Genomic DNA, 57,671 nt, shown 5'->3' on the forward strand with positions numbered 1-57,671 from the left:
GGAGAGGAACGATGCCGAAACCGGGTTGGCTCGCGGGAGCTGCGCTTTCCCTGTTGTTTGCCGCTGTTCCTGCCGGGGCGCAGCTTGATGCCGAGCCGGGTGTCGCCCGTGCAAACATACAAAAACTCTCCCCGACTGCACAACGTGTCGGTGAGATTGAAGACAGTGATGCCGGGAACGACGCCGGTCTCGATCGCGGACCGGCCATCAGCAACCGGCTTGGCGCGAACAGCGGTGCGAACTCAGTCGGCCGTCAATCGACAAATAGCGATCGGGGGAGCGCGAACGGTGGCGCCGCCAGCCGCGGCAGGAACGGCGGAGGTGCGGAGTATAATTCGGGCAATGGACGCAATAGCGAGGGAGCGGGCTTCAATTCACGCGAGGGCCTCAACGGCGGTGGCGCGGGTCTGAACTCGGATGGTGCCGGTCTCAACTCGTCAGGCGCCGGAGGCGACGCAGGCGGTCGGAACTCCGACGGGGGTAGCGGCCCCAATTCCTCGGGCGGTGCTTTCAACAGCCATGGCGGGGGCGGGAACTCGGAGGACGGTCTCAACTCGGGCTCCAGCAGCCTGAACAGCGGCCGTGGAGGCCGCAATTCCGACGGCGGCAGTTTCAATGAGAACGGGGGCGGGCGGAACTCGGGCACGGGCAGGCACAATTCCGACGGAGCGGGCTACAACTCGGACGCGGGCGGATTGAACTCGGGCGCGGAAGGCGGCTCCAACCCGGATGGCGGCAGCCTGAATAGCGACCAGAGCGATCGCAACTCCCGGGGAGGGCGGGGTGGTTCCGGCAATGATAGCGGCGGATCGAACAGCGGCAGCAGCGCGAGCGAAGGGAACCGCGGCGAGCAGCAGCGCAATTCGGGCGATCGCGGCACCACGAATGATCAAGCCAGCTCAAATGACAACGGTCGCGGGGATGACGACGGCGGCGGAAACGACAACGACAACGATAACCGCGGCGAAAAGGGGGGTGGCGGCAACAATTCGAACGGCAGCCCTGACCGGCCCGAGGAAGACTATGGCAACTCGGACAACGCCGTCAGCGGAGCATTGGCCGGCCGTCGCGTTCGCGATGTCGTTGGACGCGGCCTCGGACGTGATGTCACTGGCGAAAACCGTGATGCGGAACGGCAGGATAATGGTGACGCCGGGACCGTGCTGGGCGGATTGCGCAATGTGCTGACCGGTGACCAGGCGATCAGCGCGCCGGGTGCGGAGGGCGTGTCGCCGCTTCTCCGCAAAATCGTCAGGGAAGCCCAGGAAAGGAAGAAAAGCCAATGACCATCTTATCTGAACCCATGGCGAGGTTCATGCTTTCGGCATTTGTCGTGATCGCTGCGACCTCGTCAACGGCAGCGCAGAATGGGCCGGCCGATGTCTTTTCCTTCGCTTCGGGGGCTCGGCTCGTGTCGGTCCCGAATGAGGAGGAGATGACGCAGATGGCGTCGAGTCCGCTCAACCTCATCGACGATACCCCCGCCACCGACTGGACGGGCGACGCGGGCGAGGTCGCTTTCGTGCTCGAACTGGCAGAAACGACTAGGCTTGGCCGCATCGCCTTTGACACGGCCGGGCTCAACCGCGACCGCAAGGCACCGAAAAATTTCACGGTCGAAGTCTCCGAAACCTCATCGCGCTCCGGCTTTCGTCCGGTGTTGAGCGGGACGCTCCAGATGGCGCGAAACAACCAGAGTTTTGCTTTCAAGCCCGAGGAACGGCCAACCGCACGCTGGGTCCGCCTGACGCTGCATGGCAATTATGGTGACGACTATCAGGGTTTCACCGGGTTTCACGGCTATGGCGAACAACTGACCCGCGATGCGGCGCTCACCAATCTTTCGGGAAACTATGACGGCGCGAGCGGTTGGGGATGGATCCATCTGGTGCAGTCGGGCAACCGCGTGAGCGGCTGTTACCAATATCAGAATGGCGCCTTCGACGGCGTCATCGACGGACGTGTAATGCGTCTGACCATGCGCGACGAAGGGGCCGAGCCGCAAACCGGGCTGTTCCAGTTTTCGCCCGACGGGCGAAAACTGGTCGGCATCGTCCGGACGGAGGGCGCGGCCCATCGCGACGGCTATGCGTCCTATTACAGCGCGGAAAAGACCGGCAATCGTGCCGGGGGTTGCTGAGGAGACAGGGCATGAGGAAATGCATGGTTCTTGCGCTGGGTCCGGCGCTGGCGCTCGCCGCATGCGGCGGCTCGCAAAGCGCCGGTAAGGACGAAACATCCAAGACCGCAGTATCCGGATGGGATGCAACCGATGCCTGCAAACTGCTCGACAAGGCAGCGCTGGGCGAGGCGCTCGGTGATACGGTTACCGAGACGAGCCTGGCCTTCGTCCATCAGCTGACCGCGACCGAAGCGGCGACCTCGGAATGCACCTACAGGCTGAAGGGGGGCGGTACGGCGACGCTCATGGCCCGTCGCTCACCGATCGCGGACAACACGCCCGAGACAATTGCGCAGACGCGCAAGGCCACGGAGGCGACGATGCGTGCGTTCAGCGCCAAGGCGATTGAGGATGTCCCGGACCTCGGCAAGGCGGCTTTCTTCGTGCCGGGAATCAACCAGATGAATGTATTTCTCGATGACGAAAGATTCGTGATCCTGACCGTGGGCCCGGTGCCGGGAGATCGTGTCAGGGATATTGCAGCGGGCTTGGTCGAGCGGGTTGGCGGCTAGCGCGGCGGCATGGCCATCACGCGGAAAAACGAGTGCAGGTTATCAGGGGACTGGGGGAATAGCTCCTGTCGATCTTCGTCTTGATGCATCGACGGGTCGAAGGACCAAAGAGCTGTCTCGACAGGGATTTCCAGGAGTCGGCCGCGGCGGGGTAATCGACAGCGGCCCTCAGCACATCGGATGCAATTCGGTCTCGATCATATTTGTCCAGGGATTGGCAGGATTTGAGGAAATGATCGATTCTGGTTCGCAGAGTTTTCCAGTTCTTCGCGCTTTCCTGCTCGAAGTCTGGCTTGATAACAACGCGCGTTCCGCACTTGTGGAAATCGATTCCGTTGCTTGCAAACAGGATCGACAGGAACAGTTCGACCTCAAATCCGTCGTCGATCATCACCAGCTTGAAATCGCCCCTGCCATTTCTCCACGCCAGTTTCGCTTCTTTTGCGGGTGGTAACGCGTGCAATAGCGGAGGATCATAGTCCGGCTCTACGTTTCGAATAACCTGAAAACTGCCGAATTCTTTGGTCGCGTCGGGCGTAGAATCCTGGTGCCACCCGATGCTGTTTTCCTGCTGTCCCGAAGACTCGCCGGTTTGTTGTTGCGCCGATACGCCGACAAGAAACAACGCCGCGATCGAAGTCGCTGTAATGAAAGTTCGAGATAGCATTACTGTGGATTGCGCCAATTTCTTTATGTTCGCAATCGGTCGATTTACGTCCTGGCCCTCGCCACATGGGCAATGTCCGCTATGACTGGTTCTTCCACCAAAAGCGAAAGGTCTCTGAACGCCAGCCCCAACTCTCATTTCCTCGCACAGGGCGGGGCTATTCGGTCATCGCAGCATCAATTATGGCTCTTCGCCTTGCCGATGGGCCGATCGCCGATGATCATTCGCGTTCGGCTTTATAGAAACGCCTCGGAGAGCCTGACCGCCCCCTCGGGCGCCTCGTAACCGGGAATTTCCCAGGCTACATCGTGAACGACGGGTGCGGCCGGAAGCGACCGGCGCCGAAACAGATTGGCGCGCCACTCCCAATCCTGTTTTTCGAAATTCCAGTGCTTCTTGGGTACGAACTCGGCGAGAGCCCACACAGGTCCCATCCCGTAGTGAATCTTGGCGGTCGGGCTGGCCGGGGCATAAGAGCCGGGCGAACGCCCGAGCACCTCGTCCAGTCGCGACTGGTCCACCAGAAGCCCCGCCTTGATCGCCTCCGCAGCCATCCAGGCGAGCGGATATTTGGACATACCGCTCTCGGCTTCGGGCCATCCTCCGCCGACATCGCAATGGGTGCCGGGAAACCAGACTTCCTGGATATCGCGCCGATCGTCTTCCTTGAACCAGTTGACGCGGAAGAAGCCCCGCCGTTCATCGAGGGCCTTCGCATGCCGTACGATCGCGACATCGGGATTGTCCCGCCCGTACGGGATCGTCAGCGGGCTCCCGATCCAGCCGACCGAATTGACGGTATCCCATACGCCCAGGAAATGCGTCTTGCACGCGCGGCTGGAGATTGTCCGCTTGAAATCGCGTGCGAGCCCGGCCGCGGCCGCATAAGGGGCGCCCTCGCTGGCTTTGGCCAGCGCCCAGAGCATTTCGACGGCATAGGGAACGAGCGCGTCGTTGCCGCGCGCGGCAAGGCCATAAAGACGCAGCATCGCGCTCACGACGCGCGCCGTATAAGCGCCGCGGCTGAACCCGAAGATATAGACCCGGTCGCCCGGCTCATAATGATTCATAAGGAAGCGATAGGTGTCGGCGATGTCGTCCTGGAGGCGATAGCCGAAGGCAAGGCCGGCGGTGCGGCCGAGCCAGCCGCCGGTCTTCGTTCCAATGCCGCTGGGCGCCCGCGTGCCGATGCCGGGGTGATAATAGACGAGCTGCAGGTCCTCGGTTTTGACGAGAGCGTGGAAGAGCTTGATGACGCTCGTGCGGTCCTTGGAGAATTGGTTGGACGTGCCGTCGCAGCACAAGATGATGTTCCGGGCCATGATGTTCGCCTATCGCAGATCGATGGTGATGACCTGGCAGAGCTCGGCCGGGTGGAGGTCCTGCGTATCGAACAGGGTGCTGTCGGCCTTGAGGGCATTGACCAGGGGAATGCGGGGAACCTCGGTCGGTGCTCCATTCTTGCCGCCATGCTTGCCGGCCATGGTCGACATGATCGTCTTCAGCCGGTCCGGCTTGTCCGCCTTGCCGCGCTTCCGGAAGCGTTGCCACATCGACTTGGGGGTTGCATTGAGGCTGCCGTGATGGCCGACCTTGTACAGATCGACATCGTCGAGCAGATCCGCGAGATCCGACTGCAGCGCATATTGCCAATTCTCGAGCTGGGCGTCTCCCGGGAAGAGCAGCTTCTTGCCTCCCGCCTCGAACAGCAGGATGACGCTGCTGTTGTTCATGACATCGTCGAGCGCGGTGACGATGCCCAGCATCTGCTCCTGCTCCGCAAGGTCGACCCGTTCCGCTACCCACCGCATTTCGGTGGGCAGCTTCGATTGACGGAAGCTGTCCGTCTTCTTGAGGTCCGGAAAAAGCGTGCTGGTTTTGGCTGCGGCAATCTCGTCGGTCGCGGCGAGTAGGGCCAGGTTTCGGGCCTTCAGCCAATAATCCGCCGATGTCTTCGCATAGGTTTTGATCGAGTCCGACTGCTTCAGCGTCGGCGGCCCCAGCACATGGACTTTCACATTCGGCAGGATCGCGGAAAGATCGAGGTCGCACCCATGATAGACATAGATATTATTCTCGGGCTTGCCGGCCATTGTCATGAGGTTGGTTACGGCCGACACATTCTTGATATTGTCTTCACCGACGAAGCGAAGCCTGTCGGCGAGCGGCCAGCGCGGATCGAAGCCGCCCTTGCGATCCAGCCGGTCGACCACGGCCTGCGCCACCGCATGCATATTCTCGAGCGAGGCGCGTTGCAGGGCGAAAGCATGTGCGGTGCTGCTTCCTTCGGGGCCTTCCCATCCTTCGGGCGCATCGGGCGCTTCCGTCCAGGGCTGGATCACCCTTTTGGGATTGAGGTTGCGGATGACGTCGCCGGGGCCCTTGCCATTCGCCCTCGTCGCGAAGCCGCTGATATGATCCTTGTGGCGGTGGGTCGCGACCACGATATCCAGTTCGCCGCCACATTGCAGCGCGATATCGGCAGCTACCTCGTCGAGGCTGACCTGGGTGTCGCGGGGCATGGCGGTGCTGCCGAAGTCGATCAGTATATGCCGGACGCTGTGGTCGTCATAGGCAAAGCTCAGCAGGAAGCAGTCGCCAAAACCCATTTGATAGGCACGAATTGTCGCGGTCACCGGGGTCGTCATGGCCTTAGCCTCCCATCCGCGCGAGGTGCAGGCTGGCGAACCGGTTGCGGTCGTCGCCGCGCCGTGCGCGCATCTGGCCCGTGTCGCGCAGATATTCGAGGCGCCGCTTCTGGCGGTCCCCGTCGATCAGGCCGTTTCTGATGTGATATTTGACGCGCCCATATTGATCGAACACGACGACCCCGCCGCCGAACAGGTCCGCACTCGATTTGGTCGTAAAACCCTCGGGAAGCGGGTCGATCTTGCAGATCGCCATGAGTTCGGACCCGAAGAAATGGCCGATCTGGACATATTGACATATCGTCTCGCGAAACGGGATGCCGTCGGGATCGATCCTGAGCGACGTATCGAGCGATATGACTTCGGTGTAGCCGCGCTCGGTGATGTCGAGCGCGGTGCGGTTCTCCCAGAGGAAGCGGAAGCATTCATCGACATCGCGGGTGAGGGCTTCGGCGTTGCTGCGCGAATAGCGGAGTTCCTCGTCCGTGACGAAATGAGGCCAACAGCCTTCGGCGTCGGTCTGCCCGACGGGCGGCACAATGCCGAAGTTCGCGAAGGATTTTCTGACCAATGCCCGGTAACCGAAGCGGCTGTCGTCGGGTACAAGCTCGCGGTCCGCGGTGAGCAGGCTCGCGAGAAATTGTCCGAAATCAAGATCGGTCGGCGGGCAATAGTCGATAGCGCGAACCGCCATTTGCAGGAGCTGCGCGGCTGCCTTCGCTCCTTCCTCGACCACGGCAGCCAGATTGTAGCCGCGGCGGCCGAAGGTTCCGAGATGCGAGATGCGTGTCGTCCAAAGTTCGACGAAGGCCCGTGTCATCGCAGCGACCACGACTTCGCCGCGGTTATGCGCCTCGGCCATGTCGGGATCGTCAAGGATGTCGGCGCGGGGTTCTATCTGGACCGATTGACGCAAGGCGCCGCGTCCGCCGCCCGTCGCCATTCCGATTTCGGCGCCGATCCCCATCAGGATCGATGTCCGAATAGCATCGGCGGTGACCTTGTCGGCGGAGATGAAGACCAACGGTTCGCCGGTGCCGGGCAGCCTGGTGGTCACGCCCAAACCTGCCGTGACGACTTCGGGTAGCGAAAAGATCGACAGGATCGCGACGATATCGGCAAAGCCTTCGTGAAACGCGGCCTGATCCGGGCCTGACGGTTCGGTATATCTGGAACGCAGGCCATCGAGAACGGCATGGGTCGTTTCATGCGCTACGATATCGTGGCTGAGAGCCGTGAAGACGGGGCGCTCCTTGTCGTCGAAGAAATATCCGAACATCAGGGACCGGTCGGGCTCGGAATAAAATGCGTTGGCCAGTGCGAAGGCGTGGGGCGCGATGTGGAGCTGGTGTCCGCCGGATGACCAGCCGACCCGCCGGCCGAGCGCCCGTTCGAAGACACCGAGCGTGCGCATCGCGATCGCATAGCAATTTTGTGCGTGGAAGTTCGGATTGGCGATCACGCGCGCCTGATAGTCGGGATCCGTCAGCTCCTCCCCTTCGGCGGGCGCAAAGGGGTCGAGCAGCGTGTCTCCTGTCTGGTACCGCTGCCTGTTGGCATAAGCACGCCGTTCGGTAGCATTATAGTCGACCACTTTGATCCGGTACCCGGTCGGGCCGGGGCTGAGTATTTCGGCGGGCACATCGACCTGCGCAAAGACCATCGGGCCTTTCGCACCGAGACGCAGCCCGGGATCCTTGGCGACGATCGTTAGCTTTCGTACCGGCTGAAGCGTGACCATTTGCTGAGTCCCCCGAATCGGTTTCAGTTTACCAGAAATGGTCACTTACGAATTGCATGAATGCGCCAATTTGGAAGCATTCTGCCCTTGGGATCGTTCGATCCGGAAGCCGGGTTTCGGAAGAAAGTCCGACTGGTGCGGCTTTGGGAGGCGGTCATCGCCGGGCCAGGGCATGTCATGGCGCTCGCGCTATTAGGGGCGACATGAAACAAGCGAAACAAGGCCATCAAATATATCATGATCTTGGATATCTGATTGGAATCCCGCTACCTCTTTGAAAGCCGCGATATCATCCTTCTCGATTTCTACCGGCATCCTGCCACTTCCGGCGACACCGCGCGTTTCCCGAAAGCTGTCAGTTTTCTCGTCCAAGCGAATCGATCTGCCCCTCCAGCGCGGCGATGACGAGCGCGGTGTAATCGGCTTTGCCTGCCGTGCGTGCGACCACGGGGAGCCCGGAGAGGAAGCCCGTCAGGCTCGATATCATCAGGATGGCGCGCACCTGCGCCTCGGTTTCGGCCAGACGCCCGTTCGCTGTCTGGATGATCAGATTGGTGGCGAGTTCGATCCCCGGGCGCCAAAGTTCGGCATAGAGAATCTCGAAGGCGGGGCCGGGGCTCGCGATCTCGCGCTGGACGAACAGCGACGGATTTTGCGCTTCGGGGGCTGCGAGAAGGAAGCGTGCGAGCGCCGCGAACAGGCGCTTGAGCAGGGTGCGGGCCTCACCCTGCGTCAGCGGTCCGCAGAGCGCGGCATAAGACACTTCGGCCACCGCGCCCATGCCTTCGCGATAGCGTGCGACGATTGCGTGCGCACAGGCGAGATAGAGGCCGCGCTTGTTCCCGAAATAATAGGTGAGGGCGGGCAGGTTCACGCCCGCTTCCTTGGCGATTTGCCGCGTGGTGACGCTCGCGAAGCCGCTGTTGCCAAAGGCGGTCAGCGCAACGTCGAGGATGCGCGTGCGCGTTTCCTCGCCCTTGCGATAGCCGTCGGCGGCGGTGCGGAGCGGTGTGATCGGGGGTGTTGTGCGGGCCATCGGCAAGTGCTTCGTCCGTTTCGCTTGAATTTATATCAACTGATATATATGAGAGACGACATCTCGTCGAGAGGGAGATGGACATTGATCACACGTGCGGCGCTCGACAATCTTTGGACCAGGGTGGAATCGCAACGCGAACGCGTTCCCGCGATGTATGGAAATGTCGATTTCCGGGCCGTTCCGGAACGTTTCACTGCGACGCCGGGCGATGCGACAGCCTTGTCGGGGAAATATGATCGCGACCGCGATGCGCTGCTCGCCGACGCCGACCGGGTCGAGTTCATCCGTGCCTATACGATGATCGGCGATGTCACCGCCGACGCCTATGCCGGCCTGATGCGTGAACATGGTTTTCGTGCGCTGGTCGACATGCTGACCAACGCCTGCGACCATGGTGTCGAGAATGTGCCGGGCGCACCGCCCGAACTCGTCGCCTTCATCAAGGATATGGAACGCATCCCCGACTGGCTCGACATGAAGCTGGTCGAAGAGGGCGCGCGGGTCGATCGCAATGCGGCGGCGAACCTTGGCCCGTTCATCATCCGCGGCGCCTTCATCGCGACCTTCATGAACAAATATGCCGCGCTGCCGATGGCGGTCACCGGCACGCTGTCGAGCCAGACTGCGGGACGACGCGTCAAGGATACCGCGACCTTCTTCACCACATCGGTGCTTCCGGGCGCGCTCGAACGCTTTGGCCCCGGCTTCAAATCGGCGGCGATGGTCCGGCTGATGCATTCGATGGTGCGGGCGAATGTGCTGCGGCGCCCGAAGGACTGGGACATGGGCGTCTATGGCATCCCCATTCCGCAGGTCGACCAGATGCCCGCCGGGCTGATCTCGGTCTTCCTCCTCTCGTACAAGATGATCGAGGAAGGGCGCACCCAGTTTACGCCGCGCGAGCGCGCGATGGTCGAACTCGCGCGCTATCGCTGCTTCCTGCTCGGATTGCCCGAGGAGCTGCTCGCCGATACACCGCAGGGGATCGTCGACCTGATGAATGCGCGCAGCGGCACATTGCGCAGCGGATATGACGACAGCACCTGCGGCGAATTGCTGCGCGCGACGATGGCGGCCGACCTGCGGCCGGACAATTCGCGGGGTGCGCGCGCCCATGAAATCTTCGAACTGGCCTTTGCCAAGCTGTTCTTCGTCAAAAGCTTCATGGGCGGCGACAAGGCGAAGGCGGCGTCGATCGGCGTGAAACTGACCTCGGGCGATGTCGCGCTCGCCGCGTTCGCGGGGCTGTTCATCTATGCCCGGATGCGCCTCTACGCGCTCGCGGCCTATATTCCCGGGGTGCGCGGCATCGCCGACCGCCGACTGGTCGCGAAGCTCAAGGCGCAACTCGTCAGCTATGGCCATGCCGAATTCACGACCGACGCTGCGCAATATCGCCCGTCGGCGGCCCCCGTTCCGGCCGAGTGATGCGGGGCGCCCACCGGGGCGCCCCGAACCTCACGCCGCCGGCGCGAAGGCTTCCATCATCCGCATGGCGTTGCTGTCGATCGGCTGAATGTTCAGGTCGGCGCGAATGCGGCTGATCGGATCGGCGATGCGCTGGTGCCAGGGAACCGCGATCAGTTCCTTGGTGGTGCGGCCGTGCCGCCATCCGTCGAACATTACGGTGAGCAATATGTCGGTCAGTTCCGGCGCATCGACTGCGGCCTTGGTTGCCACCGTGGCCAGAAAGCGCGTCGAGTAATTCTGGCCGAACTGGGCCATTTGAAAGCCTGAAATCGCGACTTCGCCGGCGGGCGTGAAGCCGTAACCGCCGACCAGATGCCAGATGTCGTGAAGCTGGAGGATGCGGCGGTTAGTGCGGTTTTGCGCCGGATAGTCGCCGGGCAGGACGACGGTGTCGGCGTCGATGACCTCGATGTCATAGCCATTGGCGTTGAGCATCGACAGCAGATCCTTGGCGAGGCTGTCTGCCGCATGGCTTTCCAGATCGGCGGTGGTCAGACGCACCTCGGGCTGGGCGATAAGGTCGTGGACCCCGTCGAATTCGAGCAGCGCCGCTTCGCAGCCATCGATCATCCGCTGATCATAATGATGGCCGAGCGCGACAACGGCCAGCGTCAGGTCGAGCTCGCCATCCTCGGTGGACCGCGGCCGCTCGATGATGGTCCAGAACGCGTCCCATAAGGGTCGCGGCAGTGCGATGCGCGGCTTTCCGGCCGTCACCCACGGCAAAGCCTTTGCGATATGCGCGGCGCGCCCGGCGCCGTCGCTGCTCGCCGCAGTGGCGGCCGCGATGGCGTCGAAGATCGGCACCTGCGCGACCGGATCGACGAAGGCGGCGGTCGTCATCAGCGCGGCGAGCCCCAATACCGGCTCCTCCGCCAGCGGCGGCCGGCCCGTCTCGACCCATTTTTCAAACTCGTTGCGCATCGACATGTCGATCATGGCCAAAGCCTCCCTATGCATCTGCTGCTAGATTGCACTATAAGAATAGAATGATCAACTTATATAGCTGGCGCTTCGCGCTGCAATGATTATAATCCGGGCATGAGCGAAGCATCCAAAGTCAGTTTTCCGAGGCGAACCGCGGCGAAAGCGCGGACGCGCCAGCGTATCGAGGAAGCCGCACGACGCCTGTTCGTGACGCTGGGCTATGGCGATGCGACGATGGCGGCGATCGCCGACGCGGCCGACATCCACATCACCACATTGTTCACCCATTTTGCGTCGAAGCGCGACCTTGCCGCTGCGATCGCGGTCCGGGCGGGCGAGCGTTTCGAGGAAGTGGTGACGACGCAGCGCGCGCAAGGCGTGCCGGTGCTGTCGTTCTGGCGCAATCAGGTCGCGCGGATCGCGCACGCTTATGAACGCGACGGTGATGGTCAGATCAACCTCGGGCGCGCACTTGCCGGAGAGCCCGAGTTGTTGCCGGTATGGTACGGGCATCAGCGGCTTCAGATCGATTTGATGACCGACTATATCGCCGACGAGCTTGGCATCGACCCCGCGAAGGATCGGCGCGCGCAAATGGCCGCCGCGATGCTTGTGGCGGGCGGACGTATGGCGTTCGACAGCTGGATGGAAAGCGGCCGGGCAGGCGATCTGGTTGCCGAGAATGAGCGGCTGCTCGACGCCGCCGAGGCTGTGCTTGCTGGCGGCCTGCCGCTGATCCGGCGTGAGATCTCCTGACGTCTGACCGTCTGTCATCACGCTCTGACGCCGATCCGCCCGATTATTCCGCGGCGGCTTCGCCGAGCTGCCGGATATTCTCCAGATGGCGCGACCGGTTGATCGGGTAATAGGCGAGGCAGATGATCGCGATGATCGTCGCGACCGACAGTGTCGCGATATAGATGCTCGCCAGCCCGTGGAGTGCGTCGACAGGGACATGGCCCGGCCGTGCATTCTCGGGAAATTTGACAAAGGCGAGCAAGAGCCCCGCGAGCATGATCCCCATGCCCGATATGGCCTTGTTAACCATCGTGGCGGCGGAAAATAGCAGGCCTTCGGAGCGGCGGCCGGTCTCGAGCTGGATCTGGTCGGTCACGTCGGCAACCATCGACACCGCAAGAATTCCGCCCGCGATGGTCGTCATCATCCCGAACGAGAATTGTCCCATCAACAGCCACAGTAGTAGCGGGTCGCCATTGGCCGGAAACAGGCCGCCGAGACGGAGCATCAAGGGTGTGACGCTGGAAATCAGCGACAAACCGAACATCAGCATCGCCGCCGGCTTCTTGCCGAAGCGCGCTGACAGCGGCAATACCACGACAAAGGCGAGCAGGATGCCGATGATCGCGGTCGACGCGACGGTGGCAATCTGGCTGGCGCTGAGTTCCCAGAAATAGGTTGAGAAATAGACGGCCAGCGACATGTTGAGCCCTGATGCCACAGCAAAGAACAGGCTGGCGAGCAGGATCGAAATATAGGCGGGGTGCACCAATATGCCGAGCATCTCGCGCAACATCTGTTTAATCGGCATCTTCTCGACCGGCGGCGGTGGCGGGCGTTTCAGCACCTCCTTTTGCGTTCCCAGCGACGAGATCAGCACCGAAAGCATCATGATCGCCGCCGCCACCCAGGCATAGGTGACATAGCCGTCGGCGTTCAGATGGCCGACCGGCTGCGCTGCCGTTGGCTGCAGGAAATAGCCGAAGGTCACGACGGTCATTGCGATGCCGCCACACACGCCGAAAAAGAAACGCGCGGCGACCAGCTTGGTGCGCTCGTCATAGTCGCTGGTGAATTCGGCGAGCAGCGCGGTTGACGGAATTTCATAGAGGCTGATCGAAAAGCGCACGAGGATTGCGGTGGTGACCAGCCACGCGAACTGCGCGCCGTGTGCCATCTCTGGCGGCATCCACAGCAGCAGGTACGACAGCGCGATCGGCAGCGCCGCTGCATACATGAAGGGGTGGCGCCGTCCCCAGCGCGTCCGGACATTGTCCGAATATTGGCCGAGCAACGGATCGAACAGCGCATCGGCGATCATCGCGATCATGATCGCCGATCCCACCCACGCCGCCGGAAGCCCGACGACCTGATTGTAGAACAGCATCAACAGGGCGTTGAAGCCATGATCCTTGATACCGAATGCGATCGTACCCGAGCCATAGAGAAGCCGCGTCGAAAGCGGCAACGTGCCGGCCGGGCGGGAGGGGGAGTTTGCCACCCGCCGCGCCTATCGGAACCGGTATTCGATCTGGAGGCCATAGGTTCGCGGCGGCGTCAGCGAATAGCTTTGCGCGACCGCCCGCGTCGGCGACGAGGCGAGCAAATTGCCCAGCGCGCTGTCATAGCCCGTGCTGTCGAACAGATTCTTCACATAGGCGATGACGCGGTAGCGGTCGTCGCGACCCGACCAGATCGCGCGCAGGTCGACCTGATCCCACGACGGCATGCGGTTATAGTCGCGGTTGAAGATGTTGCTGTACGCCGAACTGCGCCAGACATAATTGCCCGACAGCGAGAAGGTGCCCGGTTCGAACGCGATGCTGTACATCGCGTTGAGGGCAATCTTGTGGCGCGGCGTGTCGGACAGGCGTGCCCCGTCGACGCTTTGGGGTTGCTGGCCACCGACCGCCGGACCCGACGGCTGGGCACCCGGCTGGGTCGCCAGTGGATCCTGACCGTCAACGAAGCAGCATCCGTCGTCGATCCGCGAATGGCCAAAGCCATAGTTGAACGACAGCTGCAGCGGGTTCACCGGCTGCCACGCCAGTTCGACCTCGGCGCCATAGCTTTTCGACTTGGCGAGGTTGAAGAACTGGGTGAGCTGCGCGCCGCCCGGTTGCGACACGGTCAGCGGCACCTGAAGCCCCTGATAGTCGTAATAGAAACCCGCCAGATTGACGCGCAGCTGTTTGCCGATCGTGTGCTTGTACCCGGCTTCGAAGGCGTCGATATGCTCGGCCCCGGTCTGCGGCAGCGCTGAAATCCCGCCAGCGTTGAAGCCGCCTGACTTATAGCCGCGGCTGTAGCGCAGAAAGGCCAGCTGATCTTCGGTCGGTTGCCATTCGACCGCGACCGTGCCGGTCACCGCATCCCAGCTGTTCGCCAGGCCGCGGCGCGCGATACCGGTCGCCGGATCGATCGTGACGGGCGAGGCGACACCCGGCGCGGCGGCGAGCGAGATTTGCGATGCGGTGATATCGAACGCCGGGGTCAACGAACCATAGAGGTCGGGTGTAAAGCCCGGGACGCAGCCGAGGCAGAGGATGCGGAAAAACTCGTCGCCGCTCTTCTTGTCATGGGTGTAGCGCAGCCCGCCAGTCAGCCGCAGCGTGTCGGTGATCCGGTAATCGACCTGGCCGAACACGGCGGCCGATTTGGTGGTCAGCGTCGATGCGGCATAGACGAAATCGCCGAGCGGGTTGGCGGGGCCGTTGGCCGGCGCGCGAAGCTGCAGCTGGTTGGGCGCGTTGAAGCGCGATTCCTGCGCCAGCTTTTCCTGATAATAATAGACGCCGGCAACCCATTGCAGCGGCCCGTCGGTGTTGGATGTCAGATTGAGTTCGCCGCTGCCGAAGCTTTTCTTGTTGTTCAGGCCCAGTTGCGTCGACGGAAAGACGGCGAGCGGTCCGCAGAGCGGAGCGCAAAGGCTGCCGCCGGGCAAAGCATAGGAAATGACGCTGGTGCCATCGAGCTCGTAGATATTGTCGATGCGATATTTCTGATAGCCGCCGAGCAGGCGGACGTCGAAGCCTGGCAGGCTCCATTTGATGTCGCCGGCCGCGCCGAAATTGCCGCGCATTTTTTCGGTCTGCGTCGTGTCGGCGCTGAAATGCCTGATGTCGGTCGCGCCGGGCGTCAGCGGGCTGGGATCGAGTGCGACGACCCCCGGGATCAGATAGCCGAATGCCGCACCCGGAATGATCGACCCGGTGGGGTAGGGGGCGAAATCATAGGCGCCGATCCGGTTGAGATTGCGCGGGTTGAGGTCGGTGCTGCCGGTGAAGACCTTCGCCCACGCAACGATATCGGGGCCGAGATCGGCCTCCAGCTGGAGCTCGACATAACGGCGCTTGCCGCGGCCGCCCTCGCTCACCCCGCCGGCGTCATTCTTGAAATAGCCGCGGTTCTGTTTGGAGAAAGCGCCCGCCAGCCGCGAACGCAGCCCGTTCGTCAGCTCCCCCGAAACCGCAGCTTCCACCGTGTAGAGGCCGTAATTGCCCACCGTACCGCGCAGGTCGGCTTCAAACTCGTCGGTTGGCCGTTTGGAGATGGCGTTGATCGCGCCGCCGATCGAATTGCGCCCGTAGAGTGTGCCCTGCGGGCCGCGCAGCACTTCGATGCGCTCGATGAAGAAATCGGACGCGGCGATCGAACTGGTCGAAGCGTCATAAATGCCGTCGGTATAGGTCGAGACGCCGGGGTCGCTGCCGTTGGTGTTGGTCTGGCGCCCGATACCGCGGATGAAAACGCGGTCATTGCTCGCCGAGTAACTGAGCCCCGGGGTGAAATTCGCCACATCCTGAAGCGTGTTGATGCCGGCGAGTTGGCGGGCATCGGCGGTATAGGCCGATATCGCCAGCGGCACGTCCTGCAGATTGACGCTGCGTTTTTCCGCCGTGACGACGATTTCGGCGAGGCCCGAAGCCCCCTCCGTGGCTGCGGGTTGATCCGCTGCCGCTGTTGTCCCTTGCGTCTGCGCTGCAACCGGCATCGCAATGAATGCGACGCTCGCAAACATCCAAGAAATATTTCGCATACCACGCCTCTCCCGCCGCCAGCGATCCTGCTGGTCGATTATTGGCGCGATGGGCCCGCTGATACGGATCCCACGCTATTTACAGCGAAATGCCCTCACAGCATCCCCCCGGAGACATTGTTATCGGTGTTTTATATATGAGTCTATAACCATATATTGAACTTGTGCCATTTACCGGGAAGGCGAAGCCCTTCTGGCGCATTTCCGCGGTTTTGCAAGCGCCTGCATTGCCATCCTGTCCCTCTGGCAAGCGGGTAGAGTTGGCCTGAAAGGCCTTCGCTCTCGCTAACATTGCAATTATGATATTGATTTTTCTATGATGATAGAATCAACTGCGAAGCGACGGGCGCCACGATGAAGATGGCGGATATGGGGAGAGGCAGGATGAACGGACGGTTCCGCTCGAAATATGAGTCAGAATGCGGGAGCGCCCACTGATGGTCTCCACCGGTTCCACACTCGCCGACCTCAACGCGCGTCCCGTGCCCGACTGGTATCATGATGCCAAATTCGGGATTTTCATCCATTGGGGCGCTTTCGCCATTCCGGGCTTCGCGCCGCACGTCGGCTCGATCGGCGAGATATTTTCCAAAGACTATGACCGCGCGGTTGCGATGGCGCCTTATACCGAATGGTATTGGAACGCGATCAAGGTGCCGGGAACGCCCTCGGCCGAATTTCATAAAGCCAATTATGGTGACGCGCCCTACACCGACTTCAAGCAGCCGTTCGAGGAAGGGCTGAAACATTGGGATCCCGCCGCCTGGGCCGAGGCGTTTCGCGATGCCGGCGCGCGCTATGTCGTGCTCGTCACCAAGCATCATGACGGTCTGTGCCTGTGGCCGAGCGAGGTCGCCAACCGGCATCAGCAGGACTGGACTACCCGGCGCGACCTCGTCGGCGAACTGGCCGCAGCGGTGCGTGCCGCAGGCCTGCGCTTCGGAGTCTATTATTCGGGCGGGATCGACTGGACTTTCAACCGGCGCCCGATGCGGACGCTTGGCGATTTCATCGCCTCGACCCCCGGCGGCGACTATCCGGCCTATGCGATGGCGCAGGTGCGCGAACTGATCGATCGCTACGAACCATCGGTGCTGTGGAACGATATTTCGTGGCCGACGCGGCCCGGCCCCCTGTACCGATTGTTCGCCGACTATTATCGCGCGGTGCCCGAAGGGGTGGTCAATGACCGCTGGGTCGCCGGCAGCTTGCAGCGCGACCTGCTCAAATTCCCGCCGATGCGCCGCTATGTCGATCGCAAGCTCAAGGCGGCCCTGGGCAAGCAGAGTGAGGAGGATTCCAAGGGCATCATCCCGCCGCCGGTCCCGCACAGCGACTTTCGCACCCCCGAATATGCCGCCTTCGCCGAAATTCAGATCAAGAAGTGGGAAGCGACCCGCGGGATGAGCCACAGCTTCGGCTTCAACCGCAACGACAGCGAAGCCGATTATGCCAGCGCCGAAACGCTGATCCATGATTTCATCGATGCCGTGTCGCGCAACGGCAATCTCCTGCTCAACGTCGGGCCGCGCGCGACCGACGCCGGGATTCCGGGCGAACAACTCAGCCGCCTCAAGCAGTTCGGCGCATGGCTGCGCGCGAACGGCGACGCCATCTATGGCACCAGGCCGTGGACGCGATCGGATGGCGAGACCGAATGCGGGCAGGCGGTGCGCTTCACCGCCGCGCGGGGGCGCGTGAACCTGATTTTCAAAGGCCCCGTATCCTCCGCCCAATTGGTGGTGAAGAATCTCTCCATCACGGGCACCGCATCGCGCCTCGGTGATGGCAGTCCGGTCACGCTGCAGCCACGCGGACCGGATTTGCTGCTGACCTTCGCCGGTCCTTGCTCCGATCCGGTCGGGACCGCGGTGGCGGTGTCCGGCGATGGCGTGAACCTTGGCCAGCCGCCGGTTTGACCGGCACCGCGACGGCGTGTCGCCGACGATAATCCGGTCGGCGTTCGGGGCGCCGACCGATGCACCGGGCTCGTGCGGCAGGCATGATTTCTTTTTCCCCTTCCTTCTTGATAGGGGACGGGTAAAGCTGCCTTGTCCGCAATCGCAGGCAAGGCAGCGTTGGATAGAGGGGAGGGGCGCCCTTTGGTCATAGTTTCGGGCTGACGGCCCGGGCAGGAGTTTTACATATGCGAGCGACGCTCACAAATCTCGTGATGGCGGGATTTTACGCGCGATGAGTATTACGGCCGTCGCTGCGTTTCTTTTGTTGTCCGGGACACCGCCCGTTCCCGCCGATGTGGCACCCGAAAGCCTGACGAAGGTCGAACCGCAGCGGATCGAGGCTGGCCCGGTGCCGCCGGTGGTCGTGCCGACAATCGGAACTGTCCCGCCTTCCGCTTCGGATACAGCCGCAACATCCGGTGGCGAACCGCCGGCCGAAATGCCGCCGTCGCCGGATGATATTGTGGTGACCGCACGTGGAGAGGCGCCGCCGGGCGATCCGCTGCAAGAGGTTAACATCACGTCGTACCGGATGGTTCAGTCGGTCGACAAGGCGCTCGTGGCTCCGGTCGCCACGGGCTATCAGGGCATCGTCCCCGAACCTGTTCGCGACGGGCTTGGCAATGCGCTGCGGAACCTGAGCGAACCCGTCAATTTTCTGAACTTTCTGTTGCAGTTCAAGATCGGCAAGGCCGCCGAGACCCTCGGCCGCTTCGTCGTCAACACGACCTTCGGCGTCGGGGGGCTGTTCGACGTCGCCAAGACGAAGCCGTTCGATCTGCCCTATCGCCGCAATGGCTTTGCCAATACATTGGGCTTTTACGGCGTCGAGCCCGGCCCTTTTTTCTACCTTCCGCTCGTCGGGCCGACGACATTGCGCGACATGGTCGGTAACAGCATCGACCTGCTCGTCGTGCCGACCACCGTCGGCACGCCTTTCAACCGCTTGGCTTATTCGGTTCCGACAACGGTGGTCAAGCAGCTCAACGATCGCATCGAGGGCGATGCCCAGATCCAGCGCATGCAGGAAGAAAGTCTCGATCCTTACGTCGAAACGCGCACCCTCTATCTCGAAATGCGCCAACGCGAAATCGACGCGTTGAAAGGCAAGGGCCACGACATCGCCGTTGCTGCTCCCCAAGCCGAAACCACGGCTCGGCCGGCCCAACCCTTATCCGGTCCTGTAATCCCCATCGCGGGGGAGCCGACGGGAGTTGAAACGCCGAAGGCGGATGACATGCCTCCGCTTTCAGCCAGCACCAATGCGGACATTCTTCGCGATGCCCCGGTGCCGGCCACTGTGGAATAGGCGCTACCGGCCTTTGGCAGCGTCCCTTGAGTCATGTCCGACTTTCGCAAGATGCTTTTGAATTTGCGACAGTTCGGAGTGGCTGACGGGATGCAGGATGCCCTCTTCGATCAGGCGGGCCATGTCTTCGCGATCCAAATCGAGCCATTCCCGGACAATGTCGCCGGTTTGCTCTCCCATCAGGGGAGCCGGGGCGGGCGATAGCGTCGGCTGATCGCGATGCCGGGCGGCGCGGCGTTCCGAGACAACCGGGTCGGCCAGATGGGGATGCGCGTCGCGGCGATAGCCGTCGCGCTCGCGGGCATAGACGAAATCGGGAAGGTCGGCGACGCGCAGCATCGGCGCCGCGGCGATACCGGCAGCCTGCAAGGCGCTGGCGCTATCCATAGCGTCGCGGGCTGCGATCCATTCGGCCAGCCGGTCATGCAGATCGGACGGTTGTTTGCCGAGAATCGACTGGAGCCTCGCGTCGTCGTCCGTGCCGCGGATCGTGACGACGCACCATTCATCGTCTCCGGCGGCTGGAAACACCGCGGAGGCGCGCTGCAATTGGCTGCTCGATGCAGGCAGGTCGCGCGCCACCAGATGCGATGCGAACTGCGTCAGCATCACCTCGGCCTGCGAAACGCTGGCAACGCCGCCGCGTGCGGTGCGCTCGCGCCGGATGAGCAGCGCGACCGCGCCCAATGCGCTGATCCGGCCCGCGACATGGTCGGGATAGACCGTCACGGCATCGCTGAAGCTTTCGGGATCATCGTCATAGCGCCACATCGCGGTCAGACCCGTCGCGGCGCGCACCAGCGGGCCATAGCCCAGCCGCTTCGCCCACGGCCCGGTCGGGCCGAACGCCGAACTGTCGGCCATCACCAGCCGCGGATTGGTTGCGGCGAGCAGGTCGGGACCGATGCCGAGCGAATCCAGCGTGCCGGGCTTGAAATTCGACAGCAGCACGTCGGCCTGTTTCACGAGGTCGAAAAACAGCGCGCGGCCCTTTTCGTGGCGCAGGTCGAGCCCGAGGCTGCGTTTGCCCCGGTGCCCCGCGGCAAAGCTCGTGGACAGGCCATAGGGCAGATAGGATTGGCGCGACCCGTCGGGAAAGGCCGCGCTTTCGACCTTGATGACGTCGGCACCGCCGTCGGCGAACATGCGCCCGGCTTCGGCGCCGACGACGATGACGCCGAGGTCGAGGACCTTCAGTCCTTCAAAGGGCAGGGCGATCGCCGTCGTGCCCGGAACCGGAGCCGCCGCCGTGGCGAGGGCATCCTGCGGACCCATGCGCGCGCCGTCGATGGTCAGCACGCCATTGGGCAGCGCCACACGGCTGCCGTCGGCGAGGGTGATCCCGGTGAGCGCATCTCGCGCCGCGACCTGATCGCTCGCCGCAAATTCGGCGAAGCTCAGCATCGTCGCGATGGGAACGCCATGCGCCTGGCCTTCGGCCTCAAGGTCCGCGCGCAAACGCGGCGCGAAGAACGCGCCCAGCGCTTCCTGTAGCTCCTCCGACTGCTGGCGAATGTTCATCTTCGCAAATTCAGGGGCGGCAAAGGCTGCGGGTTCGCCCATCCAGCGGAACATGCCCTGCCACTGGCGCGGCGCGAGCAGACAGATGCGAATCTGGCCATCGGCGCAGGCGAAGATCGGATATTGTGTGCCTTTCGCGGGCCGGTCGCGCGACAGCAGGTGAGCGGGGCGGCCCATCGTCGCGCTGCCGTTGATGCCATAGCCGGGGTCGAGCGCCTGCATCGCGCCGTCGAGCGCCGAAAAATCGACAAGGTCGCCGCGTCCCGAGCGCAGCGCGCGATAATAAGCGGCGGCCACCACATAGGCGCCCTGCGCCGCCGCGCATTGCCACGCTAGCTCGCCTGGCGGCAGTAACGGCGCGTGGCCGCGAATGCCCGACCGCGACAGCCCGCCCGACAGCGCGTGGAGCACCGCGTCGCTCGCCTGCCAGTCGCTCAGGCTGTTTCCGGCGCCGAAATCGCTGACGTGCATCAGGACGAGCGCGGGGTTGGCCGCGGCGAGACTTTCATAGTCCAGCGACGCTTCGGGCGGCGCGACGACGATGTTGGCGGCTGTCAACATGTCATCGCTTACCGCTTCGGCATGAACGACCTTGCCGGCATTGGCGGCAATGTCGGCGGCGTCGGGCGCGGCCGGCGGTGGTACGAAGCGATCGACCCGCGCGCCGAGTTCGGCGAGATAGCGGGTGATCGGCGCCATCGGGCCCGCGACCAGATCGATGACGCGCACCCCGGCCAGCGGGCGATCGACGCTCATGGCGCGTTCCGCTCAAATTGCGGCAGGCCGGCGGGAATCTCGACCCATGGCAGTGCCGAGGCGGTCCACACATGCACTGCGGGCGTGAAGCGGCCGGGATCGTCGGCGGTGCCCGCCTTGACGATCGCGATTTTGGGCGCGGCGGCGGACAGCGACCGGATCGGCGAACCGCAGGTCGCGCAGAACTGGCGCAAGACCGGGGCGCCGCTTTCGGTGTCGCGATCCTCATAAGTGGTGAGATTGCCGGTCAGCTCCATCGCATCGGCGCGCACCACGACATTGACCGAAAAGGCGCTGCCCGACTGGCGGCGGCAATTGCTGCAATGGCAGACCGCAACCGCCATCGGGGCGCCCGTCAGGCGGTATCGCACCGATCCGCAATTGCATCCGCCTTCGATTTCAGCCTCCGACATCGCCATTCTCCCGTTTCGCTTTTCTGGTTGCGCTTTTATCTAACGTCATTAGTTTGTAAAGTCCGTATGGAAGACCATGCTGGGCGATACGCCGGCTGGCAATGTGGTGGAGAGACGAATGAGCGACAATCTTGCGATGACGATCGACGGGCGTGCGGTCCATGCGGCCGCGACGATCGATGTGCGCAATCCGGCGACGGGCGAAGTCTTTGCTCGGGCGCCCGATGCCACCGCCGCCGACCTCGATGCCGCGGTCGCCGCCGCGACGCGCGCTTTCCCCGCATGGCGCGACACCCCGATCGCCGACCGCAAAGCCTGCCTCGTTCGCGCCGCCGACATCATCGACGCGCATGCCGACGAGCTTGCGGCGCTGTTCGTCCGCGAACAGGGGCGCCCGCTCCCCGGCGCGAAAGCCGAAATCCGCGGTGCCGCGATGTGGATGAAGGCGACGACCATGCTCGACATCCCCGTCGACGTCACCGAGGACAGCGATACCCGCCGCGTCGAGGTGCATCATGTCCCGCTCGGCGTCGTGTGCGGGATCGTGCCGTGGAATTTCCCGGTGCTGCTCGCCTCGTGGAAAATCGGTCCGGCGCTGATGGCGGGCAATACGCTCGTCCTCAAACCCTCGCCCTTCACCCCGCTGTGCACTTTGCGCATCGGCGAACTGATCCGCGACGTCTTCCCGGCGGGCGTGTTCAACATCATCTGCGGCGGCGACGCGCTCGGCCCGCTGATGACCGCGCATCCGGGCTTCGCCAAGATCAGTTTCACCGGATCGACCGCGACCGGACGCCGCGTGATGGAATCGGCGGCGAAGGATTTGAAGCGAATTACGCTCGAACTCGGCGGAAACGACGCCGCGATCGTGCTTCCGGACGTCGATCTTAACACTGTTGCGGCGCAATTGTTCGAGGGCGCCTTCCACAACACTGCGCAGGTCTGCGTTGCGACCAAGCGTCTGTATATCCACGCCGATATTTACGATGCCTTGCGCGACCGCCTCCACCAGCTCGCGAAAGACCTCCCCGTCGGCGACGGCGCAGAGCAGGGCAACCGCTACGGCCCGGTCCAGAACGAACCCCAATACCGCCGCGTACTGGCCCTCCTCGACGATGCGCGCGCCAATGGCCTGACTTTGCTCGAAGGCGGGCCGGTGCCCGATGTTGGCTATTTTGTCCCGCTGACCCTCATCGACAATCCGCCCGAGGACAGCCGGGTCGTCGTCGAGGAAGCCTTTGGCCCCGTATTGCCGCTGCTGAAATTTGACAATGTTGACGATGTTATCATGCGCGCCAACGACAGCGAATATGGCCTCGCTGGCGCGGTCTGGTCGGCCGATATAGCGGCGGCGACCGCGATCGCGCACCGGCTCGACACCGGGACGGTGTGGATCAACCAGAACCTCCAATCGACCCCCTTCACACCGCTCGCGGGTGCGAAACAGTCGGGCTTCGGGCAGGAAAATGGCGTACCCGGCCTGCTCGAATTCACCCGGCCCAAGGCAATCTTCATCCCGAAGGCGGCATGACATGGCGCAGCTGAGCCCCGCCGACGAAGCATTCCGGGACGAAGTCCGCAGCTTCTTCGCCGCCGAACTGACCCCGGCGCTTCGCCGCGCGGGGCGGCTGATGACCAGCGTCTATGCCGACCATGAATCGCAAATGGCGTGGCAGGCGAAATTGCATGCGCGGGGCTGGGCCGCCCCCGCCTGGCCCGCCGAACATGGCGGCTGCGACTGGAGCGTCGTCCAGCATCATATCTTCGCCAGCGAGCGCGTCCGCGCCGGCGCGCCGCCGGTGTCGCCGATGGGGATCAAGATGTGCGGTCCCGCGATCATCGGCTTCGGGACCGACGAACAAAAGGCCTTCTTCCTGCCGCGCATGCTGTCGGGCGAACATTTCTGGTGTCAGGGCTATTCGGAGCCCGGCGCGGGGTCGGACCTCGCGGCGCTGCAAATGAAGGCGGTGCGCGACGGCGACGACCTTGTCTGCACCGGCACCAAAATCTGGACGACCCATGCCAATGTCGCCAACTGGATCTTCTGCCTCGTCCGCACGGCGAAGAGCGAACGCAAGCAGCAGGGCATCACCTTCCTGCTCATCGACATGACCTCGCCGGGTATCGAGGTGCGTCCGATCATCATGGCGTCGGGCGAGCATATTCAGAACGAGATTTTCTTCGACAATGTTCGCGTTCCGGTCGCCAATATACTGGGTCAGATCGACCAGGGCTGGACCGTCGCCAAATATCTGCTCGAATTCGAACGCGGCGGCAGCGCCTATGCGCCCGAGATCGAGGTCGCGCTGGACGAACTGGCACAGCAGGTCACTGCGCAGCCGTCGGGGCCGGGGCGCGGATTGCTCGACGCGCGGATCGCCGAGGCGCGCATCCGCTGCGACATTCTCGCGCGGCTCGAAAACGACATTCTCTCGCGCCTGTCGGCGGGATCGCCGGCGGGAACCGATGCGTCGATGATGAAGATTCTCGGCACCGAATTGCAACAGCGCGTGACCGAACTGGCGCTCGAAGCCGCAGGGCCGCTCGCGCGCGCCTTCCAGCCCGGCGTCGCAATGCCCGGCGGGCCGATCCCCGGCCTCGCCGCCGACGATTATTGCAGCGGCGAAGTGTGGCAGGCAATCGCGCCGCTCCACTATCTCAACGAACGCGCGAGCACGATCTACGCCGGGACGAACGAGATTCAGCGCAATATTCTGGCGAAGGCCGAACTGGGGATTTAGTCTTCGATCGTTCCTCCCCATCGCGCAGCGATGGGGAGGAACTGTCAGCTCAACATCATATACCGCGCCAGATGTTCGTCGCGCGTCCCATATTCGCTCTCGATCACGGTCAGCCGCTTGAACAGTGCCGACACCGGCAGCTCCTCGGTCATCCCCATGCCGCCGTGCAATTGCACCGCATTCTGCCCGACGAACCGCCCCGCATCGGCAATCGTGACCTTCGCGGCGCTGATCGCTTTGGCGCGCGCGGCGGGGGCAAGGTCGAGCGCATCGGCGGCGAGCGCCGCCGCGGCCGCCGCGCGGCGCGCCTCGATATGCATATCGACCAGCCGGTGCTGCACCGCCTGAAAGCTTGAAATCGCCTGCCCGAACTGTTCGCGCTGGCGGCAATGGTCGCGGGTATCGCTGACCAGCCGCGCCATGATCGCGGCGGCTTCGGCGGCGATGGCGGCGGCGCCCAGATCGAGAATCTCGGGAATGTCGTCGGGGGTCAGCCCAAGGCGCGCGGTCGCGGGCAGGGACACATCGTCGAGCAATATGTCGGCGGCGCGCCGCCCGTCGATGGTCGGATAGGCCTTCATGACGACCGCATCGCGCGGCAGCAGGAACGCCGCCGTGCCCTCGGCAGTCCCCGCCGTGACGATCACGGCGTCGGCCTCGGCGGCGCCGATCGCGAGCAACTTGCCGCCCGACAGGCGCCAGCCATTGCTGTCGGCTTCGGCGTGCGCGGGGTCGCTGTCGTCGAGCCACGCGAGCGCCAGCTTCGCTTCGCCGCTCGCGACGCGCGGCAGCCAGGCCGCTGCCTGCTCGCCCTCGGCGCGGTCGAGCAATACGCCCGCCAGCAACACGCATTCGAGATAGGGCAGGGCGGTCGTCCGCTCGCCCAGCGTTTCGAGCACGGCAAACCCGTCGCGCGGCGCGAGGCCCAGCCCGCCATGCGTTTCGGGAAAGGGCAGGCCGAGGACGCCGGCGTCGGCGAGCGCCTGCCAGCTGTCATCGCCGGACTTCATGCCGTCGAACCGCGCGTCCAGCGCGTCCTTTAATTCACGCGTCATGCTCATCTCAACCCGCCTTTGCTTGCGGCGCATCGCGCAGGATGATGTCGGCGGCGCGCCACGCCATCGCCATCGTCGGGCCGTTGGTGTTGCCCGACGGGATCGCGGGCATGATCGAGGTGTCGATCACCCGCACCCCCTCGACACCGCGGACCTTGAGCGCCGGATCGACCACCGACGCGGCATCCTTGCCCATCCGGCAACTGCCGACGGCATGATAGCCGCAGGTGCCGAAACGATCATAGGCGTCCATGATCTCGGCATCGCTTTCGAAAGCGGGGCCGGGCATCGTCTCGCCCGCGATCATGCCGGCGAGCGGCGCCTGGCTGGCATAATCGCGCATGACGCGCACCGCGCCGACCATTGCTGCGCGATCCTCTTCGGTCGACCGGTAATTGGGCTGAAAGCTCGCCGCCGCATCGGGGTCGCGCGTTGCGATATGGATGCTGCCGCGCGACGTCGGGCGCAGCGGATAGACGACCGCATTGATCCCCGGCTGCTTCTCCAGCGCGGTGCGCTGCTTTTCCATGTCGAAGCTGAACGGCGCGATCAGCATTTGCGCGTCGGGGCGGTTGAGCCCGGGCCGGGTCTTGAACCAGCCGCCAATCTCGTAGGCCGCCGCCGCCATCGGACCGTCGCCGGTGAGATAATAGCGCAAGGTCGCGAGCAGCAACCGCCAGCCGCCGAACACCCGGTTCTGCGACAGCGCCGCCTTGGTGAGCTTCCATTGCAGGATGATCCCACGATGCTCGATCAGCCCTTCGCCGACCGCCGGATTGTGATGGACGACCGGGATGCCCAGCGCGGCAAGGCGGCTTTCATCGCCGACCCCCGACCGTTCGAGGATCGCGGGGCTCGCCATCGCGCCGCCGCAGACGATGATTTCGTGATCCGCGTCGATCCGCTCGCGCGCACCTTTGTAAACGATCTCGACCCCGACCGCGCGCGCGCCGTCGAACAGGATACGATCGACGGTGCGGTCGGTCAGGACGGAGAGGTTGGGGCGCTTTTCGGCGGGCCGCAGAAATGCCTGGGCCGCGCTCTGGCGCTTGCCCTTGAAGATGGTGCGCGGGGTATAGCCGATCGCGACCTGATCGTCGGGAGCGTTGACGTCGGCCTTGCGCGCCCAGCCCATCGCTTCGCCCGCCGCGACCTGCGCATCGCTGACCGGCATGCGCTGCGTCGGCATCGAGACTTTCAGCGGCCCGGCATCGCCGCGCGTTTCTCCCGCGCCCAGTTCGTGATTTTCCAGCGCGCGGTAAGCCGCGCCGATATGCTCCCAGCTCCAGTCCTTGCTCGACTGTTCGGCGATCGCGTCGAAATCGGCGGGCTGGCCGCGGACATACATCATCCCGTTGACCGAGGTCGATCCGCCGAGCACGCGCCCGCGCACCCAGGCCTCGGACTGGCCCGCGGTCGCGGCTTCGGGCTCGCTCATATGGACCCAAAGATGCCGGGGGTCCTGCATCACCTTGGCGAGCCCCTTGGGCATCGAAATGAACGGATGGCGGTCACGCGGTCCCGCTTCGATCAACGCGACGCGGATCGCCGGATTTTCGGAGAGACGATAGGCCAGAACACAGCCCGCCGCCCCGGCGCCGCAGATGACATAATCGAAGCGCATACACTCTTCCCTTTGATCCGCCGGTATTTTTCCGGTCCATCCTATCGAACGGAGGCCGTCGATACGCTCTTCATAAAAAACTATTGTCATTAGGTAAAGGGTCGAATAGGGTCAGACCACGATAAGGAGAGGAATCGTCGATATGAGCGATGTTGCAGAAGTTGCGCCCCCCGCCCGCAAGGTGACGACGCTGGCCGAACTGACGCCCAGCCAGATCGAGGCGATCCGTAAAATTCCGGCCGAAAAGGACGCGGTGGTCGAGCCGCTTGGCGCGACGCGCGCCAATGCGATCTTCACTGGCCGCACGCGCTTCGACCTCGAACAGGAAAAAATTTTCCGCCGCTATCCGGTGCCGATCACCGTATCGGCGCTGCTCGAACCCGGCAGCGTCGTCGCGTGCGATGGCTATGGCATCCCGCTGCTCGTCTCACGCACCCGCGATGGCACGATCAAGGCGTTCATCAACGCCTGCCAGCACAAAGGATCGAAAATCATCGAGGATTGCGCGGTCCACAAACAGGGCCGCATGACCTGCCCCTATCATGCCTGGACCTATGGCATCGACGGCAAGCTGATCGGCGTGTCGCGCGGCGAGGCGTTCGAGGGCCTCGACAAAAGCCAGCGCGGGCTTGTTGAACTCGAAGCGCGCGAGTGGGGCGGGGTGGTCTATGTCCAGCTCAACCTCGACATTCCCGCCGACTGGTCGCAGCTGTCGAGCCAGGTCGCCGACGACTTTACCGCGCTCGGCATCCCCTCCGCCCATGTCTATGGTCGTAAGACCTTCGACCTGAAGGCGAACTGGAAGGTCGTGCTCGAACCCTTCCTCGAGGGCTATCATGTCCAGCGGCTCCACGCCGCGTCGATCGGCGACAAATTCCAGGACGCGCCGAACATCGTCGACATGTTCGGCCCCAATATCCGCCAGGTGTCGGGGCGCATCGGTTATGTCCCCGAAATGCTCGACGAGGATGCGGGAGCGAACGTCCACAAGCTGGTGACCCACGCCTATACGGCTTTCCCCAACTGCGTCGTCGTCACCAGCCAATATTACACCAGCATCATGCTGCTCATGCCGCGTGCCGCCGACCGGACGGTCGTTGAATATTTCATGCTGACCCCAGGGCCGGCGATGACGCCAAAGGCCGAGGAGGTGTTCGCACGCTCCTATGAACTGATCATCAACGTGTTCGGCGGCGAGGATTTTCGCGCTGCCGAGATCAGCCAGGCGGGGCTCAACGCGGGCGTGCCCGAAGAGACTATCTATTGCGGGCTCGAGGCGAATATTGTCCGCTATTATGAAGCGATCGAAGCGCTGTTGTAACCAAAGACCGGCGCAGACCGGATGGAGAGGAATTTCATGGCGCAGACCTTGTCGAGCGCGATTGCATGGTGGGCGCGGATGCGCCCCGATCAGCCCGCCGTGGTGCTGGGCGGCGATCGGCTGAGCTATGGCGATTACAAACACTGGTCCGACCGCGTTGCCGCGATGCTGGAGGCCGACGGGCTGCAACCCGGCGACCGCGTCGCGATTTGCGCGACCAACAGCCTCGCTTATTGCGCGCTGATCATGGGGATCATCCGCGCGGGCGGGATCGTCAATCCGGTCAACTTTCGCTTCACCCCGCGCGAGATCCGCGATCTGTGCGAAACGAGCGAGCCGCGCTTTGCTTTCGCCGCGCCAGAGTTCGCCGACAATATGACCGCTGCCGGCCTCGCGCCGCGCCCGATGGCCGAGGTCGAGGCGCTGCGCCATGGTACGCCGACCAGCGTTGCGCACGATCCTGATCCCGACGCACCCGTCGTCATCATCGCAACCAGCGGGTCGACCGCGAAGCCCAAGGGCGTCGTCTATACTAACCGCTCGATGACCGCCTATGCGGCTAACTGGGCGCTCGAGGAAACCGCCTCGTCGCCGGGCGCGCGCGTCATCAGCCTCGCGCCCCTCAATACCTCGGCGGGCTTCGTCCAGCTGATCCATTACACGACGCAGGGCTGCACCATCTTCATGGAGCCGGCCTTCGTTCCCGAGGCGATGTTGCGCCTGTTGCAGGATGAGAAGATCAACTGCTTCGGCGCGGTGCCGACCTTTTTCGAAGCCATCGCGCGCTGCGACGGTTTCGCCGATGCCGACCTGTCGTCGATCCGCCTCGCCACGGCAGGGGGGGCGCGGGTCAGCCGCCAGTTGCTCGACGCCTATAAGGCGAAGGGCATCATCATCCGCCAAATCTATGGCCAGACCGAAGTGGGCGGCAATGCGACGATGATGCCCGAGCATCTCGCGCTCGAAGAGCCCGAGAAATGCGGCTGGGGCGGTGTCTTCATGGAATTGCGCGTCGTCCGTCCCGGCGGCAGCGACTGTGACCCCGGCGAGCCGGGCGAAATCCTGATGCGCTCGCCCGGCATGATGCAAGGCTATTGGCGGAACCCCGAAGAGACCGCGAAAGTCATCAAGCAGGGCTGGCTCCATTCGGGCGACATCGGGACCCTCGACGAGCGCGGCCTGCTGACCTTCGTCGACCGGCTCAAGGATTTGATCATCTCGGGCGGGCTCAACATCTCGGCGGCTGAAGTCGAGCGGGTGGTATGCGAATTTCCCGGAATCGTCGAGGCGCTGGCGATTGCCGCACCCGACGCGAAGTTCGGCGAGACCCCGTTTGTCGTCTATCACGCAGAGGCCGAGGTCGATGTCGCGGCGCTGATCGCGCACTGCAACTGCAATCTCTCGAACTACAAGGTGCCGCGCTACGTCGCCTTTTCGCCCATACCCTTGCCGCGTCTTGCGACCGGGAAATTGTCGAAGCCGGCGGTGCGCGAGGCTTATGCTGGCGCCCATGAAAATATGGAGCGCGTACGATGACGGCTTCCCTTGCTGCCGGTTCGCCGGTGCCGCCGCATATCGCGCCGCATCTGGTGTTTGATTTCGATATTTACGCCGATCCGCGCATCGGTGAGGATGTGCAGGGCAGTTATGCTGCGGCGCTCGCCGATGCGCCCGATATCTTCTGGACCCGGCTCAACGGCGGCCATTGGATCGTCAAAAGCTTTGACGCGATTAGTCAGGTTGTCCTCGATTTCGAGCATTTTTCGGTCCGCGAGATGCAGATTCCGCGCGTTGAAAATCCGCCCTTCTTCATCCCGCTGAGCCTCGATCCGCCTGAAAATCTGCCATATCGCAAGGCGATGATGCCGATGTTCGGTCCGAACGCCGTCAAGGCGATTGAGCCGCGCATTCGCGAGTGGGCGGCCGAATTGGTCGACGCGGTCGTCGCGAAGGGCGCGTGCGATTTTCAGGGAGATGTGTCGAAAGTCTTCCCGGTCAGCGTGTTCATGGAATTGATGGGCATGGACCTGTCGCGCCTCCATGATTTCCGGGCGCTGGCCGAAAACTTCTTCTCGGCGCAGAATGACGAGGCCGAACTGGGTCGGCTCAGCGCACTGATCCTCGGCGAACTCCAAGCGCTGATCGCGGCGAAAAAGGCCGCGCCCGACGACAAGTTGATGTCGCACTTTATCGCGGTCGATGTCGGCGGGCGCACGATGAGCGACGACGAGATTTTGGCGATGAGCTTCGTGCTCTTCCTTGGCGGCATGGACACCGTGACGAACGTCACCGGCTTTGCCTTTCAGCAGCTTGCACAAATGCCCGACGTGCAGGCGCGGCTTGCCGCCGATCCGTCGCTGATCCCCGCCTTCACCGACGAGGCGGTGCGCCTCTATGGCGTTGTCAACACGCCGCGGCTGGTGGTCAAGGATCGCGACATCGGCGAAGCGAAGTTTCGCGAGGGCGAGATGCTGCTCAACATTCTTTGCCTCGGCAGTCGCGATCCGGCGAAATTCGCCTCGCCGAACGCTTTCGACCTCGATCGCAAAAAGACCGCGCATCTGACCTTCTCGTCGGGGCCGCATCTGTGCGTCGGCCATGTCCTCGGCCGCGCCGAATTGCGCATCCTGACCGAGGAGTGGGTGAAACGCATCCCCGCCTTCCGGGCGACACCCGGCGAGCGCCATGCCTTTCGCATCGGCACGGTGATGGCGCTCGAATCCCTGCCCATCGAATGGAATGCAGCCTGATATGTTGTTGATCGACGGCGCCGACGCGCCCTATTGGAACGGCTTGGCCGACGACGCCCTGATGCTGCCGCGCTGCGAAGCGTGCGGCACTTGGCTGTGGCCGGCAAGCGACCGCTGCGGCCCTTGCGGCAGCACGCAGGTCGCTTGGGTCCAGCGCGCGATGACGGGCACGATCTTTTCCTGGACGCGGACCTGGCATCGCTTTGGCTTTACCGAAGCGCTCGACCTGCCGTTCGTGTCGATCGTCGCGACGGTCGATGATTGCGGTATCCGTCTGCTCGGGCGGCTCGACGATCCCGATCAGGTAGACCCGCGGATTGGCGAGGCGATCAGTGGTCGTATCGGTAGCACTCGCGTCGAAAACCGCGACATTCCCACGATCATCTGGAGCCGCACCGCATGAATCCGCTTTATGGCAGCACCGCCGTCGCGGGCATCGGTGTGCGGCAGTATAAACGCGGCACATCGCCGCTCCCCGAACGCGGCGTCCTGACTCAGGCGGTGATCGATGCCTGCGCCGACGCGGGCTTCGCCCCCGCCGATGTCGACGGCTTCGTCTCCTATGGCGACGACCATAACGAACCCGTGCGGTTGATGTCTGATCTTGGCACGCGCGAGCTCAAATGGTCGAGCATGGTCTGGGGCGGCGGCGGCGGCGGTATCGCCGGCGCTTTCGGACTGGCCGCCGCAGCGATCGTATCGGGGCAGGCGAGCGCGGTCATCGTCTTCCGTGCGCTGGTCGAGGGATCGAGCGGCCGCTTGTCGGCGGCGGTGATGGCGCATCATCTCAACGATCATATGCTCGCCGCAGGGGTGGTGGCGCCGGCACAGGTGTGCGCGATCCGCGCCCACCGGATGTACGAGCATCATGGCGTGCCGCGCGCAGTGGCCGAGGAATTGGTGCGGGCGTCCTATTATCACGGGTCGCGCAATCCCGATGCCGTCGCCTATGGCCGCGACCTTGATCTGGGTGCAATGCGAAACTCGCGCTGGGTCGCCGAGCCGTTTCGCCTGTTCGATTGCAGCCGCGAGAACGACGGGGCAGGGGCCTTTTTGATGGTGTCGGCCGAACGCGCGCGTGACCTGAAGAAACCGCCGGTTTATCTTCTTGGCTGCGCCAATGGCGCGGAAAAGGGCTGGGGCGACCTGCTCGAGAATGACGATGAGGCGCTCTATCCGACCGCCGGATTCCGCCCGATCGCACGGCGGCTCTATGCCGATACCGGATTGTCACCCGCCGATATCGACGTCGTCCAGCTGTACGAGAATTTCAGCGCGCAGGGCGTCGCCTCGTTGATCGATCACGGCTTTTGCACCTATGAAAATGTCGCCGAGGTCATACGCTTCGACAATCTCATCGCACCGACCGGGAAATTGCCGGTCAACACCGGCGGCGGCAATTTCGCGCAAGGCTTCATCCACGGCATCGGAACCGCGATCGAAACGGTGAAGCAATTGCGCGGCGAGTCGGCGAACCTGGTGTCCGACGCGAAAATCTGTTTGCTCGCGGGTGGTCCCGGTGCGCCGACGGTCAGCTCGGCGATCTTCGGCAATATCATCCCGTAGGGGAGGCGCGCTATTCGAGCGGCTTGCCGATGCTGCCCGTCCGGATGCGTTCGCGCACTCCGGCGAGGAAGAGCCGCAGCGATTCGACGAAAAGCTGTTCGTCGTCGAACGGATTGTCGGCGACGGCTTGCGCCAGGCTGGGGTATTTCTCGCTGTCGACGGGCGGCATCGGATCGATCCCGCGCGCCCGCGCTGATGCTTCGAACAGCGCGGCGCCATAGGTATATTTTTCGACCGCATCGAGGACGGTCATCTGGATCGCTGTCGGATAGGGCTCTTCTGACGTGGCACGGTCATAGGCAGCGAGCAGCATGTGGCGGGGGAAGTAACGCAGGATCAGCGGCGCGGCGTTCGTGTGCTGGAGCAAAGTCTGCCGCGTCGCGACGCAGCGTGCGATAATCTGTTCTTCGAACGACTGACCCGTCGCAGCGATCACCGGCATTCGCACGAGCATGATCCGCGCGACTTCCTGCAACAGCTCCGACTTGTCCTTGAAGTGATGATAGAGCGAGGGCGGGCGGACGCCGAGCTTCTTGGCTACGAGGCCCAGACTCAATTCCTCCAGACCATGCTCGTCGATAACGTCGAGCGCGGCTTGTGCCGCACCGCTACGCGAGATCAGGGGTTTCGAAGGTCGTGCCACGGCTATTTCCTGTTGCTTTAGCTGCTCATGGCAGCGCGGGCGGCGAAGGGCCAGCCTAAAAGAAGAAGGTTTTGGATCGTCAACGGATCAGCAACCCGCCGTCCACCACGATGCTCTGGCCCGTGATATAGGAAGCCTGCGGCGCGGCGAGGAACAGCGTCGCTGCCGCAACCTCGGCCGGGGTTCCGTAACGCCGCGCTGGAATGGCGCGGAGCATCGCCTCGCTCTGTCGCTCATTTTCGCGAACGCCAGCGGTCATGCGCGTTTCGATAAAGCCGGGCGCGACCATGTTGACGCGGACGCCGTCGCGCGCCCATTGGTCGGCGACCGCGCGCGTAAAACCGAGCAGCCCCGTTTTGCTGGCGGTATAGGCGGGGGCATAGCCGATGGCGATGAAGCTGGCGCAGGAACCGACATTGACGATCGAGCCGCCGCGTTCGCGCAGGCCCGGATGACAAAGATAGCAAAGCTCGACTGCGGCATTCAGGTTGACGTCGATCACCTGGCCATAGCCTTCCATCGAATATTCGTCGGGATGCGACTGGCCGGCATTGTTGATGAGGATGTCGATTGGCCCCGCGGTCTCGACCAGCGTGGCACGGTCGGCGGGTTGATCGAGCCGCGCCGGGATATAGGTAAAGCGCGACAGGTCGTCGGCGTAATCGCTGGCCGCCGGGCGTGTTCCACTGATGATCACATCGGCGCTGCTGTCGGCAAAGGCGGTCGCAATGCCAAGGCCGATTCCCTGCGTGCCGCCGGTGACCAGCACGGTCTTGCCGCTGAAGTCAAATTGGATCATGCCTGCTCTTCCTTTGATTTAAAACTATTGATGTTAGATAAGGCTAGGCGCAGTGTTTTGGCAAGCTGGAGTGAAGTCCCGATGACGAACGGTTTGCAGCATATGGTTTTCGTCGCGCTGGATGACGTCAAACTGGTCGCCGACCAGGGCGGCGATGCTGCTGCGCCCGCGGTCATTTTTCTCCACGGCGGCGGACAGACGCGGCACAGCTGGAGCCGGGCGGTCGAACGCCTGCTGGCCGAAGGGTTTCAGGTCATCAATTTCGACGCGCGCGGGCATGGCGAAAGCGACTGGTCGCCGACAGGCGCCTATGCGCTGTCAGATCGGGCGGCCGATCTGGCGGTGGTAACTGCGGGGCTGAATGTGCCTTTCATTCTCGTCGGCGCCTCGCTCGGCGGCGCGACCTCGATTGTCGCGATCGATCAGGGGCTACGGCCGGCCGGCCTTGTCCTCGTCGATATTGTCCCCGAACCCGATGCGCGGGGCATCGACCGCATCATTTCCTTCATGCGTGGCCATCCCGATGGCTTTGCTTCGGTGGATGAAGCGGCGGATGCGGTCGCGGCCTATAATCCGGAGCGTACGCGCCCGGCCGCGGGCGGCGGGCTCATGAAGAATCTGCGCGAGGGGGATGATGGCCGGCTGCGCTGGCATTGGGACCCCCGGATTCTTGAAACGCAGTCCGAATTTCATCAGAGCGTCGTCCGGGAGGCGGCGCACGGTCTTGGATCGTCTTCAGACCTGCCCGTGCTGCTCGTGCGCGGCCTGTCGAGCGATGTCGTCAGCGATGCGGGGGTTGAAGCCTTTCGCCGGCAGGTTCCGCGGCTCCAACTGCTCGACGTGGCGGGGGCCGGCCATATGGTGGCCGGCGACCGCAACGATGCTTTCAACGACGGAGTCATCGCCTTTGCGCGGTGTGTTCTGGGCCAAGGCAAGCTCGCCATGCCGAACAAAATCACCGCTTAACAGCTAGATAGAACTCATCCACGTAAACCTTACGACGTTATTTTTAGCGATTGACTTTAAATCTAACAAGCTTAGGTTAATGGCCAAGGCCGCAGGTGACGGCCCGCTTTTTTATCTGGAGAGGACCGTCATGAATCGCAGTGCTTCGCTTCGTGCCATTCGCCACGCCTGCCTGGCGTCGATTATCGTTACGGCCGGATTGGCCGTCCCCGCTCAGGCGCAGGCACAGGTCAGCGATCCGGCACCCGCTGCCGACGAAGCTGTCCATGCACCGGCCGAAGGCGAAATCATCGTCACCGCGCGCCGCCGCGACGAACGCCTGATCGACGCGCCGGTCGCGATCACCGCGCTGGGGGGAGCACAGCTCGACAATTATGCGGTTACCGAATTCAGCGACATGGCATCGCTTGTCCCGACGATGGTCGCGGGCAAGGCGGCGTCGGGTTCGTCGGCCAGCATCTTCCTGCGCGGCGTCGGCTCGACCGCGCTCAGCGCCGGATTCGATCAGTCGGTGTCCTTCGTCGTCGATGGCATGCCGATGAGCCGTGGCCGCGAAATCAGCCTCAGCCAATATGACGTCCAGCGCGTCGAAGTGCTCAAGGGTCCGCAAGCCTTGTTCTTCGGCAAGAATGCGACCGGTGGCCTGATCGCGGTGTCGACCAACAATCCGCGCGACGTTTTCGAAGCCGGGTTCAAGGCGGGTTACGGCTTCGAAGCGCAGGAAAAATATGGAGAGGGCTATATCTCGGGCCCGATCGCCGAGGGGCTGCGCGCGCGCCTCGCATTTCGCGTCTCCGACAGCGAAGGCGCCTTCACCAACACCGCGGCGGCGACCTATCTTGATCCCTTCGGTCTGGAGCGCCACCGCAACAGCAAATATCGCGGCGGCGGGCGGACCTACAGCGGCCGCGCGACAGTCGAATGGGATGCAACCGACAATCTGACCTTCCAGGTCAAGACCGGTTATACCGACCAGAAGGATGGCGGTCCGAGCGATCTTATCGAACGCATCTGTGGCGGTGGGCGCACCACGCCCTTCTCCGCCAACGGTATCCCGCCGAGCCCCAATGCCGATTGCGCGATCGATGGCCGGTCGGACAATGCGACGCTGCCGCTGACGGTCGCGCAGGCTGACTATCGTTATGCCGGCGACGGCCATATGTATTCGCGGCTGAAGTCGGGTTACGGCATTTTGACCGCAACGCTGACGAGCGATGTGTTCGACGTCACGTCGATCACGTCCTATTATCGCTTCAAGCAGACCGATCTCAGCAACGTGTCGGGCGAAGCCTATCCGGCCAGCTTCTCGCAGCTTGCCGATTATCGTCAGACCGCCGAGGAACTGCGCTTCCAGTCGAAATGGGACGGCCCGGTCAACATGCTGTTCGGCCTGTTTGCATCGAGCAACAAGTTCATCTTCAACACCGATGCCTATATCTTCCCGTTGCCGGCCGCTGCGGGCAATCCGACTTTCACGACCTTCAAGCGCGACAATGGTTTTACGGGCAGCTCGATGTCGGCATTTGGCGAAGTGACGGCCAATTTGACCGACACGATCGAACTCGCGGGTGGTGCGCGCTGGAGCTATGAAGCGCGCAACAGCTATCAGGCGTCGTTGGCGGCGAACCCGGCCTTTGCGGGGGCCTTCCCGGGCGGGCGCCGTCTCGACGACCGCTACCGCGAGACCGACCTCTCGCCGCAGGTCACGCTCCGCTACAAGCCGTCACGCGACCTGACCTTCTACGCGGCCTACAAGGAAGGCTTCAAATCGGGCGGGTTCAATATCTCCCAGACGCTGACCCCTGCGGCGACAGTCGCGGCCGGCGAATATGGCGCCGAACGCGCGCGCGGGGGTGAGGTCGGTGCGCGCGCCATCCTGCTGGACGGCGCGCTGTCGCTCAACACCACCGCTTATTATTACGACTATCTCGACCTGCAGGTGCAGAATTTCGATCCGGTCACCATCGGTCAGGTTGTGGCCAACGCCGGTACGCTGCGCGTCAAGGGTATCGAGGGCGACTTCAACTGGCGCTCGGGCGGCTTCTCGCTGCGCGGCGCAGCGGCGTTCAATGATGCGAAGTATAAGGACTATATCGGTCAATGCTATGGTGGCCAGACGGTGGCTGCCGGCTGTAATCTCCTTGCGGGGCAGGGCGGTGCCTTCACCAGCCAGGACTATGACGGCCGTACCCCGCCGAAGGCGCCGCGTTTTGCGGGACGGATCGGCGCCAGCTATGACCTGCCGCTCAGCGCGTCAGGCTGGACGCTGCAAATGTCGAGCGACGTCACCTACACCGGAAAATATAACTTTACCGACACGCTGCGTCCCGACGGGGTCCAGTCCGCCTTTACCAAGATCGATGCAGCGCTGCGACTCAATGGTCCCGACGATCGCTGGACGATCGGCCTGATCGGCCGCAACCTGACCAACGAACTGGTTGTCACCGCAGCGAATGACATTCCCTTCGCGGGCGGATCGGGGACCGGAGCCACCGGTTCGGGCGTCCTCGCCGACATGTCGGCCTTTGTCGACAATCCGCGCGAAATCTATGTCGAGGTCGGGTTCAAATTCTAAACCAACAGGGTGGCGGGTGGCATTTTGGTGACGCCCGCCATCAAGTCTTTCGCGAGTCAGTTCGACCGCGGCGCAAAGTACAGACTGCTTCGCGAAATAGCCAGGCGTCCCCGACTAGTCCGGCGAGCCGCGTCTTGCTCCTTGCAGGCCCCGATCTGCAGGACGTGCAGGTCGCCGGCCATTCGGCCCTTCCGGGGGGTGGCGAGCTGACCGGGGATTGCTGCGCCGCCATGCGATGGCGGCAGCTGCTCTTGATCCGAAACACTCTAAAAATACTCTAAAGAGCCGTCCCGATGAGTCGTCGATGCGCGCGTGGGAGGTTCGCTGCGATCTCCACCATCGACGATGCGTGCTTTTAGCCGGGTCGTGGGCGTGTAAATGCAGCCGCCGGCGCGGTTTCCCGCCAATGACATGAAATCCCTGGCGCGCGCTTCTCTGCTTTCGGCGGCGCCGGCTTCGTATCGGTCATTTGAACAAGGTGGTGCCTGGCAAGCCAGCCATGCGGCGTGACACGCCTCTCGTGCGACATATTCGATTGTACTTGCTAGATAAGATGAGCTTGAATAGAAGTTATGAACTTACCCGAGAACATTGAGAAAGCGTAACTGGTTAATTTCTTGTTCGTTTCGAAATGGAATTTTGACAATGTCGGATTCTCTGGAAATGTTCGGTTATGCAAGCATGTCTTTGGTAAGTATCTCTACTTGTTTTGGAATTTGTCTAACATAGCCAGTTTTCTGGCGACAATGATACTATATTCCATTGTACTTTGGTCATTATCAATATGTTGTGATTATAGATCATTAGGATAATGTTATCATTTAGTCGCATAGCCTCATTGGCGATAGGTCGATTTGTCTATGCAAATGATGATGAGTCGCGGAAGCCGTAGTAAAATACCGATACGCATACGGTAAGTTTTCAGAATGGATAGGGTCGCAAGAAGTGGTTTGGTAGTCTGCAATACTTGGGAGATGAGACATGGAAAAACGCATCGAAGTTTCGCCGCGTAAACCTGGCGCCGTCGAAAGCCATCTCCTGCAGCAGAAGGATGCAACGGTATCTATTAAAGATGCTGCGAGCATAAAGGTTGCCGCTGCGCGCGGTGAACTCGCAGCGATGGAGCGGGAGGGAGATGATCTTGTCCTGCGCTTCGCGGATGGCACGAGTGTGCGCCTGGACGGCTATTTTACCTGCCCCGCGGATTCCATTCCGGATGTGGTTTTTGTTGACCCGGGCGACGGACGGCAATGGCGCGCCGAACTGAGCGACAGCACCTGCCACCTTTCAACAGACACGTCCGTAGAGGCTCTGGCCTATTCGTTCGCCCCCATGACGACCGACGCCGGCGCGGCTGCGGTCGGTGGAGGCATGAGTGGCGGCCTGCTTGCCGGACTGGGCGCATTGCTCGTCGGTGGCGGCGTGGCCGCTGCTGCAGGCGGCGGTGGTGGTGGCGGTGGCGGCGGCGGAACCCCTCCGGTTGACACGACGCCGCCTGCTGCCCCAGTCGTCGCGCCGACCAATGGCAGGGTGGTCACGGGAACGGCCGAGGCCGGCTCAAGCGTCCGCATCGATGTGAACGGCGATGGAAGCATCGAAGGGACCGTCACGGCAAATGCGACGGGCAACTGGACCTTCACCCCCCCCACGCCGCTCGCAAATGGCACGACGGTACGGGTGACGGCAGCTGACGCTGCGGGTAATGTCTCGGCGCCAACGACGGTGACCGTCGATGCTGCAGCACCTGCAGTGCCCGCGATCGGCGACGTCGTCGACAATGTCGGCGCTATTCTCGGCAGTGTCGCCAATGGCGGCGTCACCGACGATACGATCCCCGTGCTTTCGGGGACGGGGGCCGAGGCGAATGCCACGATTACCGTCTATGATAATGGCACCGCGATTGGCACGACGACCGCCAGTGGGACGGGCGCGTGGAGCTTCACGCCGGGCACGGCCTTGCCGGCCGGCGCGCACAGCTTCACGATCAGCGCGACCGACGCGGTGGGCAATGCCAGCGCCCAGTCTGCGCCTTATGTCATCACCATCGACATCACGGCGCCCGCGATTCCGGCGGTCGGCGGGGTGGATGACAATGTCGGCGCCATCATTGGCAATGTCGCCAATGGTGGCTCGACCGATGACACCATTCCCGTGTTGTCGGGAACGGGTGCCGAGGCGAATGCCAAGATTACCGTCTATGACAATGGCACCGCGATCGGCACGACGACCGCCAGTGGGACAGGCGCGTGGAGCTTCATACCAGGCGCGGCTTTGCCCGCTGGCGCGCACAGCTTCACGATCAGTGCAACCGATACTGCGGGCAATGCCAGCGCCCAGTCCGCGCCCTATGTTATCACGATCGACACTACGGCGCCCGCGATCCCGGCGGTCGGCGGGGTGGATGACAATGTCGGCGCCATCATTGGCAATGTCGCCAATGGTGGCTCGACCGATGATACGATCCCCGTTCTTTCGGGTACGGGCGCCGAGGCGAATGCTACAATCACGGTCTATGACAATGGCACCGCGATCGGCACGACGACCGCCAGTGGGACAGGTGCGTGGAGCTTCACGCCGGGTGCGGCTTTGCCGGCCGGCGCGCACAGCTTCACGATCAGCGCGACCGATGCCGCGGGCAACGCCAGCGCCCAGTCCGCGCCCTATGTCATCACTGTCGATACCACGCTGCCCGCGATTCCGGCGATCGGCGGGGTGGATGACAATGTCGGCACCATCGTGGGCAATGTCGCCAACGGCGGCTCGACCGATGACACCATTCCCGTTCTTTCGGGGACGGGTGCCGAGGCCAATGCGGTCATCACAGTCTATGACAATGGCACCGCGATCGGCACGGCTAACGCCGATGGCGCAGGTGCGTGGAGCTTCACGCCGGGTGCGGCTTTGCCCGCCGGCGCGCACAGCTTCACGATCAGCGCAACCGATGCCGCTGGCAACGCCAGCGCCCAGTCCGCGCCCTATGTCATCACTGTCGATACCACGCTGCCCGCGATCCCGACGGTCGGCGGGGTGGATGACAATGTCGGCACCATCATTGGCAATGTCGCCAACGGCGGCTCGACCGATGATACGATCCCCGTTCTTTCGGGTGCGGGCGCCGAGGCCAATGCCACAATTACAGTCTATGACAATGGCACCGCGATTGGCACGACGACCACGAATGGCGCCGGTGCTTGGAGCTTCACACCTGGCGCCGCCTTGCCGGCCGGCGCGCACAGCTTCACGATCAGCGCGACCGATGCCGCGGGCAATGCCAGCGCCCAGTCCGCGCCCTATGTCATCACTGTCGATACCACGCTGCCCGCGATCCCGACGGTCGGCGGCGTAGATGACAATGTCGGCGCCATCGTTGGCAACGTCGCCAACGGCGGCTCGACCGATGATACGATCCCCGTTCTTTCGGGCGCGGGCGCCGAGGCCAATGCCACAATCACCGTCTATGACAATGGCACCGCGATCGGTACCGTCAATGCCGATGGCGCCGGTGCGTGGAGCTTCACACCGGGCGCGGCCTTGTCGACCGGCGCACACAGCTTCACGATCAGCGCAACCGATGCCGCTGGCAACGCCAGCGCCCAGTCGACGCCCTATGTCATTACCATCGACATTGCACCGCCTGCGGTGCCGGTGATCGGCTCGATCGCCGACAATGTCGCCCCGATCCTCGGACCCGTTCTCGACGGCGGTGCGACGGATGATACGCTGCCGACACTTTCGGGGACGGGTGCCGAGGCGAATGCGGTCATCACCATCTACGACAATGGCACTGCGATCGGTACGGCCAACGCCGACGGTGCAGGGGCGTGGAGTTTTACGCCAGCTTCGCCGCTGACGTCGGCGGTGCATAGCTTCACGATCAGTGCGACTGATGCTGCGGGCAATGCCAGCGTGCAGTCGGCGCCCTACGTCATCACGATCGATGCAGTGGCTCCCGCCGCCCCCGTCATCGTCAGTGTCACCGACAATATCGGCACCGTGATCGGCCTCGTGACCAATGGCGGCTTTACCGATGATACCATACCGGTATTGGCGGGGACGGGCGCCGAGGCCAATGGCCTGGTGCGCGTTTTCGACAATGGCACGCTGATCGGCACCACCACTGCCAATGGTGCGGGTGCGTGGAGCTTTACGCCTGGCGCGCCGCTCACCGAGACCAGTCACAGCTTTACCGTCACTACGCGCGATGCTGTCGGCAACGAAAGCCTGCCTTCGGTCGCCCATGTCATCACGGTCGATCTCACCGCGCCGACCGCGACAATTGCGATCACCGGGATCTCGGACGATACAGGCACGCTCGGCGACTGGATGACCGACGACACGTCACCCACGATCAGCGGAACGCTGAGCGCGGTGCTCGCCACCAGTGAACGTGTCGAAGTGAGCCTCGACGGTGGCGCGACCTGGACGTCGGCGACGGCTTCGGGGACGAGCTGGTTCTACGGTCCCGGCAATCTCAGCCTCGGCGCGCACACTATCGACGTTCGCGTGATCGATGCGGCGGGCAATGTCGGTAACAGCGACAGCCAGGCGATCACGATCACGGATGTCAATGTCGGACCGATCGTCCAGGCCACCAGCGCATCGCTGCTGGGGCTGATCAGCGCGGAAGCGCTCGGGCTGCTCGACCTCAGCGGGCAATCGCTCGCTGCTGTCGATCCCGACGGCAATTTGTCGAGCGTCGTCGTTCGCTATGCGCCGTTGCTGGCGCTCAATCTTGGTGCCTATACGCTCACGGGTTCTGCCGCTCTCGCGGCCGAACTCGGGCTTCAGGTCAACATCGTCAATGACCCGGGGATTCTCGGGATCATCGCGCCGAGTTCGACGATGACCATCGTCAAATCGGGCGGCGGTGCGATCGACAATCTGGCGATCAACGAATTCCTGAACTCGGTGCATTTCAACCAGGATCTCACGCTGGTCGGCCTTCAGGTGCTCAGTTCGACGACCATCATGGGCATGGACACTAATGGTCTGTCGAACACCACCGCCACAGGCACCTTGGCTGATCTCAGCCTCATCAACCAGAACGGCAATCCGACGCTGATCGAAGGTACGGCTGGCGCCAATACGCTCAACGGTGGCGCGGCGAACGAACGCATTTATGGCTATGGCGGCAATGATATTCTTCATGGCGGCGGCGGGAATGACCTGATCCGCGGCGGTGCGGGGGCCGATGAAATATACGGCGATGGCGGCAACGACCTCCTGGTCTATGACGCTGCGGATACGCTTATCGATGGAGGCACCGGAACCGACATTCTGCTCGTCGACAGCGGAACGGTGATCACGCTCGATGCGCTCACCAACGTCCGCAATATGGAACGGATCGATTTGGGCCACGGCGATAGCGGTCGCACCGCCACGATCGACGAGGCTGGCGTGCTCGCCGCTACCGACAGCAACCGCCAGATCATCGTGACCGGCGAGAGCAACGACAGCGTCAATCTGACCGGTGCGGTCTATCAGGGGCAGACCTTGATCGACGGCCACGCCTACAATCATTACGTTCTCGGTACCACCACCGTGATGGTGGAGGATGCCGTGGCAGTAATGGTTATTTGACACTGGACAGTGGCACTTAAACGCATCACTTATTGGCAATGAAAACAAAACGCCCGGTTCTCTTTTGGATCTATGCCTCAAGAGTATCGGGCGTTTTGATTTCCGGAGTTTTCCTTTCCGGAACGGCATTTTCGGCGGAATGTCAACAATCCGATGACGCTCCTTTGGCTGCCGCATCGCCGGCAGATGCCGCTCCGCAATCCGAAGGCCGAATCGATATCGTCGATGCAGTCGGGCTCACACTGTCGCGCCACCCCGATGTCGCGCGCGCGATGGCGACGCTGGCTCGTGGGCGCGCCGACTTGGGAGCCGCGCGCAGCGTGTGGACGCCGCAGCTATCCTATCATGCCAATGTCGGCCCCAATATGCTCTCGGGCAAAAGCGGCTCGGGGCTCAACGACAATATGGCGGGCCCCAGCCTGTCGCTTAACCAGCTTGTCTGGGATTTCGGCCGCTCCAAGGGCGAGATTGGCTATGCCGCCTCGACAGAAAAGCAGCGCGGCTTCGAACTCGAAGCCGTCGCGGACGAGCTCGCCGAACGCGGCGCGGTTGCCTTTCTCGACGTCAAACGCTTCGAACTGCTCGTGCTGGAAACCCAGAAACATGTTCGCTCGCTGGAGCGGCTGCGCGGGCTGATCGCGCTGCGGGCCAATGCCGGGATTTCGGACCGGTCCGATCTGTTGCTCGCCGATGTTCGCGTCGAAAGCGCACGTGGCGACGAAATTCGGGCGAGGTCTTCGCTGACCGTTGCCAAGGTCACGCTTGCCAATCTGATCGGCGGCATCGCGGATAGCTATGCCGACCCCGGACCGGTGATCGACGGGTTCAAAGAGCGCGAGGCCGAGCCCGAGTTCGCGCAATTGCCGGTGATCGCGGCCGCCGAGCAGGCAGAAAAGGCCGCCGCAGCACGCATCGGCCAGGCGCGTGCCGAACGCTATCCGCGGCTCGGGCTGCAACTCGGCTATAGTCGCAACAATTACAGCTATAATTCGCGCGACAACGGCTTCACCGCGATGATGACGGTGTCGGGCGATCTTTATCGATCCAGCAATCGCTATGTGGTGCGTGCCGCGGAAGAGGATCGCCGCGCCGCCGAAGCCGTCAAGCAATCGGCGGTACTCGATGCGCGCGGGCGGGCGCTCACCGCGCGCGAGGAAATCCGCGGCGGCTATCAGCGGATCGACGCCTATCGCAATCAAGAGAAGCAGGCGGTGTCGGCGAGCCGGATCTTTTTCGAGGAATACAAGCTCGGCAAACGCAGTCTGACCGACCTGCTCAATGCCGAGCTTGAAATCTATCGTGCCGCCAGCGCGCGGATTGGCGCCGAGTATGACATTATGACGGCGCGGGTGCGCTACGAGACGGTCTATGGCAAACTGCGGCAATCGCTGGGCCTTCCGTCTGACCTGAGCGAGGGGGAAAATGGTGGCGGATGACGTGGTCGAGTCCGTGCCGCACTGGGGCGCTGCGCTGGTGGCGGTCGCCGGGCTGAAGGGCGTCAAGATCACCGAAGCCGAGCTCGCCGGGCGGCTGGCATGGGGCAATCCCGCCGAAACCACCGAGGCAAGGCTCGTCGCCGCCGCACGTTCGGCGGGGCTCAAGCTCGATATTGTGCCGGCCGCGCTCGACGATGTTCCTGACATGATGCTCCCCGCGATCTTCGCGATGCGCGACGGCACCGTCGCGATCGTGCTGGGCCGCAGCGCCGACAGCGCCGAGATCATCCTGCCACGCCTGCTCGACAATAGTCCGGTGCAGCTTCCGCTCGCTGAATTTCGCGAAAAGGCGAACGGGCGCGTCGGCTTTGTCGAACCGCTCTCGACCAAAACGCGCGACGCGCGGGTTGAGGCGTTTCTGCGCAAGCCTGCCAAAAGCTGGCTGCGCGATGCGATCATCGGTCATCGCAGCGGTTATCGCGACATCATGCTCGCTTCGCTGTTTGGCAATCTGCTCACCTTCGGCACGTCGCTGTTCGCGATGCAGGTCTGGGATCGCGTCATCCCGGCACAATCGATTCCCACGCTTTGGGTGCTCGCGCTGGGCACCGGGATCGCGCTGTTGCTCGAGCTGTTGCTGCGAACCGCCCGTGTGGCCATCGTCGATCGTATCGGCCGTGAAGCCGATATGGCGATTTCGGCGCGGGTCTTCGCGCGCGCGCTCGACATCCGCAACGACGCCCGGCCGCGATCGACCGGCGCTCTGATTGCACAGTTGCGCGACATCGAGCAAATCCGCGAATTGCTGACCTCGACCACGATCGCGGCGATTGTCGATCTGCCTTTCATCATCCTGTTCCTTATCTTGTTCACGATGCTCGCGGGGCCGCTGACCTTCGTGCTGGTTGCCGCCGCGCTGTTGATCGCATTGCCTGGAATGCTGCTGCAACGTCCGCTGGCGAAGCTCGCCAGGGAAGGCATGCGCGAGAGCGCGCTGCGCAACGCCATTCTGGTCGAATCGATCGAGCGCGTCGAGGAAATCAAGGCCACCCAGTCCGAGGCGCGCTTCCAGTCGCTGTGGGAACGCTTCAGCGATACCGGTACGCGCATCGGCGCCAGCCAGCGTTTTCTGTCATCGCTGTTTGTGAACTGGACACAGACGCTTCAGCAGCTCGCCTATACCGCGGTCGTCGTCTTCGGTGCCTTCCAGGTGATGGATGGTAATATGACGATGGGCGCGCTCATCGCCTGCTCGATCCTCACCAGCCGTGCGCTCGTCCTGTTCATTCCTTTCGGCCAGATTTTTACGCGCTGGCAGAATGCGAAGATCGCAATCGCGGCGCTCGACGATCTGTTCGACAAACCCGTCGATCACGATCCCGATCAGGGGCTGCTGCGGCGCACCGTTTTGCGCGGCAACTATGAACTGGAGGGTGTCAGTTTCGCCTATGACGCCGAATCCGCACCGGTGCTGCGTGTCGACCGGCTGACGATCCGTGCGGGGGAGCGCGTCGCGCTGCTCGGCCGGATCGGAGCAGGAAAATCGACGCTGCTGCGCCTCCTCGCGGGCATGGCGCAGCCCGGCAGCGGGCGGATGCTTCTTGACGGGACGAGCATGGGTTTGGTCAGCCCGGCCGATATTCGCCGCGAGGCCGCTTATCTGGGGCAGGGGGCGCAGCTGTTCCTCGGCACGGTCCGCGAAAATTTGCTCGTCGGCACGCCGGCAGCTCGCGACGAAGATATGCTGGCGGCGCTGGCGGTGAGCGGCGGATTGCCGCTGGTGCAGAGCCAGGCGCATGGTTTTGACCTGATGCTGCAGGAAGGCGGCGTCGGGCTTTCGGGCGGACAGCGACAGACGCTGCTCCTTGCGCGCACGCTGTTGCGCAATGGCAATATCCTCCTGCTCGACGAGCCATCGGCGCCGCTCGACGAGCTGAGCGAGCGCAATCTCGTTCAGCAACTCGGCACCTGGCTCGGCGGCCGGACCTTGGTTGTCACGACCAACCGGCCCGGCCTGCTCGAACTCGTCGATCGCATTGTCGTCATTGACAATGGGCGGGTCGCACTCGACGGCCCCAAGGCGAAGGTGCTCGCCGCGCTATCGGGTGGGGGGAGTGCAGCCGCCACCACCACTGCCGCCGACAAGTTGCAGGGGCAGCCCGCATGATCGCCTTCGTGCGCCGCAAGACGGTCGAGCCCGCCCTTCCCGGCGTGTCGGGTGGCTACGACGATGGCTGGCTGACGCGCTTCGAAAAGATCCGGATCATCCCGATCATCTCCGTCGGTATGGCCGCGCTGCTGGTCTGGGCCTATTTCGGCGCGCTCGACGAGGTTACAATCGGTGTGGGCAAGGTCACGCCTATCACGCGTTCGCAGGTGATCCAAAGCCTTGAGGGCGGGATCGTCGATGGCATCTTCGTCCATGAAGGCGATATCGTCCGGCCGGGTCAAAAGCTTGCGACACTCGATCGCGCGCGCTTCAGCTCCACTTTGGGCGAGGCGGAGGCCAAGGCACGGACATTGGAGGCTAGCGCCGCGCGGCTTGAAGCCGAAATCAGCGGCGGCACGCCGCAGTTCAGCGAAGCCGTGCGCCAGACCCCCGGGCTGATGGCGCGCGAGCTCGAACTGCTCCACTCGCGCCGTCAGAATCTTCAGGTCGCCACCGCCAGCCTACGGCAATCACTCACGCTGGTCCGGCGCGAACTGGCGATGACGGCGCCGCTTGTGGAGTTGGGCGCTGCCAACGACGTCGAAGTGATCCGTCTCCAGCGTCAGGAGAATGAGCTTCAGGCCAAGCTCGATTCCTTGCGCAACCAGTTCGTGATCGATGCCAACGCCGACTATGCCAAGACCCGTTCCGAGCTCGAGGTCGTCAACCAGGTGATGAGCGGTCGCCGCGACCAGCTCAACCGTACCACGATCGCCTCGCCCGTGCGCGGGATTGTCAAGAATCTCGAAGTCTCGACGATCGGCGGGGTGATCCAGCCTGGCGGATCGCTGATGGAGATCGTGCCGCTGGGGGACGAGCTTCTGATCGAGGCGCGCGTCAGTCCGCGCGACATTGCCTTCATCCGCCCCGGCCTTCCGGCCACGGTAAAGATCACCGCCTATGATCCCTCGATCTACGGCTCGCTCGCCGGCACGGTCGATCGTATTTCGCCCGATACGCTGCAGGACGAGGTGCGTCGCGACCAGGTCTATTACCGTGTCTTCATCCGCACCAAACGTTCAAGCCTGCGCACCAAGGATGGCCGCGATCACGCGATCATGCCCGGAATGGTCGCGTCCGTCGAGATCCGCACGGGCCGCAAGACCGTAATGGATTATATGCTGAAGCCGATCAACAAGGCGCAGGAAGCGATGCGCGAGCGCTAAGGCGCACGACCCGCTAGCTTCCTTCGGGCCAATAGAGGCGCATCGGGTTGACGACGAGCAGCTTGTGCTGGAGCGCCGCCGTTGGCGCAATCCGCGGGATGACATCGACCAGCCCGCCGTCATCGGGGATGCGATGCTCCATATTGGGATGCGGCCAGTCGGTGCCCCAGAGGATGCGATCCTGATACGCCTCGACCAGCGGTGCGACCGCCGCGACGAAATCATTATAGGGCTCGCCCTGCGGCGACAGGCGGTCGGGGCAGGTCACCTTCGTCCATATGTCGTCGCGGCTGTCGAGTAGTGCACGGAAGGCGCGCATGTCGGCGCCATCGGGGCCCTGCGCGATGTCGGGGCGCCCCATATGGTCGATGACGATCGGCACGGGGATCGCAGCGAGAAAGGGGCGCATCTCCTCGAGAATGTCGGCCTCGAAATAAACCACCACATGCCAACCAGCGGGTAGCCTGTGCGCGAGTTCGAGGAATTTGTCCTTGGGCGCATTGTCCACAAGCCGCTTGAGGAAATTGAAGCGCACGCCGCGCATTCCCTGCGCATGAAGTGCCGCGAGATCGGCATCCGAAATCGCCGGATCGACCACCGCGACCCCGCGTGCCTTACCGTTCGATTTTGCGATCGCATCGAGCGTCGCGCCATTGTCGGTGCCGTGGCAGCTCGCCTGGACGATCACATTGCGCGCGAAGCCCAGATGATCGCGTAGCGCGAACAGCATCTCGGGCCCGGCGTCCTGCGGCTGATATTTGGCCTGCGGGCTGAACGGAAAATCGGCGGCGGGGCCGAACACATGACAATGCGCATCGACCGAGCCGGGCGGCGGCACAAAGCGCGGCTTCGATGGCTGCCCGGTCCAGCTGCGGATGCGGCCCTGTTCGTCGGCACTCATGCGAATATCACCCCGTCCATCAGCTTGCGTGCGGTGCGCAGCAGCGCCGCGGTCGCGACCTCGCCGTCCGGGCCCAGCTCGAGCAGGCAGCTCATCTCGCCGGTTGGATGCTCGATCGACAGCGTCTTGCGGCGGCCATCGGGGACGACCGCCACCTCGGCAGCGGGTGATCCGTCGATCAGGCATGCGGTCGCGACGCTGACCGCGCCGAGGACGCCGATCGTGACATGCGCGCGGTGCGGAATGAAGCTGCGGACCGTCACCGCGCCGCCATACGCGGGCGGGGCGACGAGCATCATTTTGGGGACCGATTTTTCGGTGACGTTGCCCAGGTTCATCATCGGCCCGGCCTTCAGCCGGATCGCCTCGATCCGCGCCTTGAGTTCGGTGGCGGCATCCAGCTCCTCGCGGCTTTCCTGTCCGGTGGCGCCGACGTCGCTCGCCCGGAACACGACGCACGGCATGCCATTGTCGATCAATGTGCAGGCGACCCCGTCGATGACGTCCGCCGCATTTCCGGTCGGCAACAACGCGCCGCACGACGATCCGGCGGTATCGCGAAATTCCAGCGGGATTGGCGCGGCGGTTCCCGGTACCCCATCGATCCGCGCCTCGCCGTCATAGGTCGGGACACCGCCGGGGGTCCGAACCGTCGCCACCGCGATCTGCCCGGTGTTGACCATGAAGATTGCTACCCGCGTCTCGTCACCGGTCGCGGAGACGAGCCCGCGTTCGATAGCAAATGGTCCGACCCCGGCGAGCATATTGCCGCAGTTCTGGCTGTCGGAAACAATGGCCTGATCGACGAAGACCTGCAGGAAGAGATAGTCGACATCGACGCCTTCGCGGGCCGAAGCCGACACGACCGCGACCTTGGACGTCAGCGGGTCGGCACCGCCCATGCCGTCGATCTGGCGCGGGTCGGGCGATCCCATGGCGCGCAGCAGGAAGGCGTCGCGTTCGGCGGTGTCAGCGGGCAGGTCGCCAGCGACGAAGAAGCCGCCCTTCGACGTTCCGCCGCGCATCCACATGCAGTGGACGCCATCATTCATAAACAAGGCCCATCGCTTCGAGCTTGCCGCGCATGGCGTAGATGTCGAGCCCGAGTTCGCCCGCCGCGAGGCGCTGGCGCTTGACTTCCTCATTGGCTTCGCGCGCCTGCGCCTTTGCCAACACGGCGGCGGCATCGGCACGTTTGACGACGCAGACGCCGTCGTCGTCCGCCACAATCACATCGCCTGCTTCGATTGCTGCGCCGGCGCAGATGATCGGCACATTGACCGATCCCAGCGTCGCCTTGACCGTCCCTTGCGCGAAAACCGCTTTCGACCAGACCGGAAATCCCATCGCAGTCAGGTCGCGTATGTCGCGCACCCCCGCGTCGATCACCAGTCCCCGGCATCCACGGGCCATCGCCGATGTCGCCAGCAGATCGCCGAAATAGCCGTCCTCGCAGGGGCTGGTCGGGGCGAGGACGAGAATGTCGCCCGCCTGCAATTGCTCGATCGCGACGTGGATCATCCAATTGTCGCCGGGAGGCGCCGATATGGTGACGGCCGAACCGGCGACCCGCGCGCCGGGATAGATAGGGCGCATGCGGCTGGCCAGCAGGCCGATCCGGCCTTGCGCTTCGTGCACGGTGGCAACCCCGCAAGCGGCGAGCCCAGCGATCACCGATGCTTCGGCGCGGGCGATGTTGCGGACGACGCGTCCTGCCATGATATTCTCCTGAATGTAGGGGAGGGCATAGGCCGCAGCCGGGCGTGCGCTCAATTCACAACTATGCGCTGCCAATAAGTTTTTGCTATATATGCACCGATGTTATCGCCGTTTGATCTTAACCTGCGGCACCTGCGCGCACTCACCGCGATCATGGCGCACGGTACGATGAATGCTGCGGCCGATGCGGTGCATATTTCGCAGCCCGCGCTGACTCAGGGGCTGGCCAAGCTTGAGCGGCAGCTGGGCGTGTCCTTGTTCGATCGCCGTCCCGACGGGGTGGTGCCCACGGCGGCGGGAATGCTCATGGCCGGGCGCGCGGCTGCGGCGTTCGCGCATCTGGGCGCCGCGATGCGCGGGGCCGCCCGACGCGGCGGGCGCGGCTTTGCGCGGCCCGAGCAGTTGATGACCGCCAGCCAGCTCCAGGCGTTTCTTGCGCTGGCCGATGCGGGAAGCTTTGTCGGCGCGGCGGGGGTGACGGGGGTGTCGCAACCCGCGCTCCACCGTGCGACGCGTGACCTTGAGCAGGTTTGCGGCGTGCCGCTCGCCGAACGGCGTGGCCGCGGGGTCGTGCTGACCGTTGCGGGGCGTGCACTGGCGCGCGGTGTCCGGCTTGCCGCGCGGGAAATCGGCGCCGGGATTGCCGAGCTTTCGGGCGAAGAGGAGAGCGGCGTGATCGCGGTTGGCGCGATGCCGCTTTCGCGCGCACTGCTTTTGCCCAAGGCCATAGCGGGCTTTGTCACCGGATCGCCGCGCGCGCTGGTTGATGTCGTCGAAGGGTCGTGGCGTGAGCTCGTCGATCCGCTCCGCGACGGGGTGATCGACCTGATGATCGGCGCGTTGCGCGACGAGGCGCCGCAGGGTCTGGAGCAGCATCCGCTGTTCACCGACCGGTTAGTGGTGATCGGGCGCGCGGGGCATCCGCTGGCGTCCGCTACCGATCCCGGTCTCGATGACCTGTCGCGGTTCGGCTGGATCGTTGGCCATGCGAATGCGCCGCTGCGTACGCATTGGGACGCAATGTTCGAGGGGCACAGCCCTCCCGAAGCGCCGATCGCCTGTGGTTCGGTCATGGTGATCCGCGGCATTCTTGTGGATAGTGACCTGCTCACGCTGTTGTCACCCGATCAGGTGGCGCTGGAGATCGAGAGCGGGGTTCTTGCGGCAATCGGGCGGCCACTGGCGGGCGGAGTGCGGACGATCGGTATTACGACCCGTATCGGCTGGCGACCGACGGCCGCGCAGCGTCGCTTCATTGCCCTGCTCGAAAGCGCGGCCATGGAAACAAGAATTCCGGAAAATAAATAGCCTGTCGGGCAATTGGATTGGCGGCTGTCCTGCACGCTGCCTATGCCCGGACGATGACCGCCGCCTTTGTCTTTATCGGTTTCGGAGAAGCGGGCGCCGCCTTTGCCGGCGCTGCGCCCGCGCGCGGCTATGACCTTGCGACCGACGATCCCGCGAGGCGCGGCGCCAAGCTCGACGATTTCGCCCGCGCCGGGGTGGCTGCATGCGACACAGCGGCCGAAGCGCTCGCCGGCGCGTGTGCGATATTGTCGCTCGTCACCGCCGATCAGGCGCTAATCGCGGCGCAGTCCGCTGCGCCGCTGCTCGATCGCGGTGCCTTGTGGTTCGACATGAACAGCGTTGCGCCCGATACCAAGCGCGCCGCCGCCGCCGCCATCGAAGCTGTCGGTGCGCGCTATGTCGATGTCGCGATCATGGCGCCGGTCCACCCGGCGCGTCGGAACGTTCCCTTGCTCGTCGGCGGCCCGCATGCCGAAGCGGGCGCCACGCTTTTGGCCGAAATAGGCTTCACCCATACCACCGTCATTGCCGGACCGGTGGGCGCGGCATCGTCGATCAAGATGATCCGCTCGGTCATGGTCAAGGGGCTGGAGGCACTGACCGCCGAATGTTTCCTCGCCGCGCACGCCGCAGGCATAACCGAACAGCTTCTGGCGTCGCTCGATGCCGGTGGGACCGGAGGGCGGTGGGCCGACCGGGCTGACTATAATTTCGAACGGATGATGGTCCACGGCCTGCGCCGCGCCGCCGAAATGGAAGAAGTGGTCAAGACCCTCGACGCGCTCGGTACGGGCTCGGCGATGACGCGCGGCACGGTCGAGCGCCAGCGCGCGATCGGTGAGCTGGGGTTGGCCGCCCCCGAGGGATTGGCGGCCAAGCTCGACATGCTCGAAACATTCGGAAAGGGGGAAGCCGCGTGACGCTGATCATCGATTGCCACGGCCACTATACGACCGCGCCGCCCGCGCACAACGACTGGCGCGATGCGCAAAAGGCGGCGTTCAAGGCAGGAGAGGCGGTCCCGGCCTATCCTGCGATCGGCGACGATGAAATCCGCGAGACGCTGGAGGCGAACCAGCTTCGGCTGCTGCGCGAGCGCGGCGCCGATATGACGATTTTCTCGCCGCGCGCCTCGGCAATGGCGCCGCATGTCGGCGACGAAAGCGTGTCCAGGGCGTGGGCGCGGGCGAATAATGACCTGATCGCGCGCTGCGCCGCGCTCTATCCCGATATCTTCGCGCCAGTGTGCATGCTGCCGCAATCGCCCGGTGCCGACATGCAGGGTTCGATCGCGGAGTTGGAGCGCTGTGTCGATATGGGCTTCATCGGTTGCAACCTGAACCCCGATCCGGGCGGCGGCCATTTCACCGCGCCGCCGCTGACCGACCGTTTCTGGTATCCTTTCTACGAGAAAATGGTCGAGCTCGACGTCCCGGCGATGATCCATGTCTCGGGCAGCTGCAATCCGGGACTGCACGCGACCGGCGCTTATTATATCGCCGCCGACACGATCGCCTTCATGCAGTTGATCGAGGGTAATTTGTTCGCTGATTTCCCGAGCCTGCGCTTCATCATTCCGCATGGCGGCGGCGCGGTGCCCTATCATTGGGGTCGCTATCGCGGGCTCGCCGACATGCTGAAGCAGCCGGACCTTGACGGCCATGTGATGAACAATGTCTGGTTCGACACCTGCGTCTATCATCAGCCGGGCATCAACCTGCTGACCGAAGTCATCGACACCCGGAACATATTGTTCGGCAGCGAGATGGTCGGCGCGGTGCGCGGGATCGACCCCCAGACCGGCTTCCACTTCGACGACACCAAACGCTATGTCGACGCGTTGCCGATCAGCGACGCACAGCGCCACGCGATCTTCGAGGGCAATGCCCGGCGCGTCTTCCCGCGGCTCGACGCCCAGTTGAAAGCGCGTGGGCTGTGAGCGGCCCGCTGGATATCCACGACTATCTCGCGGCGTTCGACGACATCCCCGGCACGCGCGTCTTCACCGCAAAGCGCGCGCGGCAGGGCTATCATCTCAACCAGTTCGCGATGAGCCTGATCAAGGTCAAAAATCGTGAACGCTGGAAGGCGGGCGAACGCGCCTATCTCGACGAATGGCCGATGAGCGAGGAACAGAAGCAAGCGGTGCTCGCGCGCGACTACAACCGGCTGCTCGATCTGGGTGGCAATATCTATTTCATGGCCAAGGTCTTTTCGACCGACGGGCAAAGCTTTCTTCAGGCGGTGTCGACGATGTCAGGCATGAGCCTTGAGGATTATTCGGCGATGATGATCGCCGGGGGGCGCTCGCCCGAGGGGCAGCGCTCGATCAAGGACAAACGATAATGGCCCGCATCACCGCAGGCGTGGCGTCGAGTCATATTCCGGCGCTGGGCGTCGCGTCGGACCTCGGCAAGACCGCCGAGCCCTATTGGGCGCCCGCCTTCGCCGGCTATGAATGGACAAAGCGGTGGGAGGCGGAGCAGAAGCCCGACGTCGTGATCCTCGTTTACAACGACCATGCCACAGCGTTCGACATGAAGATCATCCCGACCTTCGCGATCGGTTGTGCCGAGGCATATCAGCCCGCCGACGAGGGGTGGGGGCCGCGCCCGGTGCCGGTGGTCAAGGGGCATCCCGACCTTGCCTGGCACATCGCGCAAAGCTGTATCCTCGACGAATTCGACCTGACGATCATCAACGAGATGGAGGTCGATCACGGCCTGACCGTGCCGCTGACGATGATGTTCGGAAAGCCGGCCGAATGGCCGTGCCGCGTGATCCCGATCGCGGTCAATGTCGTCACCTATCCGCCGCCCTCGGGCAATCGCTGCTGGGCGCTCGGCGAAGCGATCGCCAAGGCGGTGGCGAGCTTCCCCGAGGATCTCAACGTGCAGGTTTGGGGCACTGGCGGGATGAGCCATCAATTGCAGGGCGAGCGCGCGGGGTTGATCAACCGCGAATGGGACAATCGCTTCCTCGACCGTCTCGAAGGCCGCACGCAGGCGCTGCGCCACATTCCCCACATCGAATATCTTCGCGAGACGGGATCGGAGGGGATTGAGATGGTGATGTGGCTTGTCATGCGCGGCGCGCTGGGGGCGACGACCCGTGCGCTGCACCGTCATTATCATGTGCCCGCGAGCAATACAGCCGTCGGGCATATCGTCCTTGAACCCGTTGGAGAATGAATGTGAAAATTGCTCTCGCCGGCGCCGGCGCCTTTGGTGAAAAGCATCTCGACGCGCTGCAGCGGATCGACGGGGTCGAGGTCGTCTCGGTCGTCGGACGGCGGCTGGAGCCGACGCAGGCGGTCGCGGCGAAATATGGCATCGGCCACGCCTGCACTGACCTGGCCGAAGCGCTGGAACAGCCCGGTCTCGACGCGGTGATCCTTGCGACCCCGACCCAGATGCACGCCAGCCAGACGATCCAGTGCCTGGAGGCCGGAAAGCATGTGCAGGTCGAAATTCCGCTGTGCGACAATCTCGCCGAGGGCGAGGCCGTACTCGCCAAGGCGCATGAAACCGGGCTGGTCGCGATGGTGGGCCACACGCGGCGCTTCAATCCCAGCCACCAATATCTGCACGGCAAGATCGCCGCGGGCGAGCTCAACATCCAGCAGATGGACGTTCAGACCTATTTCTTCCGCCGCAAAAATATGAACGCCAAGGGCGAGGCGCGGTCATGGACCGATCATCTGCTCTGGCACCATGCCGCGCACACCGTCGACCTGTTCGCTTATCAGGCAGGGCCGATCGTCGCGGCGAATGCGATTCAGGGACCGATCCATCCCGAACTCGGCATCGCGATGGATATGTCGATCCAGCTCAAGGCGACAAGCGGCGCGATCTGCACCCTGTCGCTCAGCTTCAACAACGACGGTCCGCTCGGCACCTTCTTCCGCTATATTTGCGATAGTGGCACCTGGATCGCGCGTTACGACGATCTGGTGACGGGCCGTGAAGAGCCGGTCGATCTGGCGGGCGTCGCGGTGTCGTCCAACGGCATCGAATTGCAGGACCGCGAGTTTGTCGCGGCAATCCGCGAGGGCCGCGAGCCCAATGCCAGTGTCGCACAGGTGATGCCATGCTACCGTGTGCTCGACGCGCTGCAAACGCAGCTTCAAAACACATCTTTATTGCATTGAATTACCGGGTGAAGTTTTGCGGATTGGCCGGTCCGGCACCGCGCGCGCCGATGCGATGTAACGCGCGGTGCCGATCAGGGCGGCTTGCCCCGGTCAGTCGTCGTGCCGGAAACCGATCGGATAGAGCGGATTGGCACTGTCGTGCGGGACATCGCTGGCCTGTGCACGCACCGCGTCCATCGACGAGGGGAGTTCGAACGGCAGGCGCCCTTCGGCCTTGGCCTTGCCCGTCAGAACATCGAACAAGGCGGTGTCGCTAACGCCGAAATTGCCGATCAGCGCACTGGCGTGTTCGCGGATATTGGTGAGGATCGCAGGGCGATCGAGATAGACGGTGACGATTGTCGGCACTAACCGGCTGGCGCGCAAAATCACCTCATAATCGGGGTTGCCGGGTTTGAAATCGAGGTCGCCTTCGTGAAACAACGTCCCGAAAAAATGATCGGGGTGCAGCAATTGATGCGGCGTCGTGGCGCGGATGACCGCGAGGTCGGCTTTGGCTGGATCGTCGACCACTTCAAAGCCCTGACTGCGGGCAACGTCGGCGGATACTCCGTACAGGAACAGCTTTTGCCCGGCGGGGCGCAGCGGCAACAGATTTTTGCGGTTTTCGAGCATGACCAGCGCACGGCGCTGGGCGTCAAATGCTGCAGAGCGAAACTCGGTGTTGTTGACCACCGTTTCGGCATGATCAGGATCGGCAAAGGGGTTTTCGAACAGGCCCATTTCAAATTTCTGGAGCATTCCGCGCATCGTCGCATCATCGACGCGGGCCTGTGTGATCAGGCCCGCCTTCACCGCCGCGACGATCTGCGCACCTTCTTCGCTGCCGCCAATCTGGTCGTTGCCCGCGTTGATCGCGCGCGCGAAGCGCTCGACCCGGGGCAGGTTTTCGACACCCCAGGGCATGCCGATCACCGGCGGTTTTCCGGGGCCGCTGCCGTTGATGCACGCGGCCGGGCAGTCGCTGGTGATCCCCCAGTCGGATACGATCAGCCCGTTAAAGCGATATGTCCCGCGCAGAAGATCCTGAAGCAGCCAGGTATTGAAGCCGGCGCCGACCTGCTCGACCGCGCGTCCGTCGACCTTCAGATTTTCGAGAATCGAATAAGTCGGCATCACCGACGCTGCCCCGGCACGAAATGCGCCTTCGAAGGGCTTGAGGTGATCGGCGAAGCGGCCGCCGGGGAAGGTGGCGAAGCGGCCATAGTGGAGGTGGCTGTCCCAGCCGTCCTTGGC

44 protein-coding genes and 1 pseudogene (1 of these 45 running past the window's edge) are annotated in these 57,671 nt (G+C 63.4%); 27 read left to right on the top strand and 18 right to left on the bottom strand.

Annotated elements, in window-relative coordinates:
- Nucleotides 1-11: 11 nt before the first annotated feature.
- The 3 genes from AC1RRJ_RS04555 to AC1RRJ_RS04565 are packed head-to-tail and all read left to right on the top strand — an operon-like array spanning nucleotide 12 to nucleotide 2,694.
- Nucleotides 12-1,286 (top strand): hypothetical protein, encoded by a 1,275-nt coding sequence (locus AC1RRJ_RS04555; protein WP_493120522.1) that lies wholly within the window; start codon nucleotides 12-14, stop codon nucleotides 1,284-1,286.
- A gap of 29 nt (nucleotides 1,287-1,315) precedes the next feature.
- The gene (locus AC1RRJ_RS04560; protein WP_493120523.1) at nucleotides 1,316-2,140 is read left to right on the top strand and encodes a hypothetical protein; all 825 of its coding nucleotides are present in this window, start codon (nucleotides 1,316-1,318) and stop codon (nucleotides 2,138-2,140) included.
- 11 nt (nucleotides 2,141-2,151) lie between these two features.
- Entirely contained in the window at nucleotides 2,152-2,694 is a 543-nt protein-coding gene (locus tag AC1RRJ_RS04565) for a hypothetical protein (RefSeq protein WP_493120524.1), read from the top strand.
- A 16-nt stretch (nucleotides 2,695-2,710) separates the two neighbouring features.
- On the opposite strand, the gene AC1RRJ_RS04570 is transcribed toward AC1RRJ_RS04565, so the two are convergent.
- From AC1RRJ_RS04570 to AC1RRJ_RS04590, 5 genes are all read right to left on the bottom strand, one after another.
- Nucleotides 2,711-3,361 (bottom strand): hypothetical protein, encoded by a 651-nt coding sequence (locus tag AC1RRJ_RS04570; RefSeq protein WP_493120525.1) that lies wholly within the window; start codon nucleotides 3,359-3,361, stop codon nucleotides 2,711-2,713.
- Nucleotides 3,362-3,597: 236 nt separating this feature from the next.
- Nucleotides 3,598-4,683, bottom strand: coding sequence for a T6SS phospholipase effector Tle1-like catalytic domain-containing protein (locus tag AC1RRJ_RS04575; RefSeq protein ID WP_493120526.1), 1,086 nt, complete (start codon nucleotides 4,681-4,683; stop codon nucleotides 3,598-3,600).
- Nucleotides 4,684-4,692: 9 nt separating this feature from the next.
- A complete protein-coding gene (locus AC1RRJ_RS04580; protein WP_493120527.1) occupies nucleotides 4,693-6,009 on the bottom strand; it encodes a hypothetical protein in 1,317 nt (438 codons plus the stop codon).
- A gap of 4 nt (nucleotides 6,010-6,013) precedes the next feature.
- Nucleotides 6,014-7,750 (bottom strand): hypothetical protein, encoded by a 1,737-nt coding sequence (locus AC1RRJ_RS04585; RefSeq protein ID WP_493120528.1) that lies wholly within the window; start codon nucleotides 7,748-7,750, stop codon nucleotides 6,014-6,016.
- A 355-nt stretch (nucleotides 7,751-8,105) separates the two neighbouring features.
- The gene (locus AC1RRJ_RS04590; protein WP_493120529.1) at nucleotides 8,106-8,786 is read right to left on the bottom strand and encodes a CerR family C-terminal domain-containing protein; all 681 of its coding nucleotides are present in this window, start codon (nucleotides 8,784-8,786) and stop codon (nucleotides 8,106-8,108) included.
- Nucleotides 8,787-8,870: 84 nt separating this feature from the next.
- On the opposite strand from AC1RRJ_RS04590, the gene AC1RRJ_RS04595 reads away from it, so the two are divergent.
- Entirely contained in the window at nucleotides 8,871-10,217 is a 1,347-nt protein-coding gene (locus AC1RRJ_RS04595) for an oxygenase MpaB family protein (protein WP_493120530.1), read from the top strand.
- Between the two features lie 30 nt (nucleotides 10,218-10,247).
- Here AC1RRJ_RS04595 and AC1RRJ_RS04600 read toward each other — a convergent pair whose 3' ends face one another.
- Nucleotides 10,248-11,198: a Coq4 family protein gene (locus AC1RRJ_RS04600; RefSeq protein ID WP_493120531.1), complete on the bottom strand. Its 951-nt coding sequence runs from the start codon at nucleotides 11,196-11,198 to the stop codon at nucleotides 10,248-10,250.
- Between the two features lie 102 nt (nucleotides 11,199-11,300).
- On the opposite strand from AC1RRJ_RS04600, the gene AC1RRJ_RS04605 reads away from it, so the two are divergent.
- Nucleotides 11,301-11,942, top strand: coding sequence for a TetR/AcrR family transcriptional regulator (locus AC1RRJ_RS04605; protein WP_493120533.1), 642 nt, complete (start codon nucleotides 11,301-11,303; stop codon nucleotides 11,940-11,942).
- Nucleotides 11,943-11,985: 43 nt separating this feature from the next.
- Here AC1RRJ_RS04605 and AC1RRJ_RS04610 read toward each other — a convergent pair whose 3' ends face one another.
- Together AC1RRJ_RS04610 and AC1RRJ_RS04615 are read right to left on the bottom strand one after the other, a co-directional pair.
- The gene (locus AC1RRJ_RS04610) at nucleotides 11,986-13,425 is read right to left on the bottom strand and encodes an MFS transporter (protein ID WP_493120534.1); all 1,440 of its coding nucleotides are present in this window, start codon (nucleotides 13,423-13,425) and stop codon (nucleotides 11,986-11,988) included.
- 9 nt (nucleotides 13,426-13,434) lie between these two features.
- On the bottom strand, nucleotides 13,435-15,963 hold the full coding sequence (locus AC1RRJ_RS04615; protein WP_493120535.1) for a TonB-dependent receptor: 2,529 nt from the start codon (nucleotides 15,961-15,963) through the stop codon (nucleotides 13,435-13,437).
- 437 nt (nucleotides 15,964-16,400) lie between these two features.
- Between AC1RRJ_RS04615 and AC1RRJ_RS04620 the strand changes: the two genes are divergently transcribed.
- Together AC1RRJ_RS04620 and AC1RRJ_RS04625 are read left to right on the top strand one after the other, a co-directional pair.
- On the top strand, nucleotides 16,401-17,882 hold the full coding sequence (locus tag AC1RRJ_RS04620; RefSeq protein ID WP_493120536.1) for an alpha-L-fucosidase: 1,482 nt from the start codon (nucleotides 16,401-16,403) through the stop codon (nucleotides 17,880-17,882).
- Between the two features lie 274 nt (nucleotides 17,883-18,156).
- A complete protein-coding gene (locus tag AC1RRJ_RS04625; protein ID WP_493120537.1) occupies nucleotides 18,157-19,233 on the top strand; it encodes an MlaA family lipoprotein in 1,077 nt (358 codons plus the stop codon).
- 3 nt (nucleotides 19,234-19,236) lie between these two features.
- Here AC1RRJ_RS04625 and AC1RRJ_RS04630 read toward each other — a convergent pair whose 3' ends face one another.
- The gene (locus AC1RRJ_RS04630; protein WP_493120538.1) at nucleotides 19,237-21,510 is read right to left on the bottom strand and encodes a CaiB/BaiF CoA-transferase family protein; all 2,274 of its coding nucleotides are present in this window, start codon (nucleotides 21,508-21,510) and stop codon (nucleotides 19,237-19,239) included.
- Entirely contained in the window at nucleotides 21,507-21,923 is a 417-nt protein-coding gene (locus AC1RRJ_RS04635; RefSeq protein ID WP_493120539.1) for a GFA family protein, read from the bottom strand. Before AC1RRJ_RS04635 ends, AC1RRJ_RS04630 begins: the two co-directional genes overlap by 4 nt.
- A gap of 118 nt (nucleotides 21,924-22,041) precedes the next feature.
- Here AC1RRJ_RS04635 and AC1RRJ_RS04640 point away from each other — a divergent pair, with 118 nt between their 5' ends.
- Both AC1RRJ_RS04640 and AC1RRJ_RS04645 read left to right on the top strand, forming a co-directional pair.
- Nucleotides 22,042-23,454: an aldehyde dehydrogenase family protein gene (locus AC1RRJ_RS04640; protein ID WP_493120541.1), complete on the top strand. Its 1,413-nt coding sequence runs from the start codon at nucleotides 22,042-22,044 to the stop codon at nucleotides 23,452-23,454.
- Nucleotide 23,455: 1 nt separating this feature from the next.
- Nucleotides 23,456-24,664, top strand: coding sequence for an acyl-CoA dehydrogenase family protein (locus AC1RRJ_RS04645; RefSeq protein WP_493120542.1), 1,209 nt, complete (start codon nucleotides 23,456-23,458; stop codon nucleotides 24,662-24,664).
- A gap of 44 nt (nucleotides 24,665-24,708) precedes the next feature.
- On the opposite strand, the gene AC1RRJ_RS04650 is transcribed toward AC1RRJ_RS04645, so the two are convergent.
- Both AC1RRJ_RS04650 and AC1RRJ_RS04655 read right to left on the bottom strand, forming a co-directional pair.
- Nucleotides 24,709-25,725: an acyl-CoA dehydrogenase family protein gene (locus AC1RRJ_RS04650; protein WP_493120543.1), complete on the bottom strand. Its 1,017-nt coding sequence runs from the start codon at nucleotides 25,723-25,725 to the stop codon at nucleotides 24,709-24,711.
- Between the two features lies 1 nt (nucleotide 25,726).
- Entirely contained in the window at nucleotides 25,727-27,343 is a 1,617-nt protein-coding gene (locus AC1RRJ_RS04655; protein ID WP_493120544.1) for a GMC family oxidoreductase, read from the bottom strand.
- 142 nt (nucleotides 27,344-27,485) lie between these two features.
- On the opposite strand from AC1RRJ_RS04655, the gene AC1RRJ_RS04660 reads away from it, so the two are divergent.
- Genes AC1RRJ_RS04660 through AC1RRJ_RS04680 form a run of 5 tightly spaced genes read left to right on the top strand, consistent with a single transcriptional unit; the run spans nucleotide 27,486 to nucleotide 32,980 of the window.
- On the top strand, nucleotides 27,486-28,664 hold the full coding sequence (locus tag AC1RRJ_RS04660; RefSeq protein ID WP_493120545.1) for an aromatic ring-hydroxylating oxygenase subunit alpha: 1,179 nt from the start codon (nucleotides 27,486-27,488) through the stop codon (nucleotides 28,662-28,664).
- A gap of 36 nt (nucleotides 28,665-28,700) precedes the next feature.
- Complete coding sequence (locus AC1RRJ_RS04665; protein WP_493120546.1) at nucleotides 28,701-30,200, top strand: class I adenylate-forming enzyme family protein; 1,500 nt, start codon at nucleotides 28,701-28,703, stop codon at nucleotides 30,198-30,200.
- On the top strand, nucleotides 30,197-31,414 hold the full coding sequence (locus tag AC1RRJ_RS04670; protein WP_493120547.1) for a cytochrome P450: 1,218 nt from the start codon (nucleotides 30,197-30,199) through the stop codon (nucleotides 31,412-31,414). Before AC1RRJ_RS04665 ends, AC1RRJ_RS04670 begins: the two co-directional genes overlap by 4 nt.
- Nucleotide 31,415: 1 nt before the next feature.
- The gene (locus AC1RRJ_RS04675) at nucleotides 31,416-31,817 is read left to right on the top strand and encodes a Zn-ribbon domain-containing OB-fold protein (RefSeq protein ID WP_493120549.1); all 402 of its coding nucleotides are present in this window, start codon (nucleotides 31,416-31,418) and stop codon (nucleotides 31,815-31,817) included.
- Entirely contained in the window at nucleotides 31,814-32,980 is a 1,167-nt protein-coding gene (locus AC1RRJ_RS04680; protein ID WP_493120551.1) for a thiolase C-terminal domain-containing protein, read from the top strand. The genes AC1RRJ_RS04675 and AC1RRJ_RS04680 overlap by 4 nt, the downstream gene beginning before the upstream one ends.
- 10 nt (nucleotides 32,981-32,990) lie before the next feature.
- On the opposite strand, the gene AC1RRJ_RS04685 is transcribed toward AC1RRJ_RS04680, so the two are convergent.
- Together AC1RRJ_RS04685 and AC1RRJ_RS04690 are read right to left on the bottom strand one after the other, a co-directional pair.
- A complete protein-coding gene (locus AC1RRJ_RS04685) occupies nucleotides 32,991-33,623 on the bottom strand; it encodes a TetR/AcrR family transcriptional regulator (protein WP_493120552.1) in 633 nt (210 codons plus the stop codon).
- A gap of 79 nt (nucleotides 33,624-33,702) precedes the next feature.
- Nucleotides 33,703-34,422 (bottom strand): SDR family NAD(P)-dependent oxidoreductase, encoded by a 720-nt coding sequence (locus AC1RRJ_RS04690; protein WP_493120553.1) that lies wholly within the window; start codon nucleotides 34,420-34,422, stop codon nucleotides 33,703-33,705.
- Between the two features lie 81 nt (nucleotides 34,423-34,503).
- On the opposite strand from AC1RRJ_RS04690, the gene AC1RRJ_RS04695 reads away from it, so the two are divergent.
- From AC1RRJ_RS04695 to AC1RRJ_RS04725, 7 genes and pseudogenes are all read left to right on the top strand, one after another.
- On the top strand, nucleotides 34,504-35,388 hold the full coding sequence (locus AC1RRJ_RS04695; protein ID WP_493120554.1) for an alpha/beta fold hydrolase: 885 nt from the start codon (nucleotides 34,504-34,506) through the stop codon (nucleotides 35,386-35,388).
- Nucleotides 35,389-35,518: 130 nt separating this feature from the next.
- Nucleotides 35,519-37,963, top strand: coding sequence for a TonB-dependent receptor (locus AC1RRJ_RS04700; RefSeq protein ID WP_493120555.1), 2,445 nt, complete (start codon nucleotides 35,519-35,521; stop codon nucleotides 37,961-37,963).
- 981 nt (nucleotides 37,964-38,944) lie between these two features.
- Nucleotides 38,945-39,226 (top strand): annotated as a pseudogene (locus AC1RRJ_RS04705) (BapA prefix-like domain-containing protein); the annotation flags it as partial.
- 69 nt (nucleotides 39,227-39,295) lie between these two features.
- A complete protein-coding gene (locus AC1RRJ_RS04710) occupies nucleotides 39,296-43,543 on the top strand; it encodes an Ig-like domain-containing protein (RefSeq protein WP_493120713.1) in 4,248 nt (1,415 codons plus the stop codon).
- A 164-nt stretch (nucleotides 43,544-43,707) separates the two neighbouring features.
- The gene (locus AC1RRJ_RS04715) at nucleotides 43,708-44,979 is read left to right on the top strand and encodes a TolC family protein (RefSeq protein ID WP_493120556.1); all 1,272 of its coding nucleotides are present in this window, start codon (nucleotides 43,708-43,710) and stop codon (nucleotides 44,977-44,979) included.
- On the top strand, nucleotides 44,966-47,146 hold the full coding sequence (locus AC1RRJ_RS04720; RefSeq protein ID WP_493120557.1) for a type I secretion system permease/ATPase: 2,181 nt from the start codon (nucleotides 44,966-44,968) through the stop codon (nucleotides 47,144-47,146). The genes AC1RRJ_RS04715 and AC1RRJ_RS04720 overlap by 14 nt, the downstream gene beginning before the upstream one ends.
- Nucleotides 47,143-48,354, top strand: a complete 1,212-nt coding sequence (locus AC1RRJ_RS04725; RefSeq protein ID WP_493120558.1) for an HlyD family type I secretion periplasmic adaptor subunit — start codon at nucleotides 47,143-47,145, stop codon at nucleotides 48,352-48,354. The genes AC1RRJ_RS04720 and AC1RRJ_RS04725 overlap by 4 nt, the downstream gene beginning before the upstream one ends.
- Before the next feature lie 13 nt (nucleotides 48,355-48,367).
- Here AC1RRJ_RS04725 and AC1RRJ_RS04730 read toward each other — a convergent pair whose 3' ends face one another.
- Genes AC1RRJ_RS04730 through AC1RRJ_RS04740 form a run of 3 tightly spaced genes read right to left on the bottom strand, consistent with a single transcriptional unit; the run spans nucleotide 48,368 to nucleotide 50,974 of the window.
- Nucleotides 48,368-49,255, bottom strand: a complete 888-nt coding sequence (locus AC1RRJ_RS04730; RefSeq protein ID WP_493120559.1) for an amidohydrolase family protein — start codon at nucleotides 49,253-49,255, stop codon at nucleotides 48,368-48,370.
- Nucleotides 49,252-50,307 (bottom strand): 4-oxalomesaconate tautomerase, encoded by a 1,056-nt coding sequence (locus tag AC1RRJ_RS04735; RefSeq protein WP_493120560.1) that lies wholly within the window; start codon nucleotides 50,305-50,307, stop codon nucleotides 49,252-49,254. The genes AC1RRJ_RS04730 and AC1RRJ_RS04735 overlap by 4 nt, the downstream gene beginning before the upstream one ends.
- Nucleotides 50,300-50,974, bottom strand: coding sequence for a 4-carboxy-4-hydroxy-2-oxoadipate aldolase/oxaloacetate decarboxylase (locus AC1RRJ_RS04740; RefSeq protein ID WP_493120715.1), 675 nt, complete (start codon nucleotides 50,972-50,974; stop codon nucleotides 50,300-50,302). The genes AC1RRJ_RS04735 and AC1RRJ_RS04740 overlap by 8 nt, the downstream gene beginning before the upstream one ends.
- Before the next feature lie 99 nt (nucleotides 50,975-51,073).
- Between AC1RRJ_RS04740 and AC1RRJ_RS04745 the strand changes: the two genes are divergently transcribed.
- The 6 genes from AC1RRJ_RS04745 to AC1RRJ_RS04770 are packed head-to-tail and all read left to right on the top strand — an operon-like array spanning nucleotide 51,074 to nucleotide 56,432.
- Complete coding sequence (locus tag AC1RRJ_RS04745) at nucleotides 51,074-52,282, top strand: LysR family transcriptional regulator (protein WP_493120561.1); 1,209 nt, start codon at nucleotides 51,074-51,076, stop codon at nucleotides 52,280-52,282.
- Nucleotides 52,283-52,335: 53 nt separating this feature from the next.
- Nucleotides 52,336-53,202, top strand: a complete 867-nt coding sequence (locus AC1RRJ_RS04750; protein ID WP_493120717.1) for an NAD(P)-dependent oxidoreductase — start codon at nucleotides 52,336-52,338, stop codon at nucleotides 53,200-53,202.
- Nucleotides 53,199-54,221 (top strand): amidohydrolase family protein, encoded by a 1,023-nt coding sequence (locus tag AC1RRJ_RS04755; protein WP_493120562.1) that lies wholly within the window; start codon nucleotides 53,199-53,201, stop codon nucleotides 54,219-54,221. The genes AC1RRJ_RS04750 and AC1RRJ_RS04755 overlap by 4 nt, the downstream gene beginning before the upstream one ends.
- A complete protein-coding gene (gene ligA / locus AC1RRJ_RS04760) occupies nucleotides 54,218-54,628 on the top strand; it encodes a protocatechuate 4,5-dioxygenase subunit alpha (protein WP_493120563.1) in 411 nt (136 codons plus the stop codon). Before AC1RRJ_RS04755 ends, ligA begins: the two co-directional genes overlap by 4 nt.
- The gene (locus AC1RRJ_RS04765; protein WP_493120564.1) at nucleotides 54,628-55,473 is read left to right on the top strand and encodes a class III extradiol dioxygenase subunit beta; all 846 of its coding nucleotides are present in this window, start codon (nucleotides 54,628-54,630) and stop codon (nucleotides 55,471-55,473) included. Before ligA ends, AC1RRJ_RS04765 begins: the two co-directional genes overlap by 1 nt.
- A 2-nt stretch (nucleotides 55,474-55,475) precedes the next feature.
- Nucleotides 55,476-56,432, top strand: coding sequence for a Gfo/Idh/MocA family oxidoreductase (locus AC1RRJ_RS04770; protein ID WP_493120565.1), 957 nt, complete (start codon nucleotides 55,476-55,478; stop codon nucleotides 56,430-56,432).
- Between the two features lie 93 nt (nucleotides 56,433-56,525).
- On the opposite strand, the gene AC1RRJ_RS04775 is transcribed toward AC1RRJ_RS04770, so the two are convergent.
- Nucleotides 56,526-57,671, bottom strand: partial view of a glycoside hydrolase family 3 protein gene (locus AC1RRJ_RS04775; protein WP_493120566.1) — the 3' portion only. Its footprint extends 861 nt past the window's final position; only the last 1,146 of its 2,007 coding nucleotides appear in the window; its start codon lies off the right edge, out of view; it ends in the stop codon at nucleotides 56,526-56,528.

Source organism: Sphingopyxis sp. GW821-FHT12C06, assembly GCF_058807415.1.

Bases quoted from the DNA above. Each gene is read 5' to 3' on its own strand.
- AC1RRJ_RS04555 (WP_493120522.1), top strand. From the start codon at position 12: ATGCCGAAACCGGGTTGGCTCGCGGGAGCTGCGCTTTCCCTGTTGTTT.
- AC1RRJ_RS04560 (WP_493120523.1), top strand. From the start codon at position 1,316: ATGCTTTCGGCATTTGTCGTGATCGCTGCGACCTCGTCAACGGCAGCG.
- AC1RRJ_RS04565 (WP_493120524.1), top strand. From the start codon at position 2,152: ATGAGGAAATGCATGGTTCTTGCGCTGGGTCCGGCGCTGGCGCTCGCC.
- AC1RRJ_RS04570 (WP_493120525.1), bottom strand. From the start codon at position 3,361: ATGCTATCTCGAACTTTCATTACAGCGACTTCGATCGCGGCGTTGTTT.
- AC1RRJ_RS04575 (WP_493120526.1), bottom strand. From the start codon at position 4,683: ATGGCCCGGAACATCATCTTGTGCTGCGACGGCACGTCCAACCAATTC.
- AC1RRJ_RS04580 (WP_493120527.1), bottom strand. From the start codon at position 6,009: ATGACGACCCCGGTGACCGCGACAATTCGTGCCTATCAAATGGGTTTT.
- AC1RRJ_RS04585 (WP_493120528.1), bottom strand. From the start codon at position 7,750: ATGGTCACGCTTCAGCCGGTACGAAAGCTAACGATCGTCGCCAAGGAT.
- AC1RRJ_RS04590 (WP_493120529.1), bottom strand. From the start codon at position 8,786: ATGGCCCGCACAACACCCCCGATCACACCGCTCCGCACCGCCGCCGAC.
- AC1RRJ_RS04600 (WP_493120531.1), bottom strand. From the start codon at position 11,198: ATGATCGACATGTCGATGCGCAACGAGTTTGAAAAATGGGTCGAGACG.
- AC1RRJ_RS04605 (WP_493120533.1), top strand. From the start codon at position 11,301: ATGAGCGAAGCATCCAAAGTCAGTTTTCCGAGGCGAACCGCGGCGAAA.
- AC1RRJ_RS04615 (WP_493120535.1), bottom strand. From the start codon at position 15,963: ATGCGAAATATTTCTTGGATGTTTGCGAGCGTCGCATTCATTGCGATG.
- AC1RRJ_RS04620 (WP_493120536.1), top strand. From the start codon at position 16,401: ATGGTCTCCACCGGTTCCACACTCGCCGACCTCAACGCGCGTCCCGTG.
- AC1RRJ_RS04625 (WP_493120537.1), top strand. From the start codon at position 18,157: ATGAGTATTACGGCCGTCGCTGCGTTTCTTTTGTTGTCCGGGACACCG.
- AC1RRJ_RS04630 (WP_493120538.1), bottom strand. From the start codon at position 21,510: ATGAGCGTCGATCGCCCGCTGGCCGGGGTGCGCGTCATCGATCTGGTC.
- AC1RRJ_RS04635 (WP_493120539.1), bottom strand. From the start codon at position 21,923: ATGTCGGAGGCTGAAATCGAAGGCGGATGCAATTGCGGATCGGTGCGA.
- AC1RRJ_RS04640 (WP_493120541.1), top strand. From the start codon at position 22,042: ATGAGCGACAATCTTGCGATGACGATCGACGGGCGTGCGGTCCATGCG.
- AC1RRJ_RS04645 (WP_493120542.1), top strand. From the start codon at position 23,456: ATGGCGCAGCTGAGCCCCGCCGACGAAGCATTCCGGGACGAAGTCCGC.
- AC1RRJ_RS04650 (WP_493120543.1), bottom strand. From the start codon at position 25,725: ATGAGCATGACGCGTGAATTAAAGGACGCGCTGGACGCGCGGTTCGAC.
- AC1RRJ_RS04655 (WP_493120544.1), bottom strand. From the start codon at position 27,343: ATGCGCTTCGATTATGTCATCTGCGGCGCCGGGGCGGCGGGCTGTGTT.
- AC1RRJ_RS04660 (WP_493120545.1), top strand. From the start codon at position 27,486: ATGAGCGATGTTGCAGAAGTTGCGCCCCCCGCCCGCAAGGTGACGACG.
- AC1RRJ_RS04665 (WP_493120546.1), top strand. From the start codon at position 28,701: ATGGCGCAGACCTTGTCGAGCGCGATTGCATGGTGGGCGCGGATGCGC.
- AC1RRJ_RS04670 (WP_493120547.1), top strand. From the start codon at position 30,197: ATGACGGCTTCCCTTGCTGCCGGTTCGCCGGTGCCGCCGCATATCGCG.
- AC1RRJ_RS04675 (WP_493120549.1), top strand. From the start codon at position 31,416: ATGTTGTTGATCGACGGCGCCGACGCGCCCTATTGGAACGGCTTGGCC.
- AC1RRJ_RS04680 (WP_493120551.1), top strand. From the start codon at position 31,814: ATGAATCCGCTTTATGGCAGCACCGCCGTCGCGGGCATCGGTGTGCGG.
- AC1RRJ_RS04690 (WP_493120553.1), bottom strand. From the start codon at position 34,422: ATGATCCAATTTGACTTCAGCGGCAAGACCGTGCTGGTCACCGGCGGC.
- AC1RRJ_RS04695 (WP_493120554.1), top strand. From the start codon at position 34,504: ATGACGAACGGTTTGCAGCATATGGTTTTCGTCGCGCTGGATGACGTC.
- AC1RRJ_RS04700 (WP_493120555.1), top strand. From the start codon at position 35,519: ATGAATCGCAGTGCTTCGCTTCGTGCCATTCGCCACGCCTGCCTGGCG.
- AC1RRJ_RS04710 (WP_493120713.1), top strand. From the start codon at position 39,296: ATGACGACCGACGCCGGCGCGGCTGCGGTCGGTGGAGGCATGAGTGGC.
- AC1RRJ_RS04720 (WP_493120557.1), top strand. From the start codon at position 44,966: ATGGTGGCGGATGACGTGGTCGAGTCCGTGCCGCACTGGGGCGCTGCG.
- AC1RRJ_RS04725 (WP_493120558.1), top strand. From the start codon at position 47,143: ATGATCGCCTTCGTGCGCCGCAAGACGGTCGAGCCCGCCCTTCCCGGC.
- AC1RRJ_RS04730 (WP_493120559.1), bottom strand. From the start codon at position 49,255: ATGAGTGCCGACGAACAGGGCCGCATCCGCAGCTGGACCGGGCAGCCA.
- AC1RRJ_RS04735 (WP_493120560.1), bottom strand. From the start codon at position 50,307: ATGAATGATGGCGTCCACTGCATGTGGATGCGCGGCGGAACGTCGAAG.
- AC1RRJ_RS04740 (WP_493120715.1), bottom strand. From the start codon at position 50,974: ATGGCAGGACGCGTCGTCCGCAACATCGCCCGCGCCGAAGCATCGGTG.
- AC1RRJ_RS04745 (WP_493120561.1), top strand. From the start codon at position 51,074: ATGTTATCGCCGTTTGATCTTAACCTGCGGCACCTGCGCGCACTCACC.
- AC1RRJ_RS04750 (WP_493120717.1), top strand. From the start codon at position 52,336: ATGACCGCCGCCTTTGTCTTTATCGGTTTCGGAGAAGCGGGCGCCGCC.
- AC1RRJ_RS04765 (WP_493120564.1), top strand. From the start codon at position 54,628: ATGGCCCGCATCACCGCAGGCGTGGCGTCGAGTCATATTCCGGCGCTG.